General features: G+C 60.6%; 51 protein-coding genes (2 of these 51 only partly in view). 34 read left to right on the top strand and 17 right to left on the bottom strand.

The window, feature by feature from the left end; all coding sequences use genetic code 11:
• The 12 genes from soxX to FTO60_RS10265 form a co-directional block, all read left to right on the top strand.
• Window positions 1-342, top strand: the 3' portion of a protein-coding gene (gene soxX, locus FTO60_RS10320) for a sulfur oxidation c-type cytochrome SoxX (protein ID WP_148055883.1). 132 nt of this gene lie to the left of the window's left edge; the window shows 342 of its 474 coding nt (coding positions 133-474); its start codon lies off the left edge, out of view; it ends in the stop codon at window positions 340-342.
• Window positions 343-369: 27 nt separating this feature from the next.
• Entirely contained in the window at window positions 370-786 is a 417-nt protein-coding gene (gene soxY, locus FTO60_RS10315) for a thiosulfate oxidation carrier protein SoxY (RefSeq protein WP_148055882.1), read from the top strand.
• A gap of 15 nt (window positions 787-801) precedes the next feature.
• Window positions 802-1131, top strand: a complete 330-nt coding sequence (soxZ, locus tag FTO60_RS10310; protein ID WP_148055881.1) for a thiosulfate oxidation carrier complex protein SoxZ — start codon at window positions 802-804, stop codon at window positions 1129-1131.
• Between the two features lie 26 nt (window positions 1132-1157).
• Window positions 1158-2015, top strand: a complete 858-nt coding sequence (gene soxA / locus FTO60_RS10305; protein WP_148055880.1) for a sulfur oxidation c-type cytochrome SoxA — start codon at window positions 1158-1160, stop codon at window positions 2013-2015.
• A 97-nt stretch (window positions 2016-2112) separates the two neighbouring features.
• Window positions 2113-3816 (top strand): thiosulfohydrolase SoxB, encoded by a 1704-nt coding sequence (gene soxB / locus FTO60_RS10300; RefSeq protein WP_148055879.1) that lies wholly within the window; start codon window positions 2113-2115, stop codon window positions 3814-3816.
• 26 nt (window positions 3817-3842) lie between these two features.
• Window positions 3843-5114 carry a sulfite dehydrogenase gene (gene soxC / locus FTO60_RS10295; RefSeq protein WP_172623864.1) on the top strand — a complete coding sequence of 424 codons (1272 nt, stop codon included), beginning with the start codon at window positions 3843-3845 and terminating at the stop codon, window positions 5112-5114.
• Window positions 5098-6126: a c-type cytochrome gene (locus tag FTO60_RS10290; protein ID WP_148055878.1), complete on the top strand. Its 1029-nt coding sequence runs from the start codon at window positions 5098-5100 to the stop codon at window positions 6124-6126. Before soxC ends, FTO60_RS10290 begins: the two co-directional genes overlap by 17 nt.
• Window positions 6123-6830 carry a c-type cytochrome gene (locus FTO60_RS10285; protein WP_148055877.1) on the top strand — a complete coding sequence of 236 codons (708 nt, stop codon included), beginning with the start codon at window positions 6123-6125 and terminating at the stop codon, window positions 6828-6830. The genes FTO60_RS10290 and FTO60_RS10285 overlap by 4 nt, the downstream gene beginning before the upstream one ends.
• Window positions 6831-6855: 25 nt before the next feature.
• Window positions 6856-8121 carry an NAD(P)/FAD-dependent oxidoreductase gene (locus tag FTO60_RS10280; RefSeq protein ID WP_148055876.1) on the top strand — a complete coding sequence of 422 codons (1266 nt, stop codon included), beginning with the start codon at window positions 6856-6858 and terminating at the stop codon, window positions 8119-8121.
• Window positions 8122-8200: 79 nt separating this feature from the next.
• Window positions 8201-8632 (top strand): DUF302 domain-containing protein, encoded by a 432-nt coding sequence (locus FTO60_RS10275; protein ID WP_148055875.1) that lies wholly within the window; start codon window positions 8201-8203, stop codon window positions 8630-8632.
• Between the two features lie 8 nt (window positions 8633-8640).
• Window positions 8641-9864, top strand: a complete 1224-nt coding sequence (hemA, locus tag FTO60_RS10270; protein ID WP_148055874.1) for a 5-aminolevulinate synthase — start codon at window positions 8641-8643, stop codon at window positions 9862-9864.
• Between the two features lie 36 nt (window positions 9865-9900).
• On the top strand, window positions 9901-10965 hold the full coding sequence (locus FTO60_RS10265) for a YeeE/YedE family protein (protein WP_148055873.1): 1065 nt from the start codon (window positions 9901-9903) through the stop codon (window positions 10963-10965).
• Here the strand turns inward: FTO60_RS10265 and FTO60_RS10260 are convergent.
• A complete protein-coding gene (locus tag FTO60_RS10260; protein ID WP_148055872.1) occupies window positions 10962-11873 on the bottom strand; it encodes an MBL fold metallo-hydrolase in 912 nt (303 codons plus the stop codon). The two genes, FTO60_RS10265 and FTO60_RS10260, sit on opposite strands and share 4 nt — an antisense overlap.
• A 216-nt stretch (window positions 11874-12089) precedes the next feature.
• Between FTO60_RS10260 and FTO60_RS10255 the strand changes: the two genes are divergently transcribed.
• The 7 genes from FTO60_RS10255 to FTO60_RS10225 all read left to right on the top strand — a co-directional run bounded on the left by FTO60_RS10255 (window position 12090) and on the right by FTO60_RS10225 (window position 24872).
• Entirely contained in the window at window positions 12090-13688 is a 1599-nt protein-coding gene (locus tag FTO60_RS10255) for an alpha-amylase family glycosyl hydrolase (RefSeq protein WP_148055871.1), read from the top strand.
• Window positions 13689-13826: 138 nt separating this feature from the next.
• Window positions 13827-16229: a glycogen/starch/alpha-glucan phosphorylase gene (locus tag FTO60_RS10250; protein ID WP_148057119.1), complete on the top strand. Its 2403-nt coding sequence runs from the start codon at window positions 13827-13829 to the stop codon at window positions 16227-16229.
• Window positions 16230-16252: 23 nt separating this feature from the next.
• Window positions 16253-18436 (top strand): 1,4-alpha-glucan branching protein GlgB, encoded by a 2184-nt coding sequence (glgB, locus tag FTO60_RS10245; protein ID WP_148055870.1) that lies wholly within the window; start codon window positions 16253-16255, stop codon window positions 18434-18436.
• 36 nt (window positions 18437-18472) lie between these two features.
• Window positions 18473-19732, top strand: a complete 1260-nt coding sequence (gene glgC, locus FTO60_RS10240; protein WP_148055869.1) for a glucose-1-phosphate adenylyltransferase — start codon at window positions 18473-18475, stop codon at window positions 19730-19732.
• Between the two features lies 1 nt (window position 19733).
• Window positions 19734-21167: a glycogen synthase GlgA gene (gene glgA, locus FTO60_RS10235; RefSeq protein ID WP_148057118.1), complete on the top strand. Its 1434-nt coding sequence runs from the start codon at window positions 19734-19736 to the stop codon at window positions 21165-21167.
• On the top strand, window positions 21164-23248 hold the full coding sequence (gene glgX / locus FTO60_RS10230; protein ID WP_148055868.1) for a glycogen debranching protein GlgX: 2085 nt from the start codon (window positions 21164-21166) through the stop codon (window positions 23246-23248). Before glgA ends, glgX begins: the two co-directional genes overlap by 4 nt.
• Window position 23249: 1 nt before the next feature.
• On the top strand, window positions 23250-24872 hold the full coding sequence (locus FTO60_RS10225; RefSeq protein WP_148055867.1) for an alpha-D-glucose phosphate-specific phosphoglucomutase: 1623 nt from the start codon (window positions 23250-23252) through the stop codon (window positions 24870-24872).
• On the opposite strand, the gene FTO60_RS10220 is transcribed toward FTO60_RS10225, so the two are convergent.
• Window positions 24869-26743 (bottom strand): alpha-amylase family glycosyl hydrolase, encoded by a 1875-nt coding sequence (locus FTO60_RS10220; RefSeq protein ID WP_148055866.1) that lies wholly within the window; start codon window positions 26741-26743, stop codon window positions 24869-24871. The two genes, FTO60_RS10225 and FTO60_RS10220, sit on opposite strands and share 4 nt — an antisense overlap.
• Window positions 26744-26980: 237 nt before the next feature.
• Between FTO60_RS10220 and FTO60_RS10215 the strand changes: the two genes are divergently transcribed.
• The 6 genes from FTO60_RS10215 to FTO60_RS10190 are packed head-to-tail and all read left to right on the top strand — an operon-like array spanning window position 26981 to window position 33047.
• Window positions 26981-27961, top strand: coding sequence for a 3-oxoacyl-[acyl-carrier-protein] synthase III C-terminal domain-containing protein (locus tag FTO60_RS10215; protein ID WP_148055865.1), 981 nt, complete (start codon window positions 26981-26983; stop codon window positions 27959-27961).
• Window positions 27961-28920, top strand: coding sequence for an NAD(P)-dependent oxidoreductase (locus FTO60_RS10210; RefSeq protein ID WP_148055864.1), 960 nt, complete (start codon window positions 27961-27963; stop codon window positions 28918-28920). Before FTO60_RS10215 ends, FTO60_RS10210 begins: the two co-directional genes overlap by 1 nt.
• Window positions 28917-29732 (top strand): MBL fold metallo-hydrolase, encoded by an 816-nt coding sequence (locus FTO60_RS10205; RefSeq protein WP_197738493.1) that lies wholly within the window; start codon window positions 28917-28919, stop codon window positions 29730-29732. Before FTO60_RS10210 ends, FTO60_RS10205 begins: the two co-directional genes overlap by 4 nt.
• Window positions 29732-30964 carry a CoF synthetase gene (locus FTO60_RS10200; protein WP_148055863.1) on the top strand — a complete coding sequence of 411 codons (1233 nt, stop codon included), beginning with the start codon at window positions 29732-29734 and terminating at the stop codon, window positions 30962-30964. Before FTO60_RS10205 ends, FTO60_RS10200 begins: the two co-directional genes overlap by 1 nt.
• On the top strand, window positions 30964-32079 hold the full coding sequence (locus FTO60_RS10195) for a GNAT family N-acetyltransferase (protein ID WP_148055862.1): 1116 nt from the start codon (window positions 30964-30966) through the stop codon (window positions 32077-32079). Before FTO60_RS10200 ends, FTO60_RS10195 begins: the two co-directional genes overlap by 1 nt.
• Window positions 32076-33047: a Rieske (2Fe-2S) protein gene (locus tag FTO60_RS10190; protein WP_148055861.1), complete on the top strand. Its 972-nt coding sequence runs from the start codon at window positions 32076-32078 to the stop codon at window positions 33045-33047. The genes FTO60_RS10195 and FTO60_RS10190 overlap by 4 nt, the downstream gene beginning before the upstream one ends.
• Here the strand turns inward: FTO60_RS10190 and FTO60_RS10185 are convergent.
• The 5 genes from FTO60_RS10185 to FTO60_RS10165 form a co-directional block, all read right to left on the bottom strand.
• Window positions 33032-34180 carry a hypothetical protein gene (locus tag FTO60_RS10185; protein WP_148055860.1) on the bottom strand — a complete coding sequence of 383 codons (1149 nt, stop codon included), beginning with the start codon at window positions 34178-34180 and terminating at the stop codon, window positions 33032-33034. The genes FTO60_RS10190 and FTO60_RS10185 overlap by 16 nt on opposite strands.
• A gap of 9 nt (window positions 34181-34189) precedes the next feature.
• A complete protein-coding gene (locus FTO60_RS10180; RefSeq protein WP_197738492.1) occupies window positions 34190-35620 on the bottom strand; it encodes an aldehyde dehydrogenase family protein in 1431 nt (476 codons plus the stop codon).
• A 10-nt stretch (window positions 35621-35630) separates the two neighbouring features.
• Window positions 35631-36938: an FAD-binding oxidoreductase gene (locus tag FTO60_RS10175; protein ID WP_197738491.1), complete on the bottom strand. Its 1308-nt coding sequence runs from the start codon at window positions 36936-36938 to the stop codon at window positions 35631-35633.
• Window positions 36939-38333, bottom strand: coding sequence for an aspartate aminotransferase family protein (locus tag FTO60_RS10170; protein ID WP_148055859.1), 1395 nt, complete (start codon window positions 38331-38333; stop codon window positions 36939-36941).
• A 141-nt stretch (window positions 38334-38474) separates the two neighbouring features.
• Window positions 38475-39140 (bottom strand): GntR family transcriptional regulator, encoded by a 666-nt coding sequence (locus FTO60_RS10165; protein WP_148055858.1) that lies wholly within the window; start codon window positions 39138-39140, stop codon window positions 38475-38477.
• 150 nt (window positions 39141-39290) lie between these two features.
• On the opposite strand from FTO60_RS10165, the gene FTO60_RS10160 reads away from it, so the two are divergent.
• From FTO60_RS10160 to ade, 6 genes are read left to right on the top strand one after another with little or no spacing between them, the layout of a single operon-like run.
• Complete coding sequence (locus tag FTO60_RS10160) at window positions 39291-40376, top strand: polyamine ABC transporter substrate-binding protein (RefSeq protein ID WP_148055857.1); 1086 nt, start codon at window positions 39291-39293, stop codon at window positions 40374-40376.
• Between the two features lie 54 nt (window positions 40377-40430).
• Window positions 40431-41567, top strand: coding sequence for an ABC transporter ATP-binding protein (locus FTO60_RS10155; RefSeq protein WP_148055856.1), 1137 nt, complete (start codon window positions 40431-40433; stop codon window positions 41565-41567).
• A gap of 9 nt (window positions 41568-41576) precedes the next feature.
• The gene (locus FTO60_RS10150) at window positions 41577-42473 is read left to right on the top strand and encodes an ABC transporter permease subunit (protein ID WP_148055855.1); all 897 of its coding nucleotides are present in this window, start codon (window positions 41577-41579) and stop codon (window positions 42471-42473) included.
• Window positions 42470-43288, top strand: coding sequence for an ABC transporter permease (locus tag FTO60_RS10145; protein ID WP_148055854.1), 819 nt, complete (start codon window positions 42470-42472; stop codon window positions 43286-43288). The genes FTO60_RS10150 and FTO60_RS10145 overlap by 4 nt, the downstream gene beginning before the upstream one ends.
• Window positions 43281-44627 carry a glutamine synthetase family protein gene (locus FTO60_RS10140; RefSeq protein WP_148055853.1) on the top strand — a complete coding sequence of 449 codons (1347 nt, stop codon included), beginning with the start codon at window positions 43281-43283 and terminating at the stop codon, window positions 44625-44627. Before FTO60_RS10145 ends, FTO60_RS10140 begins: the two co-directional genes overlap by 8 nt.
• An 8-nt stretch (window positions 44628-44635) precedes the next feature.
• A complete protein-coding gene (ade, locus tag FTO60_RS10135; protein WP_148055852.1) occupies window positions 44636-46330 on the top strand; it encodes an adenine deaminase in 1695 nt (564 codons plus the stop codon).
• 23 nt (window positions 46331-46353) lie between these two features.
• On the opposite strand, the gene FTO60_RS10130 is transcribed toward ade, so the two are convergent.
• The 6 genes from FTO60_RS10130 to FTO60_RS10105 all read right to left on the bottom strand — a co-directional run bounded on the left by FTO60_RS10130 (window position 46354) and on the right by FTO60_RS10105 (window position 52421).
• Window positions 46354-48099, bottom strand: a complete 1746-nt coding sequence (locus FTO60_RS10130; RefSeq protein WP_148055851.1) for a SulP family inorganic anion transporter — start codon at window positions 48097-48099, stop codon at window positions 46354-46356.
• Between the two features lie 65 nt (window positions 48100-48164).
• The gene (locus FTO60_RS10125; protein ID WP_148055850.1) at window positions 48165-49838 is read right to left on the bottom strand and encodes a bifunctional protein tyrosine phosphatase family protein/NAD(P)/FAD-dependent oxidoreductase; all 1674 of its coding nucleotides are present in this window, start codon (window positions 49836-49838) and stop codon (window positions 48165-48167) included.
• A gap of 11 nt (window positions 49839-49849) precedes the next feature.
• A complete protein-coding gene (locus tag FTO60_RS10120; RefSeq protein ID WP_148055849.1) occupies window positions 49850-50734 on the bottom strand; it encodes an MBL fold metallo-hydrolase in 885 nt (294 codons plus the stop codon).
• Between the two features lie 12 nt (window positions 50735-50746).
• The gene (locus tag FTO60_RS10115) at window positions 50747-51187 is read right to left on the bottom strand and encodes a DUF6691 family protein (protein ID WP_148055848.1); all 441 of its coding nucleotides are present in this window, start codon (window positions 51185-51187) and stop codon (window positions 50747-50749) included.
• Between the two features lie 4 nt (window positions 51188-51191).
• On the bottom strand, window positions 51192-51620 hold the full coding sequence (locus FTO60_RS10110; protein WP_148055847.1) for a YeeE/YedE family protein: 429 nt from the start codon (window positions 51618-51620) through the stop codon (window positions 51192-51194).
• Window positions 51621-51761: 141 nt separating this feature from the next.
• Complete coding sequence (locus FTO60_RS10105) at window positions 51762-52421, bottom strand: Crp/Fnr family transcriptional regulator (protein ID WP_148055846.1); 660 nt, start codon at window positions 52419-52421, stop codon at window positions 51762-51764.
• A gap of 180 nt (window positions 52422-52601) precedes the next feature.
• Between FTO60_RS10105 and FTO60_RS10100 the strand changes: the two genes are divergently transcribed.
• The 3 genes from FTO60_RS10100 to FTO60_RS10090 are packed head-to-tail and all read left to right on the top strand — an operon-like array spanning window position 52602 to window position 55516.
• On the top strand, window positions 52602-53636 hold the full coding sequence (locus FTO60_RS10100; protein WP_148055845.1) for a TRAP transporter substrate-binding protein: 1035 nt from the start codon (window positions 52602-52604) through the stop codon (window positions 53634-53636).
• A gap of 21 nt (window positions 53637-53657) precedes the next feature.
• Complete coding sequence (locus FTO60_RS10095; RefSeq protein ID WP_217520541.1) at window positions 53658-54206, top strand: TRAP transporter small permease subunit; 549 nt, start codon at window positions 53658-53660, stop codon at window positions 54204-54206.
• On the top strand, window positions 54203-55516 hold the full coding sequence (locus FTO60_RS10090; protein ID WP_148055844.1) for a TRAP transporter large permease: 1314 nt from the start codon (window positions 54203-54205) through the stop codon (window positions 55514-55516). Before FTO60_RS10095 ends, FTO60_RS10090 begins: the two co-directional genes overlap by 4 nt.
• Here FTO60_RS10090 and FTO60_RS10085 read toward each other — a convergent pair.
• The 4 genes from FTO60_RS10085 to glmS form a co-directional block, all read right to left on the bottom strand.
• Window positions 55513-56145, bottom strand: a complete 633-nt coding sequence (locus tag FTO60_RS10085; protein WP_148055843.1) for a nucleoside triphosphate hydrolase — start codon at window positions 56143-56145, stop codon at window positions 55513-55515. The genes FTO60_RS10090 and FTO60_RS10085 overlap by 4 nt on opposite strands.
• Before the next feature lie 89 nt (window positions 56146-56234).
• Window positions 56235-56918: a DNA alkylation repair protein gene (locus tag FTO60_RS10080; protein WP_148055842.1), complete on the bottom strand. Its 684-nt coding sequence runs from the start codon at window positions 56916-56918 to the stop codon at window positions 56235-56237.
• Window positions 56915-57484: a GNAT family N-acetyltransferase gene (locus FTO60_RS10075; RefSeq protein WP_148055841.1), complete on the bottom strand. Its 570-nt coding sequence runs from the start codon at window positions 57482-57484 to the stop codon at window positions 56915-56917. Before FTO60_RS10075 ends, FTO60_RS10080 begins: the two co-directional genes overlap by 4 nt.
• Window positions 57481-57671: the 3' end of a glutamine--fructose-6-phosphate transaminase (isomerizing) gene (gene glmS / locus FTO60_RS10070; RefSeq protein WP_148055840.1), read on the bottom strand. It continues 1630 nt past the right edge of the window; the window shows 191 of its 1821 coding nt (coding positions 1631-1821); its start codon lies beyond the right edge, outside the window — the gene reads right to left on this strand; the stop codon is at window positions 57481-57483. Before glmS ends, FTO60_RS10075 begins: the two co-directional genes overlap by 4 nt.

Genomic DNA, 57671 nt, shown 5'->3' with positions numbered 1-57671 from the left:
CCGGCAGCCGGGCTCGAGATTATGGTCAACCGGGGCAAGGGCAATTGCATCGCCTGCCATCAGGTTACGGCGTTGTCAGATTACCCCTTTCACGGCGAAGTGGGCCCGTCGCTTGACGGGGTAGGCGCGCGCTGGGAAGCATCGGATCTGCGGGGCATCGTGTCCAACGCCAAGATGGTTTTCCCCGACACGGTGATGCCCGCGTTCTACGCCATCGATGGCTTTAACCGCCCCGGCGACGGCTACACCGGCAAAGCCGCCCAAGGGCCGCTTGATCCGATCCTGACCGCGCAGGAAATCGAAGACGTGGTCGCTTACCTTATGACGCTGCAAGACTACTAGACGCAGCCAGACGCTACAGGAGACAGCATGAGCTATACACGCAGAGAAACGCTTTTGATGGCGATGGGCACCGCGTTTGCGGCAGCCGTGCCCTTCAAGGCATTCGCAGACGTCGACGGCGACATCGCCGCGTTCACGGGCGGTGCCGAACTCGGCACGGGCGGGATCACTTTGATCGCGCCGGAAATCGCGGAAAACGGCAACACCGTTCCGATCGAAGTCGACGCCCCTGGCGCGGTTGCGATCATGGTTCTTGCCACCGGCAACCCGACACCCGCCGTTGGCACGTTCAACTTTGGCCCGCTGGCAGGCGCACAGCGCGCCTCTACGCGCATCCGGCTTGCCGGAACGCAGGACGTCATTGCGATCGCGAAAATGCCCGACGGATCGTTCGTTCAGGCCTCGCAAGAGGTGAAAGTCACAATCGGCGGCTGCGGCGGCTAACAGGAGCAACGACAGATGGCAGAAAACGTAACACCCCGCGTTCGCGTCCCACGCGAGGCAACCGCTGGCGAAACGATCACGATCAAAACGCTGATCTCGCATCCGATGGAATCGGGCCAGCGCAAAGACGGCGATGGCAATGTCATTCCGCGCTCGATCATCCACCGCTTCACCTGCGAATTTAACGGTGAAATGGTGATCGACGTCGGGTTTGAACCGGCAATCTCCACGAACCCGTTTCTGGAGTTTGAAGCGGTCGTGCCCGAAAGCGGCACCTTTGTCTTCACGTGGTACGATGACGATGGCGATATCTACACCGACAGCAAAGACATCGTCGTCAACTAGGTTTCTTGTCCAGGGAGGGGCGAAAAATGAAAAAAACACTACTGTCCGCAAGTGCTGTATGTCTTGCTGTGGCCGTCCCCTTTGGGCCGGCAATGGCAGATGAAGATGCCGATTTGGTCATCAACGGCGAAATCGACATCACCGTGCGTGCGCCTGCGCCCGCGCACATGCAAGGCACCGGGATCAGCGAGATCATGTCGGGTTGGGTGTTCCGTTCGACGGAAACCCAAGCCTTTGAAATGGACGATTTCGAGAACCCGGGTATGATCTTTGTCGAAGAAGCGCTTGCCGCCTGGGACACCGTTGAAGGCGAGGCAGGTGAATCCTGTGCCAGCTGCCACGGCGCGCCCGAAGACATGGCCGGTATCAGTGCCGTTTATCCGCGTTGGAATGAAGAGGCGGGTGAAGTGCGCACGATGACCATGCAGATCAACAGCTGCCGGACCGAACAGATGGGTGCCGAAGAATGGGCCTATGACAAGGACGACATGCTGAACATGACTGCGCTGCTGGCCTCGGTGTCGCGCGGCATGCCGGTGGATGTCGCGATTGATGGTCCCGCGCAGGAAACATGGGAAATGGGGCGCGAGCTTTATTACACCCGCAATGGCCAGTTGGACCTGTCCTGCGCGTCCTGCCACGAGCAGAACTACGGCAACCTGATCCGCGCCGACCACCTGAGCATGGGCATGATCAACGGATTCCCGACCTATCGCCTGAAAAACGCGCGGTTGAACGGTGTGCAATCACGGTTCCGTGGCTGCATCCGCGACACGCGCGCCGAAACCTATGCCGTGGGCAGCCCCGAGTTTATCGCGCTGGAGCTTTACGTGGCCTCGCGCGGGAACGGCCTGTCGGTCGAAGGTCCGTCAGTCCGCAACTAAAACACAGGATTGCCCGCGACGTCCAAGCGTTCGCGGGCTTTCTTTCATATAATATATTCAGATTCACGAATGTGATGGCTGAAACCGAGGTAAGCACATGATTTCACGGCGCGATTTTCTACAGGCCAGCGTAGCTGCCAGCGCAATTGTCGGCGCGTCCGGGTTTGGCAACTGGGGCCGTCTGGCTGCGCAACAGGCGCTGACGCAAGACCAGCTGCTGGAGTTTGAGACCTTTGGAAACGTGTCGCTGATCCATGTCACCGATATTCACGCACAGCTGAAACCAATCTATTTCCGGGAACCCGAAATCAACCTTGGCGTGGGCGTCAACAAGGGCGCCGTGCCCCATATCACAGGCGCGGATTTCCGCCGTGCCTATGGAATAGACGACGGCAGCCCGTCGCATTACGCCCTGACTTATAACGATTTTTCCGCCCTCGCGCGAAGCTATGGCAAGATGGGCGGCATGGACCGTGTGGCGACTGTCGTGAACCAAATTCGCGCCGCCCGCCCCGATGCTTTGCTGCTGGATGGCGGCGATACCTGGCACGGGTCCTACACCTGTTACCAGACCCAGGGGCAGGACGTGGTCAACGTCATGAACATGCTCAGGCCCGATGCGATGACGTTTCACTGGGAATTCACGCTTGGGTCGGATCGCGTGCGCGACATCGTGGGCGATCTGCCCTTCGCGGCCCTTGGCCAGAACATCTTTGACGCCGAATGGGATGAACCATCCGAAGACTTCCAACCCTACCAGTTCTTTGAACGCGGCGGCGTCAAGATCGCCGTGATCGGTCAGGCCTTCCCCTATATGCCCATCGCCAACCCCGGCTGGATGTTCCCCGAATACTCGTTCGGGATCCGTGATCAGCGGATGCAGGAAATGGTTGACGAAGTGCGCGGCATGGGCGCCGAATTGGTCGTCTGCCTGTCGCATAACGGCTTTGATGTGGACAAGGCGATGGCGGGCCGCGTGACCGGGATCGATGTGATCCTTGCGGGCCACACCCATGATGCGCTGCCCGAGCCTGTGCTGATCAACGACACGATCATCATTGCGTCAGGGTCCAACGGTAAATTCGTCAGCCGCGTCGATCTGGACGTGCGCGATGGCCGCATGATGGGGTTCCGCCACAAGCTGATCCCGATCTTTTCCGACGTGATTTCGCCCGACGCCGAGGTCGCGGCAGTGATTGATGAACAGCGCGCCCCCTTTGCGGCGGACCTGTCCGAAGTGCTGGGTAAAACGGCCGATGATACGTTGCTTTATCGGCGCGGCAACTTCAACGGATCCTGGGATGACCTGATCTGTGATGCGCTGATCGAGGAACGCGATGCCGATATCGCAATGTCGCCCGGTGTGCGTTGGGGGCCGTCGATCCTGCCGGGTCAGGATATCACCCGCGAAGACCTGTGGAACGTCACCTCGATGACCTATCCAAACGCATATCGCACTGAAATGACGGGCGAATTCATACATACCATCATGGAAGACGTGGCCGATAACCTGTTCAACGAAGACCCCTATTACCAGCAGGGCGGCGATATGGTTCGCGTCGGTGGGATGGGCTACCGGATCGACATCGGCAAACCGATCGGCGAACGCATCAGCAACCTGACCCTGCTGAAAACCGGTGAAACGCTGGACCCCGCCAAGACCTATGTCGTGGCTGGCTGGGCTTCGGTGAATGAAGGCACCCAAGGCCCGCCCATCTGGGACGTGGTCGAGAATTACATCAAGCGCAATGGCACCGTGTCCGTTGCACCAAACACATCCGTTCAGGTCGCGGGGATCTGAAGCCAATGATCAAAAAGGGGAGATAGATGAGCGACATCTACAAAGGCATGAAGCCCACACGCCGCAATTTCCTGCGTGGCGCGGCCGCCAGTGGTGCGGCCCTGGTGGGCGGGGCGACTATGGCGCGGGCCGAAGGCGAAGCCGCAATCCTGAACACGCAGCCGTGGAACCAATATCTGGGCGCGGGTGTGGACGAGACGCCTTATGGCATGCCATCGCCCTATGAATCCCATGTGCGCCGCCAGAACGTGCCCTGGCTGACAGCCGATCCGGTCAGTTCGATCAACTTTACCCCGCTGCATGAACTCGACGGGATCATCACGCCAAACGGCTTGTGTTTTGAACGCCATCACGCGGGCGTCGCCGAAATCGATCCCGCCGAACATCGCCTCATGATCAACGGCCTGGTTGATCGCCCGCTGGTCTTCACGATGGAAGACCTGATGCGCTTTCCACGCGAAAATCACATCTATTTTCTGGAATGCGCAGCCAATACGGGCATGGAGTGGGCGGGGGCGCAGCTGAACGGCTGCCAGTTCACTCATGGGATGATCCACAACGTCATGTATACCGGCGTGCCGCTGCGGCTTTTGCTGCAAGAGGCGGGCGTGAAAACTGCCGGAAAATGGTTGCTGCCCGAGGGGGCGGATGCATCCGCAATGACCCGTTCGGTCCCGATTGAAAAAGCGCTGGATGATTGCCTCGTGGCGTTCAAGATGAACGGCGAAGCCCTGCGCGCCGAACAAGGCTACCCCATCCGACTGGTCGTGCCCGGTTGGGAAGGCAACATGTGGGTCAAGTGGTTGCGCCGCATCGAAGTGGGTGATCAGCCTTGGCACCACCGCGAGGAAACCAGCAAATACACCGATCTTCTGGCCAACGGTCAGGCCCGGCGGTTCACATGGGAGATGGACGCGAAATCGGTCATCACCAGCCCCAGCCCGCAAATGCCCATCACCCAAGGTCCGGGGCCGCTGGTCATTACCGGCGTGGCGTGGTCGGGGCGTGGCACGATCCCGCGGGTCGATGTGACCATTGACGGTGGCATCACATGGCAGGAGGCCCGCATGTCGGGTCCGTCGCTCGATAAGTCGATGCATCGCTTTTATCTCGACATCAACTGGGACGGAAAACCGATGCTGCTGCAAAGCCGTGCGCATGACAACACCGGCTATGTGCAACCGACCAAGGATCAGCTGCGGGCGGTGCGCGGTGAAAATTCAATCTATCACAACAACGGCATTCAGACTTGGGCTGTCAACGAAAATGGCGAGGCGGAAAATGTTGAAATTTCTTAAGGTTTTCCCGCTGGTTGGTGCTGCGACCCTCTTGGCCGCACCCGGATTTGCGCAGGACACACTTGGCATTGGGCGCCCGGCATTGCCCGATGAAATCGCGGCATGGGATATCGACGTGCGCCCCGATGGACTTGGCCTGCCCGAAGGCAGCGGCGATGTCTGGACCGGCGAAGAAGTGTTCGTTGAAAAATGCGCCGCCTGTCACGGAGACTTCGGCGAGGCCGTCGGCCGCTGGCCGGTTCTGGCGGGCGGTCAAGGCACCTTGGAACGCGACGATCCCGTCAAGACAATCGGGTCATACTGGCCCTATTTGTCGACGGTCTATGACTATGTGAACCGCGCGATGCCCTTTGGCGAAGCGCAGTCGCTTGAACCCGACGAGATCTACGCGATCACAGCGTATCTGTTGTATCTCAATAACCTGGTTGATGACGATTTCGAGCTGAACAATGAAAACTTTACCCAGGTGCGCCTGCCCAACCAAGACAACTTTTTCATGGATGACCGCGCCGAAACCGAACTGGTGGACTTCACCGGCGAGGTCTGCATGACCGGCTGCAAGGAAAGCGTTGAAATCACCCGCCGCGCGGCCGTGTTGGACGTAACACCGGAGGCCGAAGACGACGCCCCCGTTGAAGATGCATCCACCGAGGAAGCACCCGCCGACGACAACAGCGCGGCAATTGATCCCGAGTTGATCGCCCTTGGCGAAGGCGCATTCCGTCAATGCCGTGCCTGCCACGAAGTCGGCCCGGATGGGTCCAACCGCACCGGCCCCGCCCTTAATGGCGTGATCGGGCGGACGATGGGCACGATTGATGGCTTTCGCTATTCCAACGTCTTCAAAGAGGCGGCCGAAGCGGGCGAAGTCTGGACCCATGAAAATCTTGCCGCCTATCTTGCCGATCCGCGCGGTCAGCGTCCGGGCACCAAGATGTCGTTCCGCGGCGTGCGTGACGAGGCCGAAATCGCTGGGCTGATCGCTTATCTTGAAAGTATTGCATCGCCATGACCCAGATCGCCCGCCCTGCGTTGGCCTTTGCGATGCTCGTGTTCAGCACGGGAGCAGCAAAGGCCGACGCAGGCGGCGATCCTGAACGCGGTGCCGCCCTGTTTCAACAATGTGCAAGCTGCCATCAGATCGGCGCGGGTGCGCAGAACGCGATTGGCCCGCATTTGAACGGTATTTTTGACCGCTCAGCGGCGCAAGTCGATGATTTTCGCTATTCCGAAGGCTTGCTGCGGGCGGCGACAAACGGGCTGATGTGGGATTTTGACACGCTTGACGCCTACCTTGAAAACCCGCGCGCTCTTGTGTCGCGCACGCGGATGAATTTTGCGGGCCTCTCTGATCCGCAGGACCGCGACGATGTGGTTGCCTACCTGCGCAGCTTTTCAGCCAGCCCGATCGACATCCCCGAATCCGCACCCACGGCTGTGGCTGTTGATCATGCGGTCGCGCCTGAAATTCTCGCCATTGTTGGCGATCCTGCTTACGGTGAATACCTGTCGGGCGAATGCACAACCTGCCATCAGGCCAGCGGTGAGGCCTCGGGCATTCCCAGCATCACCAACTGGCCGACCGAATATTTTGTCACTGCGATGCACGCCTACAAAGACAATGTGCGCACCCATCCCGTCATGCAGATGATGGCCCAGCGCCTGTCAAACGAGGAGATCGCAGCGCTCGCTGCATATTTTGAAACCATCGAATGATCGATGCCACCCATGGGAGAGAGACATGAAGTTCAACAGACGCGCCTTTCTTGGAACTATTGCCGCAACCGGTGCGCTCGCAGCGCCGATGGTCAGGGCTGCCGCGCACGGACGTGCGCGTGTCGTCGTCGTTGGTGGTGGGGCAGGCGGTGCGACGGCCGCCCGCTATATCGCCAAAGACAGCAACGGCGACATTGACGTGACGCTGATCGAACCCTCGCGCCACTATTACACCTGCTTTTTCTCGAACCTTTATCTGGGTGGCTTTCGCACCATCGAAAGCCTGGGCCATTCCTATGGCGGCTTGGCCGCGGATTTCGGGATCAACGTTTTGCATGACTGGGCCGTTGGCGTGGATCGTGATGCAAAAACCGTGGCCACAGCGGGGGGCTATGCCATCCCCTATGATCGCCTGATCCTGTCGCCAGGCATTGATTTCGTCGATGGCGCGGTGCCCGGTTGGGATGTGAGCGCCCAAAACAGGATGCCCCATGCCTATAAAGCGGGGTCGCAGTCGGAATTGCTAAAGGCTCAGATCGAATCCATGCCCCAGGGCGGCACCTATGCAATGGTCGCACCGCCCAATCCGTTCCGCTGCCCGCCCGGCCCCTACGAGCGCGTCAGCATGGTCGCGCATATGCTGAAAAACATGAACCCGACCGCCAAGATCCTGATCGCCGACCCAAAAGAGGCCTTCTCCAAACAGGGGTTGTTCGAGGAAGGCTGGAACACCCATTACGCAGGGATGATCGACCGGATCGGCCCCGATTTCGGCGGTGGCAACGTCGAAGTGGACCCCGAGGCGATGACGCTCAGCATTGATGGCGATGTGACACGTGTTGATGTCTGCAATGTCATTCCCGCAATGAAGGCAGGGCGGATCGCCGAACTGGCTGGCATAACCGAAGGCAACTGGGCGCCGGTGAATGCGGCAGATCTGTCCTCGAAGATGGATGAAAACATCCACGTTTTGGGTGACGCCAGTGCGCAGGGCGACATGCCGAAATCCGGCTTTGCGGCCAATTCGCAGGCCAAGGTCTGTGCCAACGCGGTGCGCGGTGCGCTGACGGGGTCCACGGTGTTCCCCGCGCGGTTTGCCAATACCTGCTGGTCGCTGATCAGCACCGATGATGGGGTCAAAGTCGGGGCCACCTACGAGGCCACCGATGAAAAGATCGCCAAGGTCGACGGCTTCATCAGCGAAACAGGTGAAAGCAGCGACGTGCGCCAAGCCACCTATGCGGAATCGCTTGGCTGGTATGACGGGATCACCGCCGACATGTTTGGCTGAATCACACGGGCCTTGACGCAGGTTATAGCCCGATCACCGATACCGCGCGATACTGCGGTATCACATTGGAGGACTTGAAATGAAACGTTTTCTATTTGCCGCCTGTCTTGGTCTGGTGGGGTCGCTTGCCAGCGCTCAGGATGCGACCGTCTATCCCTTTGACGGTAGTTTTGATGACGCGACTTTTTCGGTTGAGTCAGCAATCGTCGGCAAGGGGTTGGTGATTGATTACGTCAGCCGCACCGGCGAGATGCTGAACCGCACAGGCGCAGACGTGGGCAGTGATGTCGAAATCTTTGCGGGCGCGGATATCTTCTTGTTCTGCTCGGCGACCCTGTCGCGCGAGGTCATGGAAGCGGACCCCATGAATATCGCCCATTGCCCCTACGGTATCTTCGTGACTGATCGGAATGGCGAGGTCATGATCGGCCGTCGCAATTATCCCGAAGGCGAGATGCAAAAAGTGCAAGCGTTGCTTGATGATATCATCCAGGACGCCATCGGAGGATAAACCCGCCCATGAATTACCAGTCATTTTTCCAGTCGGCGCTTGCGTCGTTGCGGGCCGAGGGCAATTACCGTGTTTTTGCCGATCTTGAGCGGGAGCGGGGGGCGTTTCCGCGGGCGGCCAATCATCGGGGCGATGGGGTGCGCCCTGTGACGATCTGGTGTTCGAATGATTATCTGGGGATGGGGCAGCACCCGGCGGTGCTGGCGGCGATGCATGATGCGCTTGACAAGGTTGGCGCGGGCGCGGGCGGCACCCGCAACATCTCGGGCACGACCCATCATCACGTGCTGTTGGAGCGCGAGCTGGCCGATCTGCACGGCAAGGAAGACGCGCTGTTGTTCACCTCGGGCTATGTGTCCAACTGGGCGGCGCTGGGCACGCTGGCGGCGAAACTCCCCGACTGTCTGGTGCTGTCGGATGCGCTGAACCATGCCAGCATGATCGAAGGCATCCGCCACTCGCGCGCGCAGTGTCAGGTCTGGCGGCACAATGATCTGGCCGATCTTGAGGCGAAACTGGCCGCAGCGCCGCTGGAGCGCCCGAAACTGATCGCCTTTGAATCGGTCTATTCGATGGATGGTGATATCGCCCCGATCGGCGCGATCTGCGATCTGGCTGACAAATACAACGCCATGACCTATCTGGACGAGGTGCACGCCGTGGGCATGTATGGTCCGCGCGGCGGCGGGATCGCCGAACGCGACGGGCTGATGGACCGGATCACGGTGATCGAGGGCACGCTGGGCAAGGCGTTCGGCGTGGTTGGCGGCTATATCGCGGGCAGCGCCGCGGTCTGTGATTTTATCCGCTCGTTCGCCAGCGGGTTCATCTTTACCACGGCCCTGCCGCCGGCGGTGGCCGCAGGCGCCTGCGCCGCGATCCGCCACCTGAAACAGTCCAGCTCTGAGCGCGCCGGCCAGCAGGCCCGTGTCGCGCAGGTGCGCGCCCGGCTTGACGCGGCCGGCATCCCGCATCTGGACAACCCCAGCCACATCATTCCGGTGATGGTGGGCGATCCGGTGAAATGCAAATACCTGTCGGACGTGCTGATGGACCAGTTCGGCATCTATATCCAGCCGATCAACTACCCGACCGTGCCCAAAGGCACAGAACGGCTGCGCATCACCCCCTCACCAGTGCACTCCCAGACCGATATCGACGCGCTGGTCAACGCACTCGAAAGGCTCTGGCAACAATGCCAACTGGCACGCATGCCAATCGCCGCGCAGTAAGGATTTGCCCCGCGCGATGTCAGATCAGGGCCGGATATGGAATATTTGCTAGAGACATTTGGCGAAGGCACGGTCCTGACCGTGCTAGGCTTGTTTGTCGGGATCGTTTTTGGCGCGGCCGCCTATCAGTCGCGGTTCTGTCTGCGCGCTGCCACGGTCGAAGTTGCTGACGGGCAATGGGGCGGGCGCTTTGCGATCTGGCTGGTGGCCTTTTTTGCCGCGGTGTTTGCCGTGCAACTGGCGATTACGCTTGGCTGGCTCAACGTGGTGGACGCCCGCCAGCTTGCCAATACCGGCAGTCTTTCAGGCGCGATCATCGGCGGGCTGATGTTTGGCATCGGCATGATCCTTGCACGCGGATGCGCCAGCCGTTTGCTGGTGTTGTCGGCCACCGGAAACCTGCGGGCGATGCTGACGGGGTTGGTGTTGACGATTGTCGCGCAGGCCTCGCTGACCGGCGTTTTGGGCCCCACGCGCGAAGGATTGTCGACGCTTTGGGCGGTGCCGGGTGGTACGTCGCGCGATCTGCTGGCCCTGATCGGGATCACGTCGCCCATTGCCGCCGCCCTGGCCGGTCTTTGTCTGACGGGTGCGCTGGTTTTTGCCGCGCGCAAGGGGGTGCGCCTGTCATGGATCGTCAGTGCCGCTCTTGTGGGGCTTGCGGTCGCAGGGGGCTGGGTTGGCACCTATCAGGTGGCGCGGGCCTCGTTCGAGGTGGTCGCGATTACCTCGGTGACCTTCACGGGGCCATCGACAGATACTCTGATGGCGCTTGTGAATGCGCCCAATCCGCCGCTTGGTTTCGGGCTGGGACTTGTGCCGGGCGTATTTGTCGGCGCGGGCACAGCCGCAGTGCTGACGGGCGGGTTTCACATCGAACGGTTCGGCAAGGACACCCCGATGGAGCGTTACATGATTGGCGCGGTGTTGATGGGGTTCGGGTCGATGCTGGCGGGTGGCTGCGCGGTCGGGGCAGGGATGTCGGGTGGCGCGATCTTTTCGCTGACCGCATGGGTCGCGGTTGGCTGCATGTGGGTCGGCGCGATGGCCACGCATAGATTGCTGCCCAAGGGGCGCGGCGTTGTGGCCGCCGCGATTTAGCTATCCTGCACGAACCGATAGGCGCTGCCCGCTTTTTCAACCCGCCCGATCCCTGTGTTGGGCAGGTGAAAGCCAAGAATCTGCATTTGCTCGTAGGCAAGCTGATCGAGCAGGGCCACCCGTGTGGCGACCCCCATATCGGTATCCTGATCCGAGGCTGATTTCCAATCAGGGTGATCGAATGCCAGGTGATGATTGCCGATGCAATCGCCAAGAATCATGATCGCATCATTGCCCTGTCGCACCTCGAAGGCCATATGACCGGGCGTGTGACCAAAGGTGGCGCGCGCGGCGACGCCGGGCAGGATTTCCTGACCATCCTGAAAGAATGTCACCTGATCGGCGATCCGCGCCAGCCGCCGCGCGGCCCCCACGGCAAAGGTCGTGCGCCCGCTGTCGATCGTGTTCACGGTGTCGGGGTCGCTCCAGTAGTCCCATTCGGCCTGCCCGATCATATAGCTGGCGTTGGTGAACAGAAGATCGTCGAAATCATCGACCAGCCCCCAGATGTGATCAGGGTGGGCGTGGGTAAAGACGACATCGGTGATATCGTCCGGTGTCAGACCCGCAGCATCAAGCGCATCAAGCAGAAATCCTGCACTGCTCATGAATTCGGGGCCGGCGCCCACATCGAACAGAATATTGTGGCTGTCGGTTTGCAGCAGGGTCACGTTGCAGGGCGGGGTGACGGTCTCGCCAAAGCCGTATTGTTGCGTAACTTCAGCGCGCATGTCTTGCGGGACATATTCCAGCGCCATCGACAAGGGCAGTCGCAATTCACCGTCCGACAGCGAGGTCAGGGTGAAACCGCCTAGACTTGTCTGCGCCATGCCCGCGCGCAGGGGCGCAAAACTGCCGACAATCCCTGCCGCTGCAAGGGTTGTGAAACGTCGCCGCGTGAGGGTCATGGTGCCACCTTTACGTATTCATTTAATAGAATATGTAATAGGCTGAGCATCCGCTTGTCAATCAAGGCAGAGGGCCGATGCCCCGCAACAGCGCGCAAAAAAGGCGCTGTCCCGTCTTTCCATTTCCAAATTTGCGCGTATGCAGGCCGCAACACATGTTAGCGCAAGCATAACCGGCTGGGCAGGGCTGCCCGCGAATTGGCAAAGGTGAATTCAATGACGAACAACGACTGGTGGCGCGGCTCTGTCACGTATCAGATTTATCCGCGATCCTTTCAGGACAGCGACAACGATGGTGTTGGCGATATCAAGGGGATCACGCAGCGGCTGGACTATATCGCCGACCTTGGAGTCGATGCGATCTGGTTGTCGCCGATCTTTACCTCGCCGATGGCCGACATGGGCTACGACGTGTCCGATTATATGGATATCGACCCGTCATTTGGCACGCTTGCTGATTTTGACGCGATGGTGGCGCGCGCCCATGAACTGGGCCTCAAGGTGATCATTGATCAGGTGATTTCCCATTCATCCGATCAGCACCCGTTCTTTCAGGAAAGCAAGCTGAGCCGCGATAACCCGCGCGCCGACTGGTATGTCTGGGCCGATCCCAAAGCGGATGGCACCCCGCCCAGCAACTGGCAGTCGATCTTTGGCGGACCCGCGTGGGAGTGGAGCGCGTATCGCAAGCAGTATTACTTCCACAACTTCCTGAAACAGCAGCCGGACCTGAATTTTCACAATCCCGCAGTGCAGGATTACATGCTCGACACCATGCGATTCTGGCTGGAACGGGGCGTGGATGGTTTCCGCCTTGATACTGTGAATTTCTATTTCCACGATAAGCTGTTGCGCGACGATCCGGCCGATTTCAAACCGGAATCGCGCACCGCGCACAGCACCTACGGGATGCAGTATCATATCTTCTCCAAGAACCAGCCCGAGAACCTTGTGTTCTTGCAACGCATGCGCGCCTTGCTGGATGAATACGATGCACGCACCCTTGTGGGTGAAGTGGGCGAAAGCCACCATGCCATTGAAATAATGGGGCAATACACGACCAATCATCGCCTGCACATGGCCTATTCGTTCGAAATGCTCAGCCCGAAATTCAGCGCGAAACACTTTCGCGATCTGGTCAACGCGTTTTTCGAGGATGCGCCCGATGGCTGGCCGTGCTGGGCGTTTTCCAACCATGACGTGCCGCGCCATGTGTCGCGCTGGTTATCCAAGGGGGCCGATCAGGATGCGCTGGCAAAACAGGCGGCGGCGCTGTTGTTGTCGCTGCAAGGGTCGATCTGTCTTTATCAGGGCGAAGAACTGGGCCAGACCGATACCGAACTGTCTTACGATGAACTCACCGATCCGCAGGGATTGATGTTCTGGCCCGAAGACAAGGGGCGCGATGGGTGCCGCACGCCGATGGTCTGGGATGAAAACGCCCCCAACGCCGGCTTTTCCGCGGCCAATACCACGTGGTTGCCTGTCAAATCGGCGCAATCCAGCCGTGCGGCGGCGGGGCAGTTGACCGATGAAAATTCGGTGCATGCGTTTTACAAGGAAATGCTGGCCCTGCGCCGGGCCGAGACTGATCTGCGCGACGGCGACACCACGTTTCTGGCATCCGAGGAACCGGTTTTGGCCTTTGTGCGCGGGGATGGTCTGGTCTGTGTGTTCAACCTGTCGGCCACCAGCGTTGATTTCACCCTGCCCAAAGCGGCTGATCCGGTGCTGCATCGCAATGCCGCAATACGGGACGGCATAACCATTGCATTAGCGGGCAGTGGTTTTGTGATTGCGCGGCTGCGTCGTTAAACTGTTGCTGAACGGCACGCAAAGCAGCCATGCGCGATAGGCGCGTGCTGTTTTGCGCAACTTGCGTTAATGATAGCGCTACCAGTCTGCCGATTCTGCGCAGGCCAACAGATAAAGACGAGCATGCTTGATACCCATATGAACACCGCCGCAGCCGATGTCAGCCTTCCCGAACTACACGAGTTTCAGGCGCAAATCCTGTCACACCTGCGCACGTCGGTCGGCAAAAATCCCGCCCACGCAACGCCTTATGACTGGCGCATGTCGTTGTCGCTGACCCTGCGCGATATGGTCGTTGACCCGTGGTTCAAAAGCACCCAAGCCACCTACGAGGCGAAGGGCAAGCGGGTCTATTACCTGTCGATGGAATTCCTGATCGGCCGTCTGATCGAAGATGTGGCCGTGAATCTGGGGGCTGAAACGCTAGCTGCCGAGGCCATGAAGGGGCTGGGGCAGGATTACGAAGTGATCGTCGCCAACGAACCGGACGCGGCCCTTGGTAACGGGGGCTTGGGGCGTTTGGCCGCCTGTTTCCTTGATAGCCTGTCCACTCTTGGTATCCCCGCTTATGGCTATGGTATCCGCTATGAACACGGTCTGTTTGAACAGCATTTTCAGGATGGCCAGCAGATTGAAACCGCAGAAGGCTGGCTGAATCAGCGCCACGTCTGGGAGTTTGAACGCCCCGAAGTGGCCTATCCCATCAGCTTTGGTGGCCATGTTGAAACCGCCGATGGCAAAGCCACTTGGCACGCCGGTGAAACCGTGATCGCGCTGGCCTATGACACGCCGATTGTCGGCTGGCAAAAAAAATGGGCCAATACCCTGCGCCTGTGGTCGGCAAAACCAACGGTGCTGTTCGATCTGGCCAGCTTTAATCGCGGCGATTACATCAACGCCAGCGCGCCCGAGGCCCTCGCGCGGACCATTTCTCGGGTGCTTTATCCCGATGATACGACCGATCAGGGCAAGGAACTGCGCCTGAAGCAGGAATACTTTTTCACCGCCGCATCGCTGCACGACATCCTGCGCCGCTTCAAATCCGAATGCCACGATCTGCGCAAGCTGTCCGACCATGTGGCGATCCAGCTGAATGACACACACCCCGCAATTGCCGGGCCGGAACTGGTGCGCATTCTGGTCGATATCCACGGGTTTGATATGGATGCGGCAATCGCCACCGCGCAATCCTGCCTTGGCTACACCAATCACACCTTGCTGCCCGAGGCGCTGGAAGCATGGCCCGAACACCTGTTTTCGCGGGTGTTGCCCCGCCACTACCAGATCATTCAGGATATTCAGGCCCGCGTGCTGAGGCCCGTAGCCGACGACATCCACATCATCGAACATGGCACCGTCAAAATGGGCGAACTGGCCTTTGCGATGGCGCACAAGATCAACGGTGTGTCGGCGCTGCACTCTGAACTGGTCAAGGAAACCGTGTTCGCAGGGCTGCACAAAGCCTTCCCCGACCGGATCGTCAACCAGACCAATGGGGTCACCCCGCGGCGTTGGCTGTATACCTGCAACCCCGCCCTGAGCGGGCTGATCACCGATACGATCGGCACCGGTTGGGTCGATGATCTTGAACAGTTGCAGGGGCTTGAACCCCATGTAGCCGACACCGCCTTTCTCGATGCCTTCGGCCGCGCAAAGCGTGCCAACAAGGTTGCGATGTCCGATTGGCTGGTCGCGCGCGGTGGCGCGGCGCTGAACCCTGACGCCATGTTCGACATCCAGATCAAGCGGATCCACGAATACAAACGCCAGTTCATGAACATCCTTGAAACCATCGCCCACTGGAACGACATTCGCGACAACCCGACCGGCAACTGGACGCCCCGCGTCAAGGTGTTCGGCGGCAAGGCGGCGCCGGGGTATGCGGTGGCCAAGGATATCATTCGCCTGATCAACGACGTGGCCGCGACGATCAACATAGATCCCGTCACGCGCGATGTGTTGCAGGTGGTCTATCCCGAAAACTACAACGTCTCGATGGCCGAGGTGTTGATCCCCGCCGCAGACCTGTCCGAACAGATTTCAACGGCCGGCAAAGAGGCATCAGGCACCGGCAACATGAAGCTGGGGCTGAACGGCGCGCCCACCATCGGCACGCTGGACGGGGCAAACGTCGAAATCCGCGAGCATGTCGGGGCCGACAACTTTTTCCTGTTCGGTCTTACGGCCGCAGAGGTGATGGAGCGCCGCCAAGTTGCGGGATATGCCCGCACTGCCATCGAGGCCAGCCCGCGCCTGATGCGTGTCCTTGCGCAGATGGCCGAAGGGCGGTTTTCAGGTGGTGACACAGGGCGCTATGCGGGCCTGCTGACAAACATCTGGGATCACGACTATTTTTGCGTCAGTCTGGATTTTGACGCCTATTACGACGCACAGCGCACTGTAGACGCAGCGTTTGGCGATGTGTCACAGTGGACAAAGATTGCCGCGCTGAACACCGCGCGGCTGGGGTGGTTTTCATCTGATCGCACGATCAAGGGCTATGCCAAAGACATCTGGGACACGCGCTCGCTGCTGAAATGACCGCCGTGACCGTTGGGGGAAAAATGGACCAGGACGCAATCAATCGCATCACGTCTGGCACGCATACGGACCCGTTTTCGGTGCTGGGGCTGCACGACGTTGATGGCGTGCTGACCCTGCGCGCCTTTCTACCCGATGTGGAAACCGTCACGGTGCTGGATGCAAGGACCGGGCGCAAGATCACCGATCTGGCCCATATAAGCGGAGGGTTCTGGGAAGGGCGCGCGCCACGCCGCAAGACCCGCTTTGCCTATCGGTTTCGCCTGACCAACGATGGCCACACCTGGGAGCAGGGCGATCCTTATGCATTTGGCCCAATCTTGGGTGAAATGGATGAACATCTGATCAATGAGGGCGCGCATCGCGCGCTTTGGCAGGTCTTGGGTGCCCATGTCATGACCCATGAAGGGGCAGAGGGCACGCATTTCGCCGTATGGGCGCCCAATGCGCGACGCGTGTCGGTGATCGGTGATTTCAACCGCTGGGACGGGCGGCGCAATCCGATGCGTCAGCGCGGTCAGACAGGCGTTTGGGAAATCTTCATGCCCGGCTTGGGCGAGGGGGAGGCCTATAAATACGAACTCCACGATCGTAACGGCGCCCTGTTGCCAGCCAAGGCCGACCCGTTCGGGTTTGGCGCGGAACATCCGCCCAAAACGGCATCGGTTGTCCGCGACATTCGCGAGTTTGACTGGCCTGATGATGCCTGGATGACCAAGCGTGAGGCGGCCCATCGCACCGATCAACCGATTTCGGTTTACGAGGTTCATCTGGGATCGTGGAAAAAGGTGGCCGAGGACGGCAATCGGCCGCTGTCCTACCTTGAATTTGCCACGCAGCTTGTCGATTACGCGCGCGACATGGGGTTTACCCATATCGAACTGATGCCGGTGTCGGAATTTCCCTTTGACGGGTCTTGGGGCTATCAGCCAGTCGGGCTTTATGCGCCGACAATCCGCTTTGGCACGCCAGACGAATTTCGCACCTTTGTCGCGGCCTGTCACATGGCTGACATCGGCCTGATCCTTGACTGGGTGCCGGGGCACTTTCCCGAAGACCCGCACGGGCTGGGTAATTTTGACGGCACGCCCTTGTATGAACACGCCGACCGCAAGGAAGGGTTCCACCCTGATTGGCAGACGCTGGTCTACAACTACGGGCGGCGTGAAGTGTCGAACTATCTCATGGCCAACGCCTTGTATTGGTTCAAGGAACATCACGTCGACGGGCTGCGCGTCGATGCGGTCGCCTCGATGCTATACCGCGATTATTCGCGCAAAGAGGGCGAATGGATCCCCAATGAACACGGCGGGCGCGAGAACCTTGAAGCCATCGCATTCCTGCAACGGGTCAACGAGGTATCTTACGGCGAAGTGCCCGGCATAACGACCATCGCCGAAGAATCCACCGCCTTTCCCGGCGTGACCGGGATGACGTCCGGCGGGGGCCTGGGGTTTGGGTTCAAATGGAACATGGGCTGGATGAACGACACCCTGTCCTACATGGCCGAAGACCCGATCAACCGCAAATACCACCATTCCAAGATGACATTCGGGCTGGTTTACGGCTTTTCGGAAAATTTCATGCTGCCGCTCAGCCATGACGAGGTGGTGCACGGCAAGGGAAGCCTGCTGGATAAAATGCCCGGGCAGGGAGCGGAAAAATTCGCCAATCTGCGCGCCTATTACAGTTTTATGTGGGGGCATCCGGGCAAAAAATTGTTGTTCATGGGCTGTGAATTCGCCCAAGGCGCGGAATGGAACCACAATGCCAGCCTAGATTGGCATCTTCTGGACAACGATCTGCACCGCGGCGTGCAGAATCTGGTGCGTGACCTGAACCATGTTTACCGTGACACGCCCGCCTTGCATCAATTGGACTGCAAGCCGGAAGGTTTTGAATGGGTCGAAGAAAACGCCGCCGAGGAATCCATATTTGCGTGGCTGCGTCGTGGCAAGGACGGCACCGCGCCGGTGCTGGTGGTCTGCAACATGACACCAGTGGAGCGCACCGGCCGCCGTGTTGGCGTGCCGAAAATGGGCCGCTGGACCGAGATATTCAACAGCGATGCAACCACCTATGGCGGGGCCGGGCGCGGCAATATGGGCGGACGCGATGCAGACCTGATCGCGGCGTCGGGGCGGGGGCAATCGCTGTCGCTGACCTTGCCACCGCTCAGCACAATCATGCTGCGCTGGGAGGCGTAGATTTCCGGCGCTTTTGCGCCCACACGGGAGGATCGGATGGAAAACGAAACACAGCGGCTTGCACAGCAGTCAATGGCCTTCGTGCTGGCAGGAGGGCGTGGCAGCCGATTGTATGAATTGACCGATATCCGCGCCAAACCGGCGATGTATTTTGGCGGCAAGACGCGGATCATCGACTTTGCCCTGTCCAACGCCGTCAATTCCGGTATCCGCCGCATTGGCGTGGCCACGCAATACAAGGCCCATTCGCTGATCCGGCACCTGCAACGCGGCTGGAGTTTCTTTCGCGCCGAGCGCAATGAAAGCCTTGATATCCTGCCTGCCTCGCAGCAGATGGATGATGAAAACTGGTATAAGGGCACCGCGGATGCGGTGGCCCAAAACATTGATATCATTCGTGGATATGGTCCGAAATATATCATCATCCTTGCCGGTGATCATATCTACAAGCAGGACTATTCGGTCATGATCAAACACCACGTCGAAAGTGGTGCCAATGTGACTGTGGGTTGCATCGAAGTGCCGCGGATGGACGCCACCGCCTTTGGCGTGATGAAGGTCGATGCCAGCGACAAGATCCTTGAATTTGTCGAAAAACCCAAATACCCGCCCGCCATGCCCGGCAATCCCGAGATGGCGCTGGCCAGCATGGGCATCTATGTTTTTGAAACCGAATATCTGTGCAAATTGCTAGAAAAAGACCGCGATGATCCCAAGTCCAGTCATGACTTTGGCGGCGATATTGTGCCGCAGATCGTCGAAAACGGGCTGGCTGTGGCCCATCCGTTCAGCCGGTCCTGCGTGCGCAGCGGCATTGAAAAGGAACCCTATTGGCGCGATGTCGGCACGGTTGATGCGTTTTGGCAGGCCAATGTGGATCTGACTGATTTCGAACCAAAGCTGGACCTTTACAACAACGACTGGCCGATCTGGACCTATTCGGAACTGACCCCGCCAGCCAAATTCATCCACAATGAAGAGGGGCGGCGCGGCCATGCGGTGTCGTCGATGGTGGCGGGAGGCTGTATCATTTCCGGCTCGTCGCTTGAACGTTGCATGATGTTCACCGGTGTGCGCACCCATTCGTTTTCGCAGCTCGAGGCGGTCGTGGCGATGCCCTACGTTGAAATCGGCCGCAAGGCACGGCTGAAAAATGTGGTGATTGATCGCGGCGTGAAAATCCCCGAGGGGTTGGTCGTGGGCGAGGACGCCAAGGCCGATGCTGACAGGTTTCGCCGCACCGACAGCGGTATCTGCCTGATCACCCAACCAATGATTGATGCACTGGAAAGCTGACGTGAACATCCTTTTTGTCGCCTCCGAATGTGCCCCGTTTGTCAAAACGGGCGGACTGGCCGATGTGATTGGTGCAGTGCCGAAATCGCTGGCACCTTTGGGCGGGGACGTGCGCGTCTTGCTGCCCGCTTATCCTGCCTTGGCAGCGCAAGTTGCTGATGGCAAAGAGGTTTTGACATGTGATGATCTGTTTGGTGGGGCGGCCAGGGTCGTCGCCGTGCAGGCCGAAGGATTGAACCTGTTGTTGTTGGACGCGCCGCATTTGTTTGATCGCGCGGGCAACATCTATCTAGATGGCAGCGGCAAGGACTGGGCCGACAACCACATGCGATTTGGCGCGCTGTCCTGGGTTGGCGCACAGATCGCGGCGGGTGCGCTGAAAGACTGGCAGCCCGATGTGGTCAACGCCCATGACTGGCAGGCGGGGTTGGTGCCAGCCTACTTGCGCGCGCAGGCCAGCCCGACACCGCCGGTGGTCCTGACGGTCCACAATATTGCGTTTCAAGGCGTGTTCGGCGCCGATGCGATCGCGCCACTGCGCCTTGATCCCGCGCTGTTCACGCCGGACGGCTATGAATACTGGGGCAAGGTCAGTTTCCTCAAGGGTGGTTTGGCGATGGCGGACAGGATCACCACGGTCAGCCCGACCTACGCGCGCGAATTGATGCTGCCGGAATTTGGTGCGGGGCTGGAAGGGGTGTTGAACGCGCGCAAGGCCGATCTGACGGGCATCCTGAACGGGATCGACCTGGATGTGTGGAATCCGGGGGATGATACGGCGTTGCCCGTCCCGTATACTGTCAAGACGTTGAAAAAAAAGGCACAAAGCCGGGCCGCCCTTTGCACCCGTTTCGGCATTGACGCAGATGATGACGCCCCGGTGTTTTGCGTGGTCAGCCGTCTGACGGAACAAAAGGGGCTCGACCTGCTGCTGGACTGTTTGCCGGTCCTGACCGGCTCGGGGGCGCGTCTTGCGGTGCTGGGAACGGGTGACAGACGGTTTGAACAGGGGTTCGTTGACGCCGCCCGTCGCAATGCGGGGCAGGTCGGCACGATCATCGGTTATGATGAAGCCCTCTCGCACCTGATGCAGGGCGGGGCCGATGCCATCCTGATCCCCTCACGGTTTGAACCCTGCGGGCTGACGCAGCTTTACGGGCTGCGCTATGGCACGATTCCGGTTGTCGCGCGCACCGGTGGGCTGGCTGACACCGTCATTGACGCAAATCCTGCCGCATTGGTGGCCGGTTGTGCCACGGGTGTGCAGTTTTCGCCTGTGACGGTTGAGGGGCTGACCCAGGCGATCCTGCGCACCTGTGATTTATTTCGTGACCGCGCCACATGGGCAGCCATGAAGCGCCGCGCGATGGCCCACCCGGTGGGTTGGGACCAATCGGCGCGCGATTATATGGCGCTTTATCAGGGGCTTTTATGATCAGCGCAGGCACGCCGCACCGATTGGGTGCGCATCACACAGGGGACGGTGTGAATTTCGCAGTGTTTTCCGAACACGCCAGCCGGATCGAGTTGTGCCTGTTTTCACCCGATGGTGGCACGGAAACAGCGCGCATCGCCCTGCCGGAAAAGACCGGCCCGGTCTGGCACGGCTATGTGGCCGACCTGCCTGTTGGCACGCTTTACGGTTATCGTGCGCATGGCCCCTTTGCGCCCGAACAGGGGCATCGGTTCAACCCGCATAAGCTGCTGCTTGATCCCTATACCCGTGAAATATTTGGTAGCTGGCAGCCTGCGGATGCACTGTTTGGCTATGATCCGGCGCATGTGGACAAGGACCTGTCGCAAAGCAGCCAGGACAGCGCGCCCTTTGTGCCCAAATCGGTGGTGTCTGACCCGGACCTGTTTACGCCCATCGCGCGAAACACGGCGCCCCACAACCCCGGCGATCTGATCTACGAGGCCCATGTCAAAGGGTTGACCAAGGAATGCAAGGCCGTTCCCGCCGATCTGCGTGGCACCTATGAAGGCATCGCCAGCGACGCGATGATCGCCCATTATCACCGGCTTGGGATCAGGTCGGTCGAACTGCTGCCCATCCACGCCTTTGTTGACGAGACGTTCTTGCACGGGCGCGGGCTGACCAACTACTGGGGCTATAATTCGATCGGATTTTTCACGCCCGAACCGCGCTATTTCGGGCCGGACGGCATTCGCGGCTTTCGCGCGATGGTCGCAAAACTGCGCAGCGCTGGAATTTCGGTGATTTTGGACGTGGTTTACAACCACACAGCCGAAGGCGATCAAAACGGGCCGACACTGTGCTTTCGCGGGTTGGACAATCTGTCGTATTATCGGCTGAATGGGGGCCAACCACGCTATTACGCCAATGACGCGGGCACGGGCAATACCCTTGATCTGACGCACCCGTTCGTGCTGCGGATGGTAATGGATAGCCTGCGGTTCTGGGTGGAGTGCATGGGGGTTGACGGCTTTCGCTTTGATCTGGCCACGACCCTGGGGCGCGAAGACTATGGGTTTGATCCGCGCGGCGGGTTCTTTGATGCGCTGATGCAGGATCCGGTGCTGTCACAGGTGCAGTTGATCGCGGAACCCTGGGATATCGGGCCGGGCGGCTATCGTTTGGGCGAATTTCCCTACCGGTTCCGTGAATGGAACGACCGCTATCGCGATACCCTGCGCCGCTATTGGCGCGGTGATGATCACGCCACCCAAGACCTTGCGGCAGGGCTGCTTGGCACGGCTGACAGGTTTGATCGGGCAGGGCGGTCCGCCGCGTCCTCGGTGAATTTCGTGACGTCCCATGATGGATTCACGCTGGCCGATGTGACCCGTTACAACCGCCGCCACAATCAGGCCAACAAGGAAAACAACAAGGACGGGCATAACGCGAACTACAGCGACAATTGCGGCGTGGAAGGGCCAAGCGACACTCCCGCGATCATGGCCAGGCGCGCGCAACGCCAGCGCAATATACTGGCTACGCTGTTCCTGTCCCAAGGCACGCCGATGCTGCTGGCGGGCGACGAGATCGCCAATTCGCAGGGTGGCAACAACAACGCCTATTGTCAGGATAACCCGATCGGCTGGATCAACTGGGCCGGTGGCGATCAGGGGCTTGCGGATTTCGTGGCGAAGCTGTCGACGTTTCGCGCCGCCCATCCCGTGCTGCGCCAGACACGGTTTTTGCATGGGGCAACGCGCACGCAGGACGGTTTACCCGATGTCGTCTGGAGCGATTTCCAAGGTGAGCCGTTGGAATGGCGCGACCCGGGATTGGCCAGTTTTGCCCTTGTCGTGCGCGGCGCAGCCGAGGCACCGGAGGTGGACGATGACCCGGCGCCGGTCTTCATGGTCTTCAACCGTGACGACAGCGCAGCCGGTGCGACATTGCCAAAAGTCGGCGCAGATCAGGAATGGGTCTGTCAAATTGATACAGCCAACCCCGATGCCGCGCTGGGCTGGGCTGTTACAACCGGTTCTATTCAGGTCCAGAGCCAATCGGTTGTCGCCCTCTCGCTGCGCCCAAAAGGAGATTGATATGATCGTGACGACAACCCCGTTCGAGGGCCAGAGACCCGGCACATCCGGCCTGCGCAAAAAGACCCGCGTATTCATGCAGCCGCACTATCTCGCCAATTTCGTGCAGGCGATTTTCAACGGGATCGGCGGTGTCGCGGGCAAGACATTGGTCGTGGGCGGGGACGGGCGTTTTTATAACGTCCCGGCGATCCAGATCATCCTCAAGATGGCGGCTGCGAATGGTGTCGCACGGGTGATTGTCGGGCAAAACGGGCTGCTGTCCACGCCCGCCGCGTCGCATCTGATCCGGCACAATCAAACCGACGGCGGGCTGATCCTGTCGGCCAGTCATAATCCGGGCGGCGAGTCCGAGGATTTCGGCATCAAATACAACGGCGCCAACGGTGGCCCCGCGCCTGAAAACGTCACCGATGCGATCTTTGCGCAGACGAAAATCTTGAGGCAGTATCAGACACTTGACGCAGGCGATGTCGATCTTGGCGCGCTGGGCGATACCGCGCTGGGTGAGATGACCGTCAGCGTGGTCGATCCGGTGAGCGATTACAGCGCGCTGATGGAAACCCTGTTTGATTTCGACGCGATCCGCGCGCTGTTCGCGGGTGGTTTCACGATCTGCATGGACGCGATGCACGCCGTGACCGGCCCCTATGCCACCGCAATCCTTGAAGGGATGTTGGGCGCGCCGAAAGGATCGGTGATCAACGCCACGCCGCTGCCGGATTTCGGCGGTGGCCACCCTGATCCCAACCCGGTGTGGGCGCATGAACTGATGGCACGGATGATGGCAGCGGATGCGCCCGATTTCGGTGCCGCCTCGGACGGGGACGGGGATCGCAACATGATTGTCGGGCGCGGCGCTTATGTGACGCCCTCGGACAGTCTGGCGGTGCTGGCCGCCAATGCGCATCTGGCGCGCGGCTATGCCGGTGGGCTGGCAGGTGTTGCGCGCTCCATGCCGACCAGCGGCGCGGTCGACCGGGTGGCCGAGGCCTTGGGAATTGCGCTGTTTGAAACGCCCACGGGGTGGAAGTTCTTTGGCAATCTGCTCGACTCCGGTCAGGCGACCCTGTGCGGCGAAGAAAGTGCGGGCACCGGATCAAACCATATCCGCGAAAAGGACGGGTTATGGGCGGTGCTGCTTTGGCTGAATATTCTGGCTGTGCGCCAGCAATCCGTGGCCGATATCATGGCCGATCATTGGGCGACATTCGGGCGCAATTTCTATTCGCGTTATGATTACGAGGCCGTGGCCAGTGACGCCGCCAACGCGATGGTCACCCGGTTGCGCGACAACTTGGACAGCCTGACAGGGCAGGTTCACGGCAGTCTGACTGTCACGGGGGCGGATGAATTTTCCTATCTTGATCCGGTCGATGGCTCGCTCAGTTCGGGGCAGGGGCTGCGCCTGTGGTTCGCGGGCGGGTATCGCGCCGTGATCCGCCTGTCAGGCACGGGTACGGAAGGCGCGACCATCCGCATCTATCTGGAACGCAGTGTGGACGGGGCGGGGGGCGAATTTGCCGATACGGCAGCCGCCCTTGCACCATTGGTCGACGCGGTTCTGTCGGTGACGCAACTGGCGGAGATAACCGGGCGCACGGCCCCCGATGTGATCACCTAGGCGCGCAACCACAGGCAGCCATAGGGCGGCAGTGTCACCACCGCGCGATGGATATCGCCGGTCAGCAGATCGGTGCTTTGGCCCGCGTCAATATCCACCACTTGCGGCTGGCTGGTAAAGTTGCACAGGACCGTCACGCCGCGGTCATCGCCTTGACGGGTAAAGGCAAAGACACCCGCCGTGCCGCTGTCGATAATCTGCGTCGGGTTGTGCGCGGCCAGTTGCGGCGTGGCTTTGCGCACCGCCAGAATATGGCGCAGATCGTGGTAAATGCGCGTGTGCGGCACGCCCCGGTCGTCCAGATTGCCGGCCTTGTCCCAATCCATTGCCGGGCGATGCATCCAGCGCCCGTCGTCGGCGCGCGCCGGATCATCCAGATAGCTGTGATCGTTCAATAACCCCAGCTCATCCCCCATATATATCAGGGGGATACCGCCAAATGACGCGATAAGCGCGTGGCCCAGCCTGATCCGTGCGATGGCTATGTCAATCGCGCCTCTATCGCCCGTTTCCAGTGCCGATTCCAGCCCCGCAAGGCTGGCAAATGACCCGTTGGTGCGCCTGTCACCTGTGGCGGGGTTTGATTGGAAATCGGCACCGCGCGCCGGGCTTCCGGTAAAGGTGCCCGCGTAATAATCGGCCAGAAAGTTGCGATGGGCAGGGGCGGACATATGCGGGATATGGGCGGCGTCGTCTTCGGTGATCGCCCAGCCAATATCGTCGTGACAGCGAATATAGGTGGCAAAGCTGGCGCGCCGGAAACTGTCGGGGAAATGGCTGCGCAGCACATGGGTCATCAGCCGTGTGTCACCCGATGCCAGAGCCGACCAATACTGCACCATCAGGCTGTTGTGATAGGCAAGCTGGCTGACGCGTCCCGCATGTCGCCCCGTCCCAAGGTAGGGGACAAGATCGGCGGGGCCGACAATCGCTTCGGCCTTGTGGATGACGGCGGGGGCGGCCACCCGCGTGGCTTGGGTCAGGGCTTGCAGGATGTCGTGGACCTCGGGCAGGTTCTGACAGCCCGTGCCCATGCGTTTCCACATGAAGGCGACGGCATCAAGGCGAAATACCTCCACGCCCTTGTTGGCCAGAAACAGGATCGTATCAAGAATCGCGAGGAAAACCTCGGGGTTTTCCCAGTTCAGATCCCATTGGTATTCATTGAATGTGGTCCAGACCCATTTGCCCATGTCGGGATAGAAGGTGAAGTTACCCGGTGCCTGCGCGGGGAAAATCTCGACCAGCGATTGCTCGTATTGCCTGGGCAGGCGGTCGTCATCGAACATCCGGTAAAACGCCTGATAAAACGGATCACCCGCGCGTGCCTTTTGGGCCCAAGCGTGTTCCTTGGCGGTGTGGTTCAGCACCATGTCGATGCAGGGGCTGATACTGGCGGCACGCAGCGACAGGTTGGCGGATTGGAAGTCGGCCATGCTGCCCAGGGCGGGGTTGATGCGGCGGTAATCCTTGACCGCATAGCCCCCGTCCGATTGCCCGGCCCGCGGCAACAGGCAGGGCATCATATGCGCGTAGGTCACGCCAAGGCCTTGCAGATAAGGGATGTGTGCTGCGAGGTTTTTCAGCCGTCCGGCGAATTTGTCGATGTAAAACACATAGCCGACCATATCTTGGGACAAGAACCAGTCGGGGTTCAGATCGCGGATCAGATCCAGCCGTCTGAGGTCGGCAGGGCGCGCGCGCCAGTGCTTTTGCAGCAGATCACGTGTGCGTTCCATCAGGGTTTCAGGGGCGATCACGCCACCATAAAGCCGTGTCAGCGGGCCAATCAGGTCGCGCTGGCCGCGGTCCCAGCGCAGCGCAAACAGTTCGGAAGCCGTCATTTCGGTGCGGGTTGCTGGTGTGGCCACGTAAGGGTCCTTGCTACACAAATCATCGTTGCAATTCACCTTATACCCTAGGCCAAGGCCGCTGCATTGCCCATGAAAATTAGTGGAAAATCACGGCTATTGCACCGCCAAATTGGTATCGAAACGCGCGACCTAATTATCTTTGAACCTTGTTCAAGGTCGGGAAATCCACTATTTGTGTTGGGCAAGGGGCGCAGTAGCTTGCCCCAAATGATCAAATGACCGGAAAGCGCGGATATGCGGATCAAGATTGCAGGAACAGGGCGGGCCTTGCCGCAAAAGGTCGTTCCCTCCAGCGAATGGGATGCATCTCTGGGGCTGGAACATGGCCATCTTGGCGCGGCGACAGGGGTTGTGACCCGCCACGTCTGCGATGGCGAAAGCCAGATTGATCTGGCCGTTACCGCCTGTCGCGCGGCCCTTGCGGATGCGGGTCTGAGCGCGGGCGATATCGGGCTGGTGATTGGTGCGCAGGCCGTGCCCTATCAACCGATTCCCGCAACGGCCCCGCTTGTGATGCAGCGCCTTGGTTTTGCGGACGGGCAGGCGGCCGGATTCGATGTGAACGCGACCTGCCTGTCATTTGTGACGGCGCTGGAACAGGCGGCGATGGCGGTTGACGGCGGGCGTGTGGCGGCGGCGCTGGTGTTTTCATCCGAGGTTGCCTCGCGCGCGCTGCCCTGGGACAGCCAACCGGAAATCGCAGCGCTTTTTGGCGACGGCGCAGGTGCTGCGGTGATTACGCGCGCAAACAGGGGCGGCATCGCAGCGACCTTGATGCGCACCTTTCCCAGCGGCTTTGATGATTGCGGGATTGGCGCGGGCGGCACACGGATTGATTATCACAACGCACCCGACGATTTCGCGAGCCTTGCGCGGTTCCAGATGGACGGGCGCCGGTTGTTTCGCCTGACGTCCGTGCATTTCTGCAATTTTGTCAATGACCTGCTGGAACGTGCTGGATGGTCCATTGCAGATGTCGATCTGGTGGTGCCGCATCAGGCCAGCCCCTTGGCGCTGGGTCACATGATCCGTCAAACGGGCTTTGCAGCAGACCGTGTGGTCAATGTCGCCGCCGGTGTCGGTAACCAGATTGCCGCCTCGATTCCCTTTGCGCTGGATGTGGCGCGTCGCGATGGGCGGATGGCGGGCAAGGTGTTGTTGCTTGGCACCTCGGCGGGCGTGTCGTTTGGCGGCCTCGCGCTTGAGGTCGCGTAATGGGACGTGTGTTGGTCACAGGGGCGACGGGATTTCTGGGCGGCGCGCTATTGGCACGGCTGGCTGCAACCGGCAGTCCGGCGGTCGGGATCGGGCGCGATGTGGCGCGCATTGCGGCGCTGCGGGATCGCGGGTTTCAAATGGTCGCACATGACATTTCACGGTCCCTTCCTGACGTGCCCGATATCGATGCCGTTGTGCATTGCGCCGCCCTGTCGGCCCCATTCGGGCGGCTGCGCGATTTCGTTGCGGCGAATGTGACCGGCACCGGGAACGTTGCAGATTTCGCGGCGGCGCGTGAAATTGAAAAGGTCGTGCATATCTCCTCGCCCACGGTCGGGTTTGCTTTTGCCGATCAACTGGACCAGCGCGAAGATACGCCTTTGCCGCCCCCCGTGAACCACTATGCCGCGACCAAGGCAGTGGGGGAAACCATCATGCACGCACAGCGTCCAAATGCCGTGATCCTGCGCCCGCGCGGCATATATGGCGCAGGCGATACCGCGCTGTTGCCGCGCCTGTTGCGCGCCGCAAATGCGCGTCCCCTGCCGCTGTTTCGCGGCGGGGCGGCGCGCATTGATCTGACCCATGTGGATGATGTCGTCGCCGCGATTCTCGCTGCCTTGGACGCCCCCGCGGCGCGCGGGCAGATATTGAACATCTCGGGCGGAGAGGTGATTGCCGTGCGCGATATCGTTGATCGGACCTGCGCGCGGGTCAGTGTCACGCCGTGTTGGCGCAAGGCACGTCTTTGGCCGATGATGCAGGCCGCGCGGGTGATCGAAGGCGCGGCAAACCTGCGCACGACCCCGCGCGAACCACTGGTCACGCGGTATGGTCTGGGCCTTTTTGCATATGCGCAAAGCCTTGATATTTCCAAGGCAAAACGTGTTCTGGACTGGCAACCACAGGTGCCATTCGCACAGGGACTGGACCGCACATTTGGGGGTGATGCATGATCACGCCGCAATTCTTCAATTCGGCTTTCGTGCCTGCAAACCGCCGATTTGTGCAGGCCGGTGCGCGCGGTGAAAAGCTGCGCTTGCCGGTGCGCTGGGGGCTGTTTGAACACCCTGCCGCGGGCTGGGTGATGATCGATACGGGCTATACACCCGCCGCCACCCAAAGCGCCGGACGCTCGCTGGGTTTGCGCGCCTATTCGGCCGCTTTGCGCCCGCAGCTTTTGCCCGATGGTCAACCGGACGCGGTTCTGGCACGTCTTGGGCTGGCTGCGGCAGATATCGCGATGGTTATCGTCACGCATTTTCACGCCGATCACGTGTCGGGTCTGCGCGATTTCCCGACTGCTAGGTTTCTGGCTGTAGCGGCGGCAGCGCGCGCCGTGCAGATGCGCGGATACCTTGCCAATATGCGTCAGGGGGTCTTTGGTGAACTCCTCCCGCCGAATTTTGAAGCGCGCATGATGGATACCGCAGGGCTGGCCACTGCTGAACGGGCCGGGGTGCGGGGAGGCGATATTTTTGGCGATGGGTCGGTGCTGGCGATCCCGCTTGCGGGGCATGCAGATGGCCATTTTGGGCTGCTGTTTGCCGATCTGGCGCGCCCGTTTCTTTATGGTGTCGATGCGGCATGGGTGCGTGCGGCAATCTTGCAGGATGCAGCGCCGGGCTATCCTGCGCGGCTGATTTCCCATGATCACGCGGCGGGGCTCGACTCGGCGCAGCGGTTACGTGCATTTGCGGCGGCGGGGGGTGATTTGGGCCTGTGCCATGACCCCGCGCCGATGCCTTATGACGGTGCGGCGCGGTGATGTTGCGCGACGCCATATCGGCCTTTGTGCAAACGCGCTGGGTGTCGCGCCGCCGGTCGCGCGCCGCCTTTGAACGCTGGCAGGCGCGGGCTGCTTCACGCTGGGTCCGCCGGGATCTGCCCAAGGTGAAGTTCTACGCGCAAGCTGCTGATTTTGCGTCCCTTCCGATGATCGACAAGGCCACGGTCATGGCCAATTTTGCAGGTTTCAACATCGCCCGACTTGACGCCAGTCAGGGTTGGGAAATCGTCAAAGGGGCCGCCCCGCCACAGGGTCTGATCGTCGGCGCCAGCACTGGCACGAGCGGCAACCGCGGCTTGTTCGTGATCTCCAAGGCCGAGAGTTTTCGCTGGCTTGGCACGATGCTGGCCAAGGCCATGCCCGATATGGTCTGGCGCAGGCAGCGGGTGGCGATCATCCTGCCGCAAACAACCGCGCTTTATGACAGCGCGCGCCGTTCGGGGCGGATTGATTTGCGGTTTTTCCCGCTGGTTGACGGGCCAGAAACATGGCGCACAGAAATCGAAGGGTTTGCGCCCTCGGTAATTGTCGCGCCGCCGAAAATTCTGCGTCACTGTGCCGAAGCTGGCTTTGCCCTCGCACCGCGTCGCATCTTTTCGGCCGCCGAAACGCTTGATCCGCCCGACAGGCCGGTGATCGAAGCGGCATTCGGACCATTGCGCCAGATCTATATGGCGACCGAAGGATTGCTGGGGGTCAGCTGCGCCCACGGCACCCTGCATTTGGCCGAGGATAGCACAAAATTCGAATTTGAACCGGTCGGTGACGGGCTGGTCAGCCCCGTTATCACGGCCTTTCGCCGCAGGACGCAGATCATGGCGCGTTACCGGATCAATGATCTGTTGCGCCTGTCGGATACGCCCTGTCCCTGCGGATCGCCCCTGCAGGGGGTCGCAGAAATTGTCGGGCGGATGGATGATGTGTTTCGCTTTGACGGCGGGGTAATTGTGACGCCCGATGTGCTGCGCAATGCAGTGCTGGACGCGGACCGCAGGATTGATGATTTCCGGCTGGTGCAGCGGGGCAGGCAGGTGATCTTGACCCTGCACCATGATCTTGATGACGGGGCCGCCGCTGCGGCCTTGATGGCGGTTACCGACCTGTTGCATGTGCGCCGCGCGGAGGCGCAGGTGTCGCTGAAACGCGGAGCCTTGCGCCTTGATCCCAGTCACAAGTTGCGCCGTGTAACCCGCTGCAAAGGAGCTTTGTAATGGAGATGGCAGTCAACCGCGTGGCCAATGATGCGGCCAAGGTCGCATCGCTTGTCGATCTTTTCAATGGTGTGCCAAACCGCGACCTGATCCGCAATCTCGAGGTGTCGATGTCAGCGGTGCAAATCGGCGGTCGCAGCTTTCCTGTCAGCCATAATGATCGTGGGTCCGCAACCTGCTACATCAATTGCCCCAGCACCGCGTATATCGCTTATGCCATTGATGAAACGCGCAATTTCATGTCAGTGCCGCTGCTGCGATCCGCGATGATCGGGCTGATCCGTGCTTGTGCGCCACTGGTGCGCGCCAGCGGTCTGGATCATCAGGTGCAGATCAACAACTGGCTTTATTCGACCAATCCTGTGCCGCTGATCGACAGCACCCTGGCGGCTGAGATGCGTGATCGCATGGTGGCGCAAAACCCGACCCGCGCGGTGGTGATCCGTTCGCTCAATGACATTGCCGATCAGGCCAGCATTGCAGCGTTGCGCGCGGCGGGCTTTATCATGTTGCCTGCCCGACAACTTTATATTTTTCCGGCAGACGGGGGGGCGCGACGGATGCGCAACCACATGAAGACCGACCGCGCCCTGTTGCGCGACACGCCCTTTCATCTGGCCGAGGATGACAGTTTTACCGGGGCCGATTATGCCCGTGCCCAGCAGCTTTATGATATGCTCTATCTTGACAAATATACCCCCCTGAACCCGCAGTATACCGCCCGCTATCTGGCAGAAATGCATGCGCGCCGTATTTTGCAGATGCGGGGGTTGCGTGACGGCGATAACGTGTTGGTCGCTGTGACGGCGCTGTTTGAAAACGGGCGCACGCTGACCCAGCCCATCGTTGGTTATGACACGGGCCTGCCCCTGAAAGCGGGGCTTTACCGGATGGTCATGGCGATGGCGCAGGACCACGCGATGGCGCATGGATTGTTCTTTAATATGAGCGCGGGGGCAGGCGAATTCAAACGCAACCGTGGCGCGGTGCCGGCCATTGAATACAGTGCCGTTTACGCGCGTCATTTGCCGCGCCGCCAACGTGCGGCAATCCGCGCCATGCAGGGCGTGCTGGCGGGCATCGGCATCCCCCTTTTGAGAAGGTTTGAACTATGAGCGATGACTGGCAGGCGGTCGCGCTGTCACGCGAGGTCGACAGGAAACCGGTCAGGGTGATGCTGGATAGCGCGCCGTTGGTGCTGTTTCGCAGCGGCGAGGGGCTGGCCGCGATGACCGATCGTTGCCCGCACCGCCTGGCGGAATTGTCCAAGGGCCGCGTGATCGGGGGCGAGATCGAATGCCCCTATCACGGCTGGCGGTTTGGCGGGGATGGCCAGTGCCGCGCGATCCCCGGACATCTGGGCGACATGCCTCGTTACCGTGTGAAAACCTATCGTGTCACCGAATGCGAAGGCGTCATTTTCGTCAGCGCAGGTGCGCCGGTTGATCCACCCTACACGCACGCGATGGCGGGGCAGAATGTGATCGTGCGCAGGGTGCGCAGTTCCACCCAATCGACCCTGATTGACGTGGCTGAAAACATTTTGGACGCGACCCACACCCACTACACCCACAAGGGGTTGCTGCGCGGGTTGTCGTCAAAGCGGCAAGTGGTTGATGTGGCCGTCCAAGGGGGCGCGGGCTGGGTCGAGGCGATTTATACCGGCGAGGACAAGCAGCAAGGTGCCGTATCGAAACTGCTGGAAGGGCAGCGCGTGAAAACCATCGGCCGCTATCGCCACCCCGGCATTGCCGAACTGGAATATTGGGGGCCAAAGGGGCTGGCATTGGCGACCACCTTTCATTTGCGTCAGGTCGATGCGCGCAGGGTCGAAGGGGTCGGGTTTCTGGTCGGGCCGCGTGGCGGGCTGCTGGATTACCTCAAGACGCTGGCGTTCCGGCCGATGTTCAAACTTGCGCTGGAACAGGACCGCCGTGTGCTGCGGTCGGCCAGCGACAATGCCGCGCTTGCACCTGATGCGCGCGCAGTCGTCGGGCCGGTTGATTTCCTGCGCGATGATATTGCGGCGATCATCGCGGGGCGGCTGCCTGCACCGCCCAGCACCCATCAGATCGCGCTTTGATCGGTATCTTGTGCGGGGCCATTCCATTCGATGTCATGGGTCGTTGCTGCCAAAAGGCTGATCCTGTGGCGCCATGCGATTGCGGCGATTTCGGCAAAGGCACGCCATTGCCCGCGTGATGGGGCAGGGTCACCCGGCCAGGACAGGAAATTATCGGCCGCGCGCAGGTCGTGCCAGAACCGCCCCAAGGCCCGGGGCCGCAGCCCGTACACCCACATCGCCAGCGGCAGGGTCTGCGCGGTGGTGACATCGGCGCTGATCATCTGCCCCTCGAGGGCACGCGACACAGCCCGCCCGTCACGAAAGAAATGGACCCCGCTGGTGGCGCGTGGGTTGCATTCCAACGGCAGGGCGGTGCCATCTTGCCCGCGGATGAAATCGAACGAAATTTGCCCGTGCCAGCCGGTGTGCGTTACATAGGTTTGCACGAAGTGGCGCACCGCCGGATCATCAACGGGGCGCAGATATGTGCCTGCGCCCCGGCCCGCACGGTAGGGCGTTGTATATTGCGCCAACGCCGTCAGCTTGCCATGCACGGCCAGCGCATAGGCGCAGATTTCCTGCCCCGAAACAAAGGCTTGCGCGATCCACGGGGTGGTTGTGTCGGGCATGATCCGATCCAGCGCCTGCGCCTTGGGCCGGATCAGGATCTGCGCGGCAAAGCGCGACCAGACCGGCTTGAAAACGAACTCCCCTGCCAGATTGCGCAGGGGGGCCAGATCATCGCGCGACCGGATCAGATGCGTGTCCGGCACATCCAGCCCCATTGCCGCGGCCTGCATCATGAAGGTGTATTTGTCGTGTGCGTCGCGCAGGCGCGCCATCGGCGGGGCAAACAGCGGACAGGGCATGTCAGCCCATATCTGGCCCAGATAGAACACCTCCTCGCAGGTCGGAATTACCAGATCGACCCTTTCCAGCCCGATCAGATCACGCAGGGCCGCCGCATAGCCTGGCAGGTCAAAGCGCGGCGCGGGCAGTCGCACATAGCGCGCGATGGCGGCACTGCGCGCTGCAAAGGGGTGCGCGAGGCTATCGGCCAGCACCACGCGCTGTCCCGCGTCATGCAGCAGCCGCGCCAGATGCAGGGCCGTGGGCGCGCGCGCGCCGGTGATCAGGACAGTGCGTGTCATCACCCCAGTCTAGGGGCGCGCGACCACTTTGACCTCAAGAAAATCGTGGATACCGTGGGTTCCACCTTCGCGGCCGATGCCTGACATCTTGTATCCACCAAACGGGCTGCCCCAGTTGATGTCAGCCCCGTTGATATGCACCATGCCCGCGCGCAACCGTGCGGCGACCCGCGTGGCGCGCGCGTCGTCTCCGGTCTGCACATAGGCCGACAACCCATAGGGCGTGTCATTTGCGATCGCGATGGCCTCGTCTTCGTCCGCGAAGGGGATCATCGCCAGCACGGGGCCGAACACTTCTTCGCGCGCGATCACCATGTCGTTGCTGACATCGGCAAAGATCGTCGGGCGGGTGTAGTGGCCGATGTTGAACCCTTCGGGCTTGCCCAAACCGCCAACCAGCAGGGTCGCACCATCGTCGATCCCCGCCTGGATCAGCCGCTGCACGCGGTCGTATTGCAACTGGCTGACCTGCGGGCCGATGTGATCGCCGGGCTTGGTCGGCACATCGACCTTTTGTGCCGCGCCGGCTTCCCTGGCGACGGCAACCGCGCGGTCATAGACGCTGCGGTCCACCAACATGCGGGTTGGGGCATCGCAGGATTGTCCGGTATTCTGAAAGCAGGTGGCGACCCCGTCGCGCACAGCAGCATCGATGTCGGCATCGGCGAAAATCAGGTTCGGTGATTTCCCGCCCAGCTCAAGACTGACGCGTTTGATGGTCTCGGCGGCGTCGCGGCTGACAGCCGTGCCGCCGCGCGTCGATCCGGTAAAGGACATCATATCGACATCCCTGTGGCGCGACAGTGCGGCGCCCGCAACGGGGCCTTCACCGTTCACCAGGTTGAAAACGCCTTTTGGCACGCCTGCCTCTTCCAGCACTTCGGCGTAAAGCATCGCGTCAAGTGGCGTCAGCTCGCTTGGTTTCAGCACCATCGTGCAGCCCGCGGCCAAAGCGGGCAGCACCTTGAGGACGATCTGGTTGACCGGCCAGTTCCACGGGGTGATCAGACCGCAAACGCCCACGGCCTCGTGCAGCAACGTGTCGCCATTGGGGCTGACCTCGGCAAAGTCCATGCGTTTCAGCGCGTCCAGCACGCCGTCCAGATGGCCGATCCCGACATCCGCCTGCGATCCATGCGCCAGATCACGGGGCGCGCCCATTTCGGCGCTGATCAGATCGCCAAATTCGCCAATCCTGCGTTTGTAGACGGCGCGGATCGATTCCAGCAGGGCGATGCGGTCATCCTTGGAACTGCGCGAGAAATCGTCAAAGGCAGCGCGCGCGGCGGCAACCGCGCGGTCCACGTCTGCCTCACTGCCCAGGGAAATCATCGCCAACACGTCCAGGGTCGCGGGATTTTCCACCGGAAAATCGTTGGGCGCAATGGGGTCGACCCATGCCCCATTGATGTAAAACTGGCGTTTGTCTTGGATGGTCATGATGGCCTCCTTAGAACCTGTCGCGTAAACTATACCACAGCATCGCGGCCACCAGCAGGGGCGCGCGCAGGGCTACGCCCCCGGGGAACCGCCTTGTCGGGACATCGGCCATCAGATCAAACCGTTCGGCCTGTCCCTGCATAGCCAGCGCCGCCAGTTTCCCGCCCAGAGTCGCCATTGCAACGCCGTGGCCGCTATAGCCGCTCGCGCTCAGGATATTGCCATGAAGACGGGCGAAGTGCGGCATCCGGTTCATGGTGATCCCAAGGGTGCCGCCCCATGCATAATCAATTCTGACATCGCGCAGTTGCGGGTAAATTTGCGTCATCGGCCTGCGCACCAAGGCGGCGATGTCGGGTGGGAATTTGTAGCCATAGCTTTCGGTGCCGCCAAACAGCATCCGGCGATCCTCGGACAGGCGGAAATAGTTGATCACGAACTTGCTGTCGGCGACGGCGAGGTTGTCGCGGATCAACCCGCGCGCAGTGTCTTCGTCCAACGGTTCGGTCGCGACGATGAAGTTGTTGATCGGCATGACCCGGGCGGCGACCTGTTCGTCCAGACCGCCCAGATAACCGTTGCAGGCCAGCAGGACGTGATCGGCGGAAATGACAGCATTGGCGGTCGTGACCTTGGCAGGCGCGCCCTGCGTGACGCCGGTTACCTTGGTGTTTTCGTAAATCCGCACGCCCGCAGCGGCGCAGGCCCGCGCCAGACCAATCACATAGCGCATGGGGTGCAAATGCCCGCCGCCCATATCCAGTGCGCCGCCGTGATAGGCGGGCGAACCGACCAGCGCGCGCAGTTCTTCGCGCTCCAGCTTGCGGATCTGATCATAGCCGTATTCGGTGTTGAGCTTGTCCACATAGGCATGGGTATGGGGAACATAGCGGGCACGATGATCGGCCCCGATGATACCGGGGGTCCAGCCGCAGTCCATCTTATGCGTATCAATCAGATTACGGACCAGCGCGACCGCCTCTAGCGACAGGTCCCACAGCGCGCGGGCGTGGTCCTTGCCGACCATGTCTTCCAGTTCGTCCTGACCCAACCGCTGGCCCATGCCAACCTGCCCGCCATTGCGCCCCGAGGCGCCAAAGCCGACACGGTGCGCGTCCAGCAGGGCCACGTCATATCCCGCCTGCGCCAGATGCAGCGCCGCCGACAACCCCGTGAACCCTGCGCCAACGATGCAGACATCGGCGCGCAATGCACCCTTGGCCCCGTCAAAGGCGGGCAGGGGTGTCGCGGTCGCTGCGTAATACGATGCCGGATAGTCCCCCTGCCTGTCGTTGGCGGTCAGGATATCAATCGCCATTCAGGCCGCCACATTCATGCCATTGGCCTTGATTTCGGCGTAGGTCTTGTCAAGCGCGATCACCGCGCGCGCAATCAGGGTATCAACCTCGTCGCGGGTGATGACCAGCGGTGGGGAAATGATCATCCGGTCGCCCACATGGCGCATGACCAGCCCGCCGTCAAAGCAATGCTCGCGGCAGATATAGCCAACGGTGCCGGTGTCGGACGCATAGGGCGCGCGGCTTGCCTTGTCCGGCGTGAGGGCAATTGATCCCATCATGCCGACGATACGCGCCTCGCCCACCATCGGGTGATCGGCCAGCGCCTCCCATTTGGATTTCAGGTAGGGGCCGATGTCGTCGCGCACGCGGTCGATGATCTTTTCTTCGTCCAGGATGCGCAGGTTTTCAAGCGCGACAGCCGCGGCGACCGGATGACCGCTATAGGTATACCCGTGGTTGAAATCGCCGACATTGGCGATGGCATTGGCGATATGATCGGCGACAAGCGAGCCACCAATCGGCTGATAGCCAGACGACAGGCCCTTGGCGATGGTCATGATATCAGGGCGGATACCCATCGTTTCGACACCAAACCAGTTGCCTGTGCGTCCAAAGCCGCAAATCACCTCGTCGGCAATCAAAAGGATGTCGTGAGCATCGCAGATGCGCTGGATTTCGGGCCAATAGGTTTCTGGTGGCACGATCACCCCGCCCGCGCCCTGCACGGGTTCGGCAATGAAGGCAGCGACGTTGTCTTCGCCCAGATCGTGAATGGCCTGTTCCAATTGGCGGGCGCGTTCCAACCCAAAGTCGTCGGGGGATTGATTGCCGCCCTCGGCATACCAGTTGGGCTGGTCGATGTGATGGATACCGGACACGATCCCGCCCTGCGCGTGCATCCCCGACATCCCGCCCAGGCTGGACGCACCAAGGGTCGAGCCGTGATAGCCGTTGTGGCGCGCGATAATCGTCTGCTTGCTGGGCTTGCCCATCACCTGCCAGTAATGGCGCACAAGACGAATGTTGGTGTCGTTGGCTTCGGACCCGGAATTGGCAAAAAAGACGTTGTTGATATGGGCGGGGGCCAGTTCGGCCAGTTTCGTGGCAAGGGCAATCGCGGGCACATGGGTCGTCTGAAAGAACGTGTTGTAATAGGGCAGTTCGCGCATCTGGCGGGCGGCGGCCTCGGCCAGTTCATCACGACCATAGCCGATGTTGACACACCAAAGGCCCGCCATCGCGTCCAGCATCTTGTTGCCGTCTGAATCTGTCAGGGTGACGCCGCTGGCCTGGGTGATGACGCGCGCGCCCTTTTTCGCCAGTTCGCCATTATCCGTGAAAGGGTGCATGTGGTGGGCCGCGTCCAGCGCCTGAAGTTCGGCAGTGGGCATGTGGTTGGTGATCATGTTCATGGCAATCCCTTTCTGATGTGTCGGCGCGCGGTGATTTGATCAAGACCGGCAAGGTGCCGTGATCCGGTCACATCACACGGGTTCCGCATTTTGGAGCGATGATATGGCTTGGCCGGGTGCTGTCAACGTAATTTGATCAAATTATTCCGGCGACAGGTCCGCGCGGATATGTGCGTGGCCCTGGGCAATGTCTGCGGCGATGGCCGCAGCGACGGCAGCCGCGTCACCCGCACGCATCGCCCGCAAGGCCTCGTCATGCATATCGGGCAGATTCTGGGTACCGATTCGCCCGCAGACCACCCGCAGCGACGGGCCAACACGCAACCAAAGCGCTGCCGCCATGCCCGCCAGTATCTGCGCATCCGCTGCGTCATAAAGCTCGCTGTGAAAGGCGTGATTGTGCTCCAGATAGCCACGGATATCACCCTGCTGTATGGCGTTGTTGAGGGCGTCGTCAATCGTTGCCAGCCGCTCAATTTGCGCCGCGTCGATCCGCGCTGTGGCCAAGGATGCCAGATGTGGTTCGATCTGCGTGCGCGCGAATGACAGTTGTTCCAACTGCCGCAAATCAAGCACAGGCACGGCAATGCGCCTGTTTCCCTTGGCTTCCAACGCGCCCTCGGCGGTCAGGCGGCGGATCGCCTCGCGTACGGGTGTGATGCCGGTGCCAAGGCTGGCAACAAGGCCTTGAATGGTCACCGGTTGGCCCGGCGCAAGTTCGCCAAACAGCACCATGTCACGCAGGGCGCGGTAGGTCAGTTCATGGGCGGGCGGGTTCGCCGTAGTTGTTTGGGATTGGTCTTTCATCAGCGTGCTGAAATCCTGTGCATGTCTGTCCGCCTTGGGGGTGCGTGTAGCCCGCGCCCAAACAACGATATTGCATTATGTTGCCAAATTTGATCACATTTGCAAAGCGAAAGGGCAAAGGCCCCTCGGAATCACAACGGGAGAACCATAATGAATAAGTATATGCTGTCGATCGCGGCCATTGCAGTCCTCGCAGCCGGTGCGCTTAGCGCGCAGGAAGTGCGGGTCTACAACTGGTCCGATTATATCGACGAGGACCTGCTGACCAAGTTCGAGGAAGAGACCGGCATCGATCTGATCTATGACGTGTTTGATTCCAACGAAGTGCTTGAAACCAAGATGCTTGCGGGCGGGTCCGGCTATGATGTGGTTGTGCCGTCGGGCACATTCCTGCAACGTCAGATCACCGCGGGGGCGTTCCAACCGCTTGATTTTGAACAGCTTCCGAATGCCGGCAACCTGTGGGATGTCATTCAGGCCCGCACCGACCAGTATGACCCCGGCAACCTTTATGCCATCAACTACATGTGGGGCACGACCGGCATTGGTGTGAACGTCGGCAAGGTGACTGAAGTCTTGGGCGAAGACGCGCCGATGGATTCGCTGGCGCTGATCTTTGATCCGGCCAATATGGAAAAGCTGGCCGGGTGCGGCGTGCATTTCCTTGATGCGCCGGTTGAAATGATCCCCGCTGCGCTGGCTTACATCGGCGAAGATCCCGACAGTCAGGATCCTGATGTGATCGCGCTGGCCGAGCCGGTGCTGGCGGCTGTGCAGCCCTATGTGACCAAGTTCCACAGCTCGGAATACATCAACGCGCTGGCCAATGGTGATATCTGCGTGGCATTCGGCTGGTCCGGTGACATCCTGCAGGCCCGTGACCGCGCCGCCGAAGCCGAAAACGGTGTCGACATCGCCTATAACGCCCCAACCGAAGGCGCGCTGATGTGGTTCGACATGATGGCGATCCCCGCAGATGCACCAAACCCCGAAGGTGCGCACAAGTTCCTGAACTTCATCATGGATGCGCAGAACATGGCGGCGGCGTCGAACTATGTCTACTACGCCAACGGCAACCTTGCCTCGCAGGAGTTTCTGGTCGAGGACGTGATTGACGACACCGCAATCTATCCTGACGCGGCAACGCTGGAAAACCTTTATACGACGCGCCCCTATGATGCGCGCGTGCAGCGTGTGGTCACACGGATGTGGACACGTATCAAGTCTGGCACCTAAGCTGACAGCCCGGACCAAACGCTGGTCCGGGCACTTTAAGGATAGGCTGCCACCATGCCCATGAATGAAAAAGACGTCTTTGCCCCTTGGGAAGATGCAAGCGCCAAGCCCCTGATACGGTTTGAAAATGTGACGAAACGCTTTGGTGATTTCGTGGCGATCGATGATCTGACGCTGGACATCTACCCGCAAGAGTTCTTTGCGCTTCTTGGCCCCTCGGGTTGCGGCAAGACGACGATGATGCGGATGTTGGCGGGCTTTGAAAACGCCACGACCGGCAAGATCAGCATTGATGGTGTGGACGTGGGCAAGCTGCCCCCCAACAAGCGCGCCGTGAACATGATGTTCCAGTCCTATGCGCTGTTCCCGCATCTGTCGGTCTATGACAACATCGCCTTTGGCCTGAAACGCGACAAGATGCCAAAGGACAAGATTGCCGCCCGGGTCGAGGAAATGCTGCGCCTCACGCGGCTTGAAAAACTGGCGCGGCGCAAGCCGCATCAGGTCTCGGGCGGGCAACGCCAGCGGATCGCGCTGGCACGGTCACTGGCCAAGGCGCCCAAGCTGCTGTTGCTGGACGAACCCCTTGGCGCGCTGGATAAAAAGCTGCGTCAGGACACGCAGTTCGAACTGATGGACATTCAGGAAAAGACCGGCACAACCTTCGTGATTGTCACCCACGACCAGGAAGAAGCAATGACCGTTGCATCGCGCATTGCCGTAATGGACGAAGGCCGGATCGTGCAGATCGAAACGCCTGACCGTATTTATGAAAATCCCAATTCTGTTTATGTCGCTGATTTCATTGGTGACGTGAACATCATCGAAGGCAATATCAGTCCGCAGGACGGCGATGTGCATCACATTCACTGGGCCGAAGGGCAGGCGCCCATCATCGGCCACGCCGATCAGCGCATTCCGGACGGCACGCGCGGGTTCTATGCGATCCGTCCGGAAAAGGTGGCGATTTCGGCTGAACGCCCGGCGGACCGCGCCAATGCGATGCAGGGCAAGGTGCTGGACATTGCCTATCTTGGCAACGTGTCCACCTATCACGTCGCATTGCCGACCGGAAATATCGTCAAGGCACAGGCAACCAACTCGCGCCGTATTTCGCGCCGTGACATCACCTGGGAAGATACCGTTTGGCTGTCGTGGACCGACACCGCCGGCATCATCCTGACGCAATAGGGGCGGGGCATGAATTTCCGCCGTATATTCCTGATTGCCGTGCCATACCTGTGGCTGGCCGCGCTGTTTCTGGTGCCCTTCGGGATTGTGCTGAAAATATCGCTGTCCGATGGGGCGCTGGCCATTCCGCCCTATATGCCGACACTCGATTTTTCCCAGGGTTGGGCGGGGCTACGCGACTTTTTCAGCCAGCTTGATTTTGAAAACTTTGCCTTTCTAGCCAGCGATGATCTTTACTGGAAGGCTTACCTTTCAAGCCTGCAAATCGCCTTTATCTCGACCCTTGCGACCCTGCTGGTCGGCTACCCCATCGCCTATGGCATGGCGCGCGCGGCACCCGAATGGCGCCCGACATTGATGATGCTGATCATCCTGCCGTTCTGGACCAGTTTCCTGATCCGCGTTTACGCATGGATCGGAATCCTGAGCAATGAAGGGTTCCTGAACCAGATATTGCTGGGCCTTGGGCTGATCGACAACCCGCTTGCGATCCTGAACACCAATACGGCCGTTTATATCGGCATCGTTTATACCTATCTGCCGTTCATGGTGCTGCCGATCTATGCCGCACTGGAAAAAATGGATGAAAGCCTGCTGGAAGCCGCCGAAGATTTGGGTTGTTCGCGCCTGTCGGCATTCTGGCTGGTGACGGTGCCGCTGTCCAAGGCGGGGATCATCGCGGGCTGTTTCCTTGTGTTCATTCCGGCGCTGGGCGAATTCGTCATTCCGTCACTGCTGGGCGGGTCCGAAACCCTGATGATCGGCAAGGTGCTGTGGGAAGAATTCTTTAACAACCGCGACTGGCCCGTGGCCTCGGCGGTGGCGGTGATCCTGTTGTTGATCCTGATCGTGCCCATCGTGCTGTTCCAGCGCAACGAACAAAAACAGCGGGAGGCCGAAGGATGAGACGGTTCTCATGGTTCAATGCCACCGCGCTGACGCTGGGATTTGCCTTTCTGTATCTGCCGATGATCATCCTGATCATCTACAGTTTCAATGAATCCCGCCTCGTGACGGTCTGGGCCGGATTTTCCACCAAATGGTATGGCGAACTGTTCCAGAACGAGGCGTTTTTGAACGCCGCCTGGGTCACGATCAAGGTGGCGTTCTGGTCGTCCACATTTGCGACAATCCTTGGCACGATGGCCGCCTATGTGCTGGTGCGGGGCGGGCGGTTTCTGGGGCGCACGCTGTTTTCGGGGATGATCTATGCCCCGCTCGTGATGCCCGAAGTGATCACTGGCCTGTCGCTGTTGTTGCTGTTCATCGCAATCGGTCTGGACCGTGGTGTGATGACGATCGTGCTGGCCCATGCGACATTTTCCATGTGCTATGTGTCGGTCGTCGTATCCTCGCGGCTTGCCAGTTTTGACCGCTCGGTCGAAGAGGCCGCCCTTGATCTGGGGTGCAGCCCGTTTGATGCATTTCGCCTTGTAACACTGCCCATCATTGCGCCTGCGGTGATTTCGGGTTGGCTCTTGGCTTTTACCCTGTCATTGGATGATCTGGTGATTGCGTCCTTCACCTCTGGGCCGTCCTCGACCACTTTGCCGATCCGGATCTTCAGCGCTGTGCGATTGGGTGTCACACCCGAAATCAACGCGCTTTCGACGATCATGATCGGCATCGTCACGGTCGGGGTGATCACGGCCTCACTTGTCTCAAAGCGCACGATGGCACGTCGGGCAGCGGACGAACGGAAAGCGGAACAAAATGACTGATTTCGAGGCCGAGTATAAGGCCTATTGCAAAGAGTTCGGGGAACCGGACCGGATCGAGCTGATGCTGTGTGACATCAACGCCGTGCTGCGGGGCAAATGGCTGCCTGGCGATCAGGTCAACAAATTTGAACAGGGCACGGTGCGACTGCCGCTGTCGACCTATGCGCCCAATATCCTTGGCACCGAGGTCGAGGCGACAGGCCTTGGCATCCTGATCGGCGATCCTGATGGCGTGATCGTTCCGATCAAAGGCAGCCTGAAACACATGCCTTGGGCCGAGGGCAATGTCGCGCAGGTCTTGGTGGAAATGGTTGATGAGAATGGAAACCTCAGCACGCTATCGACGCGCTACCACCTTCAGCAGGTCGCAGAGCGTTTTGCGGCCAAGGGGCTGACACCTGTCGTCGCGACCGAGCTTGAGTTTTACATCGTGCAAAAGCGCGACGAAAGCACCGATGCGCCGACACCGCCCGAAGGGCTGCCCGATGCGCAGAACTACGACCTTGAGGTGCTGAACCATTCTGAGGCGATCCTGACGGAAATCCTTGATTCCGCACGCGCACAGGGATTGGCCACAGATACCTTGATCGCCGAATATGGCCCCGGCCAGTTCGAGGTGAATTTTCATCATACCGACAACGTTCTGGACGCCGCCGATACGGCGTTGCTGTTCAAACGCATGGTGCTGGCCATCGTTGACAAGCATGGGTTCGAGGCCACCTTTATGGCCAAGCCCTACGCGGACGAGCCGGGCAGCGGAATGCATGTCCATGCCTCTGTGCTGGATAAGGACGGCAAAAACATCTTTGCCGCGACGGTCGAAGACGAAGTGTCCGATACGCTTAGGGCTGCCGTGGGCGGGACGTTGGCGACCATGCGTGACGCGCAAGCGATCTTTGCGCCGCATATGAACTCCTATCGCCGGTTCCAGCCCAACAGCTTTGCCCCTTCGGCCCCCGATTGGGGGGTGGATCATCGCGGCGCGGGTATTCGCCTGCCCGAAATCAACGGCATGGGCGCGCGGCTGGAGCACCGGATCAGCGGTGCCGACGTAAACCCCTATCTTGTGCTGGCCGCGGTGCTGGGTGGTATCCTTTACGGGCTTGAAAACGACTGCCCGCTGCCGTTGCCGCTGGATGATGACCATGCGACCAGTTCCGAACCGCTGACCCACGACTGGACGACAGCCGTGGAATACTTTGCCGACTCCAATTTCATCGCCGACATCTTTGGCGAGGAATATCGCCACATCTATGCCGCCGTGCGCCGTGACGAAATCAGCGAACTCGCCTCGATCATCACGTCCGTGGAATACCGCTATTACCTTAGCCGCTTGTAGGGTCTGACATGTCCAACCTGACTGACCGCATCGCACAGGGGCGCGGGGATACCCCCGCCGATATCGTGCTGCGCGGGGGCCGTGTATTTGATGTGGTGACGGGCGCGTTTCTTGACGGTGACGTGGCGATTTGCGGCGACACCATTGTCGGAACCTGCGCACAATATGATGGACGGCAGATTGTCGATGTGACCGGTTTGACGCTGGTGCCCGGTTTCATTGACACGCATCTGCATATCGAAAGCAGCCTTGTCACCCCGTTTGAATTTGACCGTCTGGTGACGCCGCTTGGCGTGACCACTGCGATCTGCGACCCCCATGAGATTGCCAATGTGCTGGGTGTCGCGGGGATTGACTATTTCCTGCAAGCAGCGCTTGAAACCGTGCTTGATATCCGCGTGAACCTGTCGTCCTGCGTGCCCTCGACCGATATGGAAACCTCGGGCGCGCGGATCGAGGCGGGTGACCTGATCCCGCTGATGGACGACCCGGCAGTGATCGGGCTGGCCGAGGTGATGAACTATCCCGGCGTGATCCACCGCGATCCCGGCTTGATGGCGAAACTTGACGCATTCGCAGGGCGCCACATTGACGGTCACGCGCCCATGCTGTCGGGGCGCGATCTGAATGCCTATATCGCTGCGGGAATCCGCACCGAACACGAGGCAACGACCGCGAACGAAGCCCGCGAAAAGCTGCAAAAGGGCATGCGCGTGCTGATCCGCGAAGGGTCGGTCAGCAAGGACATGGAAGCGCTGCTGCCGCTGCTGAGCGAGGCGACCTCGCCCTATATGTGCCTGTGCACGGACGATCGTAACCCGCTCGATATCGGTGAACACGGCCATCTGGATTTCGTGATCCGCACGGCGATCGCGCGCGGGGTGCCGCCCTTGGCGATCTACCGCGCCGCGAGCCTATCTGCGGCCGAAGCGTTCGGCCTGAAAGATCGCGGCCAGATCGCGCCGGGCAAACGGGCTGATATTGTCGCACTTGGCGCGCTGGAAAACTGCGATGCGCAACTGGTGTTTTGCGGCGGCGTGCAGGTCGGGCAGGCGGCGTTTGATGCCCGCAGGATCGTGCCCCCGATCGGGCGCGGATCGGTCAAGGCGCCCGCCGTCACCGCCAGCGATTTTCGCAATACGTCGAACAAGACAGACACCGATGTGATCGGCATCCTCCCGGGCAAGATCATTACCGAGCACCTGCATTTCGACATCGCTATCACCGATGGGGACAAGTCAGCCGATCTGGCGCGTGATCTGGTGAAAATCGCCGTGGTGGAACGGCACGGGATCAATGGCAATATCGCAACGGGGTTCGTGCAGGGGTTCGGATTGCAGCGCGGCGCGCTGGCCTCGACCGTCTGTCACGACCATCACAACATCGCCTGCGTCGGCGTGAACGACGCCGATATGGCGCTGGCGGCCACGCGGCTGGGCGAACTCGAGGGCGGGTTCGTCGTGGTCGCGGATGGCAAGGTGCTGGCGGAACTGGCGCTGCCCGTCGCGGGGCTGATGAGCCTTGAACCCTTTGAAGTGGTGCGCGCCGCGCTGGAGGACCTGCGTGACGCCGCGCGCGGTCTTGGCGTCACGCTGGACGAGCCGTTCCTGCAACTGGCCTTTCTGGCGTTACCCGTGATCCCGATGCTCAAGATCACCGATCGCGGGCTGGTGGATGTTGCCAGGTTTGAAATCATCGCGTGACGGGGCGTGGGTCAAGACCCACCTTACCCGTCAGCTGGTAACGTGGGTTTCAACCCACCTGCCCCAAGGGCGTGGTGCGCATCATATTGCGACAAGAACACCTCGCCCGTCAGGTCATCCAGAAAATGCGAGCGCTGCAAACGGTCCATCACCGGCCCTTTCACTTCGGACAGATGCAGGCGCATGCCAAGGTCGCGCAGGCGCGCATTGATCGCTTCAAGGCTTTCCAGCGCCGACATGTCGATCTCGTTGATCGCCGAACACATCAGCACCACATCACGCAGGTTCTTGTCAGCGATGACACGGTCATAGATGTAATCCTCAAGGTAGCGCACATTGGCAAAATAAAGGCTTTCGTCAATCCGCAGCGTTAAAAGGGTCGGAAAGGTCAAAACTTTGTGGCGTTTGATATTGCGGAAATGCTGGGTGCCCGCGACAAGGCCGACCTCGGCGATATGCGGTTTTGACGACGTGTAAAGATGCAGAAAGATCGAGATGATCACACCCGCGGACACACCTACCTCGACGCCAAAGCCAAGGGTTAGCACAATGGTGGTCAAGACAGCCAGAAAGTCGGCCCGCGAGTAGGTCCAGGTGCGTTTCAGGATGCCGAAATCGACCAGCGACAGCACGGCGACGATGATCGTCGCAGCCAGCGTGGCCTTGGGCAGGAAAAAGATCAGCGGCGTCAGCGCGAGCGCGGCGAGCGCCAGCCCGATTGCCGTATATGCGCCTGCCGCGGGGGTCTGCGCACCGGCGTCGAAATTCACGACCGAACGCGAAAACCCGCCCGTGACCGGGTAACCGCCTGTAAAAGCCGCACCGATGTTTGCCGCCCCCAGACCGATCAATTCCTGATCGGGATCAATACGTTGGCGTTTCTTGGCGGCAAGGGTCTGCGCCACGGAAATGGATTCCACAAAACCGATGATCGAAATCAGCAGGGCCGGAATGAACAGCGCTTGCACCAGATCAAGCGAAAGGTTCGGCATGGTCAGCGGCGGCAGGCTTTGCGGCACGTCGCCGACGATATTGACGCCCTGCGCATCCAGATCGAACAGCCAGACCGTAACCGTTGTCACGACAACGGCCGCGACGGGGCCGGCCTTGGTGCCGATGTCGGCGGCGCGTTTGGACAGGCCGACCCCCAGCAGCAGCGGTTTCAAGCCCTTGCGCACCCAGAACAGGAACCCGGTAGCCGCAGCACCAAGACCCAGCGTGATCATATTTGTCTCGGGCAGGTGACGCCACAGGCTTTCGACCAGTTCGATCAAGGTATGCCCGCCCGCATCGATCCCCAGAATATGTTTCAACTGGCTGGCCGCGATCAGCACGCCCGAGGCGGTGATGAACCCCGCAATCACCGGGTGGGAAAGGAAATTCGCAAGAAATCCCAGCCGGAACACCCCCATCAGCAGCAAGATACCGCCCGACAGGGCCGCAAGCGTAATCGCAGCAGCGATATACCCGGCAGTGCCAGCCGCGGCCACGTCACCAATCGCGGCGGCCGTCATCAGGGACACAACCGCCACAGGCCCGACCGCCAGCGCGCGCGAGGTGCCGAAAATCGCGTAAAGGATGATCGGCGCGATTGAGGCATAAAGCCCCATTTCCGGCGGCAGCCCTGCCAGCAGGGCATAGGCCAGCGATTGCGGGATCAGCATGATCGTCACGATCAGCGCAGCGATCAGATCATTGGACAGGGTCGCACGATCATAGGTGCGACCCCAGTCAAGGATAGGCAAATAGCGGGACAGAGGGCGGGACATAAGCAGCTTTCATCGGGGCGAGGCCGCCGGGCCCCGCCTGTTGTTGTGGTCGGTTCTATTCAGAGTTAGCTGGCCGAGACTTTTTCCGGCTTGGCCAACCATTCGCGTCCCCGCAGCATGGCTTTCCAGTAAACGGGGGGCAGGATCTTTTCCTTGAGCAGCCAGGCCGCGCGGGTCGGTTTCGTGCCGTCAATCATCCACTTGGGAAAGCTGGGCAGCAGGGTGCCGCCATAGCCGAACTCGGCCAGCACGATCTTGCCCCGTTCGACTGTCAGCGGACATGAGCCATAGCCGTTGTATTGCGCCACTGCGGACTTGCCGTTGATATCGGCAATCACGTTATCGGCGACGACCGGTGCCTGCATCCGCGCGGCGGCGGCGGTCTTGGCGTTGGGTGCATTCATCACGTCACCCAGCGACCAGATGTTGTCGTATTCGGCGTGGCGCAGGGTCGCCTGATCCACATCGACCCATCCAGCGGCGTCTGCCAGCGGCGAGACACGGATGAAATCGGGCGCGGATTGCGGCGGGGTGACATGCATCATGTCAAATTCAACGGCGATCCGTTCCACAGCGGTGTCGGGTTTTGCCACGTCAAACCACGCGGTTTTCGAGGGGCCATCCACCGCCACTAGGTTGTGGAAAAAGTTGAGGTCGGCATCGTATTTCTTCACGTATTCCTCGAGCGCAGGCACATAGTCCTTGATGCCGAACAACACGCCCCCGGCATTCATGAACTGGATGTCGATATTGGGCAGGCTGCCATTGCGCAACCAGTGATCACCCGAGAGATACATCGCCTTTTGCGGCGCACCGGCGCATTTGATCGGCATGGGCGGCTGGGTGAACAGGGCGCGCCCCAGTGTCATGTTGCTGACCAGCTCCCAGGTGTAGGGGGCCAGGTCATAACGGTAGTTCGAGGTCACGCCGTTCTTGCCAAGCGTCTCGACCAACCCGTCAACCTTGTGCCAGTCCAGTTTCAGGCCGGGGCAGACGATCAGGCGTTGGTATTTCACCACGCGGCAACCATCGAGGATGACGGCGCTGTCCTTGGGCTCAAAGGCAGCCACGGCGGACTTGATCCAGTGCACGCCGCGCGGGATCAGGCTGGCCATCGTCTTTGCAGTGGATTGCGCATCAAAGATACCGCCACCCACCATGGTCCAGCCGGGCTGGTAGTAATGGATATCGGCGGGATCAATGATCGCGATGTCCAAGCCCGTGGTGCGGGATTGAATGCTTGCGGCCACCGCGATCCCGGCCGCGCCCGCCCCGACGATCACCACATCATAGGATGCATCGGCGCGGTCGGTCGGGGTCTTGCCGCCATTGACGATGCGGCGCACGACGCCCGCCATATCGTATCCGGCAGATTTCGTGGCTGCCAGAATATCCGCCACGCTCAGGGTCTTGGCCTGTGTCAGCGACCACAGGGTCGCCGAGCGCGTGCCCGTGCGGCAATAGGCCAGCACGGGTTTGGGCAATTCATCCATCGTGGCGGCGAAGGCATCGGCGTCCGCATCCTGCACCTTGCCGGCCACAACCGGAACATAGCGCGCTTCAAGCCCGACCGCCTTGGCCGCCGCCTCGATTTCCTCGAATGTCGGCTGGTCGGCCCCCTCACCATCCGGGCGATTGCAAATCACCGCGCGGTAGCCTTGATCAGCGATCTTTTGCAGATCGCTGGCCAGAATTTGTGGGCTGACCGAAAGGGTCGCATTGATGGCGCGCAGATCCATGTTGGGTCTCCTTACAGGGCGTTGACAGGCACTTTGAGCATCGGATTGCCGTCTTCGTCCGTGGGGATGTCACCGGCACGCATGTTCACTTGCAGCGAGGGGATGATCAGCCGTGGCATATCCAGAACAGCGTCACGCTCGGTGCGGAATTTCACGAACTCCTCGCGCGATTTGCCGCCGCCCACGTGGATGTTATGGGCCTTTTCGTCGCCCACGGTGGTTTCCCAGGCAATGTCGCGGCCGTTGGGGCCGTAATCGTGGCACATAAACAGGCGCATCTCGTCGGGCAGGGCCAGCACCTTTTGGATGCTGTCATAGAGCGTGCCCGCATCACCACCGGGGAAATCGGCACGTGCCGAGCCGCCATCGGGCATGAACAGGGTGTCGCCGGTAAAGGCGGCGTTGCCCATCACATGCACCATGCAGGCGGGCGTGTGGCCGGGCGTATAGAGCGCGATCGCGTCCATATTGCCGATCTGATAGCTGTCGCCATCCTTGAACAGGGCGTCGAACTGGCTGCCGTCACGCTGAAATTCGGTGCCTTCGTTGAAGACTTTGCCGAATGTGTCCTGCACAACCATGATCTGGTCGCCGATACCGATCTTGCCGCCCAGCTGTTGCTGGATATAGGGCGCAGCCGACAGGTGGTCGGCGTGGACGTGGGTTTCGATGATCCATTGCAGGTCAAGACCCTTGTCGCGGATATAGGCGATCATCATGTCGGCGTGGTCATAGGTGATGCGCCCTGCCGCGTAATCGATGTCCATGACGCTGTCGACGACGGCGCAGGCATTGCTGGTCGGGTCCTTGACGACATAGGAAATGGTGTTTGTGGCCTCGTCGAAAAAGGCTTCGACCTCGGGTTTGACGTCCATATGGATGGGGTAGTTACTCATGGTGTTCTCCAATCAGTGTGCTTTGGTTGCGGCGCGGTTGACCATCACGGCGCCAAGGCCTTTTGCGGCAAAGATACCTGCCAGCAATGCGGCGACGAAAATGAATACCTCGATCTTGCCCGTGCCAAGGGCAGGCAGCGCTCCACCCGGGCAAAAGCCGGACATGCCCCAGCCGATCCCGAACAACGTGCTGCCGCCAATCAGCTTGGCATCAATCGTGGTGTTGGATGGCAAGTGGAATTTGGTATCCATCGCCGGGGTCTGGCGTTTCAGCACCAGCCGGTAGCCGATAAAGGTGACGATCACAGCGCCCCCCATCACAAAGCCAAGGCTGGGATCCCAAGTGCCTGCAAAATCAAAGAAGTTCAGGACTTTGGCTGGGTTCGCCATGCCGGAAATGGAAATGCCGACGCCAAAGACAAGGCCAATCAGGTAGGTTGAAATAAGACGCATCTGATTATCCTCCGATCACGTGGCGAATGACATAGACAGTGATTGCGGTGGCAATCATGAACGTTGTCGTGGCGGCGATGGAACGGCGCGACAGGCGGGCCATGCCGCACACCCCGTGACCCGAGGTGCAGCCCGATCCCCAGGTGACGCCCATACCGACGATAAAACCGCCGACGATCATTGTGGTGGTGTTGATCGGCACCTCGACCGCTGGCATTTCGCCGGTAAACAGCAGATAGACCAGCGGGCCGGTGACCATGCCGGCCAGAATGGCGGCGCGCCAGGCCCAGTCCTGGCGGTTGTTGGGTTGCATGAACCCTTCAAAAATCCCTGTGGCGCCAAAGATGCGCCCAAGGGTCAGCATCAGCAGGACCGAAGCAAGGCCGATCAGCCCGCCTCCGAACAGGGATTGATATGGTGTAAAGTCTGTCATGTGTCAGTGTCCTTATTGCAGCTGGGGCACGTGGCACGGGCAGAATCGCCCGTTCCCTTGCCTTATGCGGAAATCTAAGCATATCGTCGGTGACATTGTCACACATTAGGTAAATGAAATGTATTTACCTGGCGGCAGGTTTCAAGTGGCGCTTTGTGCAAGGCCCGTCAGCCCCGCCACATCCGTGACCTTGATCGCGCCGCGGGTCTGGCTGACCCAGCCGCGACGGTGAAATTCCTGTAACTGGCGCGAGATGACCTCGCGCGCGGTGCCAAGCTCGGCCGCCATCTGTTGGTGGGTGGCGTTGATCACCTGATCCTTGCCCGCCAGTTCCAGCAGGCGCTGGGCCAGCCGGATATCGACGCGATGAAAGGCGACCTCCTCGATCACCATGAACAGGTCGGTGATCCGGCGCGAATAGGCGGAAAAGACAAACTGGCGAAAGGTTTTCGACTGCGAAATCAGATCGTCAAACACCGTGCGCGGGATTGCAACGGCCTGCACATCGGTTTCGGCAATCCCTTCGGCACTGTAATCTTCGTAGGCCAGTAGGCAGGCGGTGGTCAGCACGCAGCTTTCGCCGGCATGGACCCGATAAAGCACGATCTCGCGTCCCTGATCCGAAATTTGCTGCACCCGCACCGTGCCCTCCAGCAGCAACAGCAGGTTTTCAGGCGCTTTTCCGGGGCCGAAAATCACCGTGTCCTTGGGCACCGCCACGATCACGCCCCGCGCGGTCAGGATATCACGGATCGGCGCTTCGAGTGATGCAAGTCCGATAAAGCGCGAAATCCAGTCCATGATAGCGTCCTTTTGGGCAGTGATCCCATGCGTTTAAGGGTTGCGCGGGCGGGGTGCAATCGTGGCGTTCTGGCGCGTGACGTGTCGTGTGCGCCACGCGGGGCGGCGTTTGTGCGCTTGCACATGGGGGCGTGACACAGCACATATGCGTCCAAATTGGTTACCTGCCGGAGAATCCACATGATCCTGTCCCGTCGCGCCCTGTTGGGCAGCACCCTTGCCGCAACCCTTTTGGCCGGTGCGGCCGTGGCGCAAGAGGTCACGCTGCGCCTGCACCAGTTCCTGCCCGCCACATCCGTCGTGCCAGCCGAAATTCTGGACGTCTGGGCCGACAAGGTCGAGGCCGATAGCGACGGGCGCATCGAAATCCAGCGTTTCCCGTCCATGCAGCTGGGCGGCACGCCGCCGCAGCTTTATGATCAGGCCGTTGATGGTGTCGCCGATATCATCTGGACCGTCGCTGGTTATACGCCAGGCCGTTTCCCCCGTGCCGAGGTGGTGGAACTGCCCTTCATGATGACCAACGCCGAGGCCACATCGCGCGCGCTTTGGGAACTGGCCGAAAGCTACATGCTCGATGACGATTTTGCCGATGTCAAAGTGCTCGCGCTATGGGTCCACGGGCCGGGCGTGCTGCATACCAACCGTCCCATTACCGAAATCGCCGATCTGGACGGGCTGAAACTGCGCGCGCCCTCGCGCACCACGACGATGCTGTTTCAGGCGCTGGGCGCGACGGCTGTGGGCATGCCCGTGCCTGCCGTCCCCGAGGCCCTGTCCAAAGGCGTGATCGACGGTGCGGCCCTGCCTTGGGAAGTGACCGAAGCCCTGCGTGTGCACGAGCTAGTCGACAACCATACCGAATTCGGCGATGCGTCCATTTACACGCTGGCCTTTGTTTTTGCAATGAATCTGGATGCCTACAATGCGCTCCCTGACGACCTCAAGGCGGTGATCGACGCCAATTCGGGGCTTGAATTTTCCGCCTTTGCCGGGCGCACCCATCAGGCGTTTGATGCGCCCGTGCGCCAGGTCGCGGTCGACCGGGGCAACAATATCATCACGCTCTCGCCGGAACAGGTAGAGGAATGGCGCGCCGCTGCGGCCCCGACCGTGGACACATGGATCGCCGAAATGGACGCGCGCGGTATCGATGGCGCGGCACTGGTCGACGAGGCGCGCGCGCTGATCGCCGAAAACACGGACGCGCAATAGGGCTGCACCAACGGGGCGGGGATGCTGCATCGGTTCATGATGACCTTGGCTACGGGTATGGCCCTGCTTGGCGGGGTCGTGCTGCTGGGGCTGATCGCGATTGTCGGCATTTCGGTGCTGGGGTTGCAGGTGAACGGATTTGGCCATCTGGCATGGGTCGAAACCACCGCACCGCGCTTTGCGGCCTGGTTGCTGGGCACTGGTGTTGGCCCGCTGACAGGGGATTACGAACTTGTCGCGGCAGGTGCGGCATTCGCGGTCTTCGCCTTTTTGCCGATCTGTCAGATCACCGGCGGGCACGCCACGGTCGATCTTCTGGCGGACCGGTTTTCGCAGCCCGTGCGCCGCGCCCTCACGGCTTTCTGGGAGGTGGTGCTGGCAGCCGCCCTGATCCTGATCGCGGCGCGGCTGACGGTTGGCACTCTTGATAAACTGGGCAACGGCGAAACCAGCTATCTCATTCAGTTTCCGTTGTGGTGGTCATATGCGGCCAGCAGTGTCGCTGCGTGGGTCGCCGCCCTCGTGGGCATATACTGCGCAGGCTGGCGGATCGCGCAGGTGCGGGGATGAGCGCGCTTGAACTTGCCGCGTGGTCCTTTCCCGTCTTTCTGGCGATGATCGCCCTGCGCGCGCCGATCGGGCTGGCGATGCTGATTTGCGGGCTGGGTGGCACGATCCTGATCACGGGAACGCCCAATATGGTGCTGGCCCGCCTCAAGGGCGACACCTATACGACATTCGCCAATTACGACCTGACCGTGGTGCCGTTCTTTTTGCTGATGGGGCAATTTGCATCCCATTCGGGGATGTCGGCGGCCCTGTTCCGCGCGGCGGCAGCGTTTCTGGGCCACCGCAAGGGCGGGGTGGCGATGGCGGCTGTGGGGGCCTGCGGCGGGTTCGGAGCGATCTGCGGGTCGTCGCTGGCGACCGCGGCCACGATGGGGCGTGTGGCCCTGCCGGAACTGCGTCGCTATGGCTATGAAGGGGGATTTGCGTCAGCGGCCCTGGCGGCAGGCGGCACCCTGGGTATCCTGATCCCGCCATCGGTGATCCTGGTGATCTATGCCACACTGACCCAACAAAATATCGCCGAACTGTTCGTCGCTGCCGTGGTGCCGGGGATCATCGCGGCGCTTGGCTATATGGTGGTGATCGCGATCTACGTGCGCTTGGTGCCAAACAGCGCCGGTGCGCGCCCAGCCCTGCCGTGGCCCGAACGCTTGCGCGCGCTGGCCGATGTCTGGCCGGTGTTGCTGGTGTTTGCGCTGGTCGTTGGTGGTATCTATCGTGGCTGGTTCACGCCCACCGATGGCGCGGCGATTGGCGCACTGGCCACGGGGGGGATTGCCGCCGTGACAGGACGGCTGGGCTGGGTTGGCCTGCGTCAATGCCTGATTGCCACGGGCAAACAGACGGCGATGATTTTCTTTATCATTCTGGGGGCCGCCTTCTATCGCGGCTTCCTTGCATTGGCGCAGGTGCCGCAGGAATTGACCGACCTTGTGGCAAGCTATGCCTTTGCGCCGATGACCGTGCTGATCATCGTGCTGGTGTTCTACCTGATCATGGGCTGCCTGATGGACAGCCTGTCGATGATCTTGCTGACCGTCCCTATTTTCTGGCCTGTGATCAGCGGGTTGGAGTTTGGCCTTCCACCCGATGACCTGGCGATCTGGTTCGGGATTCTGGTGCTGATTGTCGTCGAGGTCGGGCTGATCACGCCGCCTGTGGGCCTTAACTTGTTCGTCATTCACAAGATCGACGGGAAAACGCCGATGGGGCGCACGTTTCGCGCCGTGCTGCCGTTTGTGGCGTCAGATGTGGTGCGCGTGGCGCTGTTGGTGACCTTTCCGGCGATCACGCTTTTCGCGATTTCCTAGCCCCGGTTGAGGGTGATATCCGCGGGGCGCGAGTGTTCAATCACGCCCTGCGCATTGGGGATATCGTTGCTTTCGGCGCGCCGTGTGGCCGCAGGGCTGCTCAGGCCGTGTGACAACCAGCGCTGGATCAGGCGTGCGCGCAGGTCGGCCATCGGCACATCCAGCATCACCGTTAGATCCCACAGCGGTTCCAACTGGTCCCAGGGGGCCGTGTCCATCAGCAGATAATTGCCCTCGGCCAGAATGACCTGACAGTCATGCGGCACAATCTCGGCCCCGGCAATGGCAATGTCGCGGGCGCGGTCAAAAACCGGAATGGCAACATCACCCCCGGCGCGTAACCGTTTGACCATATGCACAAATCCGTCTGCATCAAAGGTCTCTGGGGCGCCCTTGCGCGCCAGTATCCCACGGGTCTTCAAAATCGCATTGTCCAGATGAAATCCGTCCATCGGCACCACGGCGGCGCTGCATTTCTGGCCGGTCAAACGGCGCGCGACCTCGGCTGCGAGGGTGGATTTTCCGCTGGCAGGCGCGCCGCATATCGCGACGATCATACGGACTTGATCTTTGCGCATCTCGTGGATGCGCTCGGCAATTTCATTGACCTGCAAGGTGACGTTGATCATATCCGGAGCGGCCCTGTTTTGATCCAAACTATCGGGTCAGCGCGCAGGGCGCGAGAGGAAAGTCAGGGCCGAACGAATATCCGCCGATTTCAGTCGGCAAGCAGACGGCCTGCCTCTTTGCGGGCAAAGGGTTTCATGCGTGCGCCGTATTGGTTCAGAAACGCATGCACCCGTTCGGGATCGTGTTTGGACAGGTCGCGCAACCACCAGGCTACGGCCTTTTGGATGAACCATTCGGGATCGTCCACATAGCCCGCCGCCCAGCCAAGCACCTGTTCCCGAATGGCAATTTCACCCGGCTTGGGGTTGTTCTGCTTGGTCCAGGGCAGGGTCATCACAAGCGCCGCGCGCCGCGTCCACAGATGATCAGATGTGGTCCACTGCTCCAACTGCTGCACCCGATCGGGTTGCCAGACCAGCCGTTTCTGCCCGGCGATACTGGCGTGGTCAGCCACGGCCCAGGCATCGAAATCCGGCACCCAGGACGCGATCAGATCCCACGCCGGATTGTCATCGGGCCGGATGCGCGCCTGGGTCAGCAGTTTGGCGGCAGCGATGCGGGCCTCGTGAATATTTGTGCGCCACAGCCCATCGGCCAAGGCAACGCGGGCCGGGGCATCCAAGGCCGCGCGCCAGTCCTTGACATAGGCATCAATCGCCGGGTTGGCGACACCCAGATAGGGGCGGTCAATCTTGTGATAGCGCGCCATCTCGCTGGCCTTGTCGGCATTGGCAGTTGCGCGCAATTGATCAAGGGCGGTGTCAGGCGTCATCGGGTCAACTGATGGGTCAGATGCGCCTTAATCGTGGGCCATTCCGGCGCAGTGATCGAATAGACGGCGGTGTCGCGGATCGTGCCGTTGTCAGCCACCATATGCGCACGCAGGATACCATCGAGTTGCGCGCCCAAACGTTCAATCGCGCGGCGCGACTGGCTGTTCAGGCGATGGGTGCGAAACTCAACGGCGATACAGCCCAGATGATCAAAAGCATGGCCCAGCATCAGCAGCTTTGCTTCGGTATTGAGCGGCGTGCGTTGCACGCTTGGCCCCAGCCATGTGGAGCCGATTTCAACGCGCTTGTTCAGCGCATCCGTGTGCATATAGGTCGTCATGCCCACGGGCGTGCCCTTGGGTGTCATCACCGTAAAGGGCTGCATATCGGGCAGGGACAGGCGGCGGTCAATTTCGGCCGACATGCCGTCGGGGGCGGGGATGGACGTATACCAAAGCGGCCCCAGATCGGCGGCTGCGCGGGCCAGATCAGCGGCGTGATCCTGCGACAAGGGCGCAAGGATCACATGATCGCCCGTCAGGGTGACGGGGGCGGGCCATGTCATTCGACGGTCACCGATTTGGCCAGATTGCGGGGCTGATCGACGTCCGTGCCCTTGGCGACAGCCGTGTGATAGGCCAGCAATTGCGCAGGGATCGCATAAAGGATTGGCGCAAGAAAGGGATCAACCTCGGGCATGATGATGGTTTCCCAAACGCCATCACCGGCTTCCTCGGCGCCCTTTTTGTCGG

Origin of the sequence: Octadecabacter sp. SW4 (assembly GCF_008065155.1) — a bacterium.
In the GTDB taxonomy this organism is placed as follows: Bacteria; Pseudomonadota; Alphaproteobacteria; order Rhodobacterales; family Rhodobacteraceae; genus SW4.
Note: the sequence above shows the minus strand (reverse complement) of the source record. Positions and strands in the feature narration are given on the sequence as shown.

What these genes read in the sequence shown, in the direction of transcription:
- FTO60_RS10180 (WP_197738492.1), bottom strand. Translation starts at nt 35,620, where the DNA reads ATGACCATCCAAGACAAACGCCAGTTTTACATCAATGGGGCATGGGTC.
- FTO60_RS10085 (WP_148055843.1), bottom strand. Translation starts at nt 56,145, where the DNA reads ATGATCAACGTCACCTTGCAGGTCAATGAAATTGCCGAGCGCATCCAC.
- FTO60_RS10195 (WP_148055862.1), top strand. Translation starts at nt 30,964, where the DNA reads ATGGAGATGGCAGTCAACCGCGTGGCCAATGATGCGGCCAAGGTCGCA.
- FTO60_RS10190 (WP_148055861.1), top strand. Translation starts at nt 32,076, where the DNA reads ATGAGCGATGACTGGCAGGCGGTCGCGCTGTCACGCGAGGTCGACAGG.
- FTO60_RS10075 (WP_148055841.1), bottom strand. Translation starts at nt 57,484, where the DNA reads ATGACATGGCCCGCCCCCGTCACCCTGACGGGCGATCATGTGATCCTT.
- FTO60_RS10290 (WP_148055878.1), top strand. Translation starts at nt 5,098, where the DNA reads ATGTTGAAATTTCTTAAGGTTTTCCCGCTGGTTGGTGCTGCGACCCTC.
- FTO60_RS10285 (WP_148055877.1), top strand. Translation starts at nt 6,123, where the DNA reads ATGACCCAGATCGCCCGCCCTGCGTTGGCCTTTGCGATGCTCGTGTTC.
- FTO60_RS10185 (WP_148055860.1), bottom strand. Translation starts at nt 34,180, where the DNA reads ATGACACGCACTGTCCTGATCACCGGCGCGCGCGCGCCCACGGCCCTG.
- FTO60_RS10100 (WP_148055845.1), top strand. Translation starts at nt 52,602, where the DNA reads ATGATCCTGTCCCGTCGCGCCCTGTTGGGCAGCACCCTTGCCGCAACC.
- FTO60_RS10110 (WP_148055847.1), bottom strand. Translation starts at nt 51,620, where the DNA reads ATGACAGACTTTACACCATATCAATCCCTGTTCGGAGGCGGGCTGATC.
- FTO60_RS10095 (WP_217520541.1), top strand. Translation starts at nt 53,658, where the DNA reads ATGCTGCATCGGTTCATGATGACCTTGGCTACGGGTATGGCCCTGCTT.
- FTO60_RS10145 (WP_148055854.1), top strand. Translation starts at nt 42,470, where the DNA reads ATGAGACGGTTCTCATGGTTCAATGCCACCGCGCTGACGCTGGGATTT.
- hemA (WP_148055874.1), top strand. Translation starts at nt 8,641, where the DNA reads ATGAATTACCAGTCATTTTTCCAGTCGGCGCTTGCGTCGTTGCGGGCC.
- FTO60_RS10120 (WP_148055849.1), bottom strand. Translation starts at nt 50,734, where the DNA reads ATGAGTAACTACCCCATCCATATGGACGTCAAACCCGAGGTCGAAGCC.
- glgC (WP_148055869.1), top strand. Translation starts at nt 18,473, where the DNA reads ATGGAAAACGAAACACAGCGGCTTGCACAGCAGTCAATGGCCTTCGTG.
- ade (WP_148055852.1), top strand. Translation starts at nt 44,636, where the DNA reads ATGTCCAACCTGACTGACCGCATCGCACAGGGGCGCGGGGATACCCCC.
- FTO60_RS10155 (WP_148055856.1), top strand. Translation starts at nt 40,431, where the DNA reads ATGCCCATGAATGAAAAAGACGTCTTTGCCCCTTGGGAAGATGCAAGC.
- FTO60_RS10170 (WP_148055859.1), bottom strand. Translation starts at nt 38,333, where the DNA reads ATGAACATGATCACCAACCACATGCCCACTGCCGAACTTCAGGCGCTG.
- FTO60_RS10275 (WP_148055875.1), top strand. Translation starts at nt 8,201, where the DNA reads ATGAAACGTTTTCTATTTGCCGCCTGTCTTGGTCTGGTGGGGTCGCTT.
- FTO60_RS10165 (WP_148055858.1), bottom strand. Translation starts at nt 39,140, where the DNA reads ATGAAAGACCAATCCCAAACAACTACGGCGAACCCGCCCGCCCATGAA.
- FTO60_RS10150 (WP_148055855.1), top strand. Translation starts at nt 41,577, where the DNA reads ATGAATTTCCGCCGTATATTCCTGATTGCCGTGCCATACCTGTGGCTG.
- FTO60_RS10210 (WP_148055864.1), top strand. Translation starts at nt 27,961, where the DNA reads ATGGGACGTGTGTTGGTCACAGGGGCGACGGGATTTCTGGGCGGCGCG.
- glgB (WP_148055870.1), top strand. Translation starts at nt 16,253, where the DNA reads ATGGACCAGGACGCAATCAATCGCATCACGTCTGGCACGCATACGGAC.
- FTO60_RS10115 (WP_148055848.1), bottom strand. Translation starts at nt 51,187, where the DNA reads ATGCGTCTTATTTCAACCTACCTGATTGGCCTTGTCTTTGGCGTCGGC.
- soxY (WP_148055882.1), top strand. Translation starts at nt 370, where the DNA reads ATGAGCTATACACGCAGAGAAACGCTTTTGATGGCGATGGGCACCGCG.
- soxA (WP_148055880.1), top strand. Translation starts at nt 1,158, where the DNA reads ATGAAAAAAACACTACTGTCCGCAAGTGCTGTATGTCTTGCTGTGGCC.
- FTO60_RS10205 (WP_197738493.1), top strand. Translation starts at nt 28,917, where the DNA reads ATGATCACGCCGCAATTCTTCAATTCGGCTTTCGTGCCTGCAAACCGC.
- soxC (WP_172623864.1), top strand. Translation starts at nt 3,843, where the DNA reads ATGAGCGACATCTACAAAGGCATGAAGCCCACACGCCGCAATTTCCTG.
- FTO60_RS10225 (WP_148055867.1), top strand. Translation starts at nt 23,250, where the DNA reads ATGATCGTGACGACAACCCCGTTCGAGGGCCAGAGACCCGGCACATCC.
- FTO60_RS10255 (WP_148055871.1), top strand. Translation starts at nt 12,090, where the DNA reads ATGACGAACAACGACTGGTGGCGCGGCTCTGTCACGTATCAGATTTAT.
- FTO60_RS10125 (WP_148055850.1), bottom strand. Translation starts at nt 49,838, where the DNA reads ATGGATCTGCGCGCCATCAATGCGACCCTTTCGGTCAGCCCACAAATT.
- soxZ (WP_148055881.1), top strand. Translation starts at nt 802, where the DNA reads ATGGCAGAAAACGTAACACCCCGCGTTCGCGTCCCACGCGAGGCAACC.
- FTO60_RS10265 (WP_148055873.1), top strand. Translation starts at nt 9,901, where the DNA reads ATGGAATATTTGCTAGAGACATTTGGCGAAGGCACGGTCCTGACCGTG.
- FTO60_RS10130 (WP_148055851.1), bottom strand. Translation starts at nt 48,099, where the DNA reads ATGTCCCGCCCTCTGTCCCGCTATTTGCCTATCCTTGACTGGGGTCGC.
- FTO60_RS10105 (WP_148055846.1), bottom strand. Translation starts at nt 52,421, where the DNA reads ATGGACTGGATTTCGCGCTTTATCGGACTTGCATCACTCGAAGCGCCG.
- FTO60_RS10175 (WP_197738491.1), bottom strand. Translation starts at nt 36,938, where the DNA reads ATGGCGATTGATATCCTGACCGCCAACGACAGGCAGGGGGACTATCCG.
- FTO60_RS10280 (WP_148055876.1), top strand. Translation starts at nt 6,856, where the DNA reads ATGAAGTTCAACAGACGCGCCTTTCTTGGAACTATTGCCGCAACCGGT.
- glgX (WP_148055868.1), top strand. Translation starts at nt 21,164, where the DNA reads ATGATCAGCGCAGGCACGCCGCACCGATTGGGTGCGCATCACACAGGG.
- FTO60_RS10250 (WP_148057119.1), top strand. Translation starts at nt 13,827, where the DNA reads ATGAACACCGCCGCAGCCGATGTCAGCCTTCCCGAACTACACGAGTTT.
- FTO60_RS10200 (WP_148055863.1), top strand. Translation starts at nt 29,732, where the DNA reads ATGTTGCGCGACGCCATATCGGCCTTTGTGCAAACGCGCTGGGTGTCG.
- FTO60_RS10080 (WP_148055842.1), bottom strand. Translation starts at nt 56,918, where the DNA reads ATGACGCCTGACACCGCCCTTGATCAATTGCGCGCAACTGCCAATGCC.
- FTO60_RS10260 (WP_148055872.1), bottom strand. Translation starts at nt 11,873, where the DNA reads ATGACCCTCACGCGGCGACGTTTCACAACCCTTGCAGCGGCAGGGATT.
- FTO60_RS10160 (WP_148055857.1), top strand. Translation starts at nt 39,291, where the DNA reads ATGAATAAGTATATGCTGTCGATCGCGGCCATTGCAGTCCTCGCAGCC.
- FTO60_RS10215 (WP_148055865.1), top strand. Translation starts at nt 26,981, where the DNA reads ATGCGGATCAAGATTGCAGGAACAGGGCGGGCCTTGCCGCAAAAGGTC.
- soxB (WP_148055879.1), top strand. Translation starts at nt 2,113, where the DNA reads ATGATTTCACGGCGCGATTTTCTACAGGCCAGCGTAGCTGCCAGCGCA.
- FTO60_RS10090 (WP_148055844.1), top strand. Translation starts at nt 54,203, where the DNA reads ATGAGCGCGCTTGAACTTGCCGCGTGGTCCTTTCCCGTCTTTCTGGCG.
- FTO60_RS10140 (WP_148055853.1), top strand. Translation starts at nt 43,281, where the DNA reads ATGACTGATTTCGAGGCCGAGTATAAGGCCTATTGCAAAGAGTTCGGG.